At 61.8% G+C, this 56,665-nt stretch carries 54 protein-coding genes and 1 tRNA gene (1 of these 55 running past the window's edge); 42 read left to right on the forward strand and 13 right to left on the reverse strand.

Going from position 1 to position 56,665, the window contains the following annotated elements; genetic code table 11:
- Positions 1-40: 40 nt before the first annotated feature.
- Complete coding sequence (locus tag JLC71_RS01160) at positions 41-979, forward strand: LysR family transcriptional regulator (protein WP_200916862.1); 939 nt, start codon at positions 41-43, stop codon at positions 977-979.
- Here the strand turns inward: JLC71_RS01160 and JLC71_RS01165 are convergent.
- Positions 967-2,145 (reverse strand): serine hydrolase domain-containing protein, encoded by a 1,179-nt coding sequence (locus tag JLC71_RS01165; protein WP_200916863.1) that lies wholly within the window; start codon positions 2,143-2,145, stop codon positions 967-969. The two genes, JLC71_RS01160 and JLC71_RS01165, sit on opposite strands and share 13 nt — an antisense overlap.
- A gap of 91 nt (positions 2,146-2,236) precedes the next feature.
- On the opposite strand from JLC71_RS01165, the gene JLC71_RS01170 reads away from it, so the two are divergent.
- From JLC71_RS01170 to JLC71_RS01185, 4 genes are all read left to right on the forward strand, one after another.
- The gene (locus tag JLC71_RS01170; RefSeq protein ID WP_200916864.1) at positions 2,237-2,857 is read left to right on the forward strand and encodes a TetR/AcrR family transcriptional regulator; all 621 of its coding nucleotides are present in this window, start codon (positions 2,237-2,239) and stop codon (positions 2,855-2,857) included.
- Positions 2,858-3,126: 269 nt separating this feature from the next.
- Positions 3,127-4,392 carry a GDSL-type esterase/lipase family protein gene (locus JLC71_RS01175; RefSeq protein WP_200916865.1) on the forward strand — a complete coding sequence of 422 codons (1,266 nt, stop codon included), beginning with the start codon at positions 3,127-3,129 and terminating at the stop codon, positions 4,390-4,392.
- A gap of 138 nt (positions 4,393-4,530) precedes the next feature.
- Positions 4,531-5,493: a tetratricopeptide repeat protein gene (locus tag JLC71_RS01180; RefSeq protein WP_200916866.1), complete on the forward strand. Its 963-nt coding sequence runs from the start codon at positions 4,531-4,533 to the stop codon at positions 5,491-5,493.
- A gap of 102 nt (positions 5,494-5,595) precedes the next feature.
- Positions 5,596-5,976 carry a DUF2784 domain-containing protein gene (locus JLC71_RS01185; protein ID WP_200916867.1) on the forward strand — a complete coding sequence of 127 codons (381 nt, stop codon included), beginning with the start codon at positions 5,596-5,598 and terminating at the stop codon, positions 5,974-5,976.
- A 49-nt stretch (positions 5,977-6,025) separates the two neighbouring features.
- Here JLC71_RS01185 and JLC71_RS01190 read toward each other — a convergent pair whose 3' ends face one another.
- From JLC71_RS01190 to JLC71_RS01200, 3 genes are all read right to left on the reverse strand, one after another.
- On the reverse strand, positions 6,026-6,616 hold the full coding sequence (locus tag JLC71_RS01190) for a DNA-3-methyladenine glycosylase I (protein ID WP_200916868.1): 591 nt from the start codon (positions 6,614-6,616) through the stop codon (positions 6,026-6,028).
- Positions 6,591-8,204: a HAMP domain-containing methyl-accepting chemotaxis protein gene (locus JLC71_RS01195; RefSeq protein ID WP_200916869.1), complete on the reverse strand. Its 1,614-nt coding sequence runs from the start codon at positions 8,202-8,204 to the stop codon at positions 6,591-6,593. Before JLC71_RS01195 ends, JLC71_RS01190 begins: the two co-directional genes overlap by 26 nt.
- A gap of 83 nt (positions 8,205-8,287) precedes the next feature.
- Complete coding sequence (locus JLC71_RS01200; protein ID WP_236250937.1) at positions 8,288-8,905, reverse strand: LysE/ArgO family amino acid transporter; 618 nt, start codon at positions 8,903-8,905, stop codon at positions 8,288-8,290.
- A gap of 150 nt (positions 8,906-9,055) precedes the next feature.
- On the opposite strand from JLC71_RS01200, the gene JLC71_RS01205 reads away from it, so the two are divergent.
- The 7 genes from JLC71_RS01205 to JLC71_RS01235 all read left to right on the forward strand — a co-directional run bounded on the left by JLC71_RS01205 (position 9,056) and on the right by JLC71_RS01235 (position 16,331).
- Entirely contained in the window at positions 9,056-9,757 is a 702-nt protein-coding gene (locus JLC71_RS01205; RefSeq protein ID WP_200916870.1) for an energy transducer TonB, read from the forward strand.
- Positions 9,758-9,911: 154 nt separating this feature from the next.
- Positions 9,912-12,089: a TonB-dependent receptor gene (locus JLC71_RS01210; RefSeq protein ID WP_200916871.1), complete on the forward strand. Its 2,178-nt coding sequence runs from the start codon at positions 9,912-9,914 to the stop codon at positions 12,087-12,089.
- An 83-nt stretch (positions 12,090-12,172) separates the two neighbouring features.
- Positions 12,173-12,853 (forward strand): Fe2+-dependent dioxygenase, encoded by a 681-nt coding sequence (locus tag JLC71_RS01215; protein WP_200916872.1) that lies wholly within the window; start codon positions 12,173-12,175, stop codon positions 12,851-12,853.
- A 117-nt stretch (positions 12,854-12,970) separates the two neighbouring features.
- Positions 12,971-13,210 carry an FmdB family zinc ribbon protein gene (locus tag JLC71_RS01220; RefSeq protein ID WP_200916873.1) on the forward strand — a complete coding sequence of 80 codons (240 nt, stop codon included), beginning with the start codon at positions 12,971-12,973 and terminating at the stop codon, positions 13,208-13,210.
- 18 nt (positions 13,211-13,228) lie between these two features.
- Positions 13,229-13,909, forward strand: coding sequence for a DUF502 domain-containing protein (locus JLC71_RS01225; protein WP_200916874.1), 681 nt, complete (start codon positions 13,229-13,231; stop codon positions 13,907-13,909).
- Between the two features lie 28 nt (positions 13,910-13,937).
- On the forward strand, positions 13,938-15,737 hold the full coding sequence (gene aspS, locus JLC71_RS01230) for an aspartate--tRNA ligase (RefSeq protein WP_200916875.1): 1,800 nt from the start codon (positions 13,938-13,940) through the stop codon (positions 15,735-15,737).
- 135 nt (positions 15,738-15,872) lie between these two features.
- A complete protein-coding gene (locus JLC71_RS01235; protein ID WP_200916876.1) occupies positions 15,873-16,331 on the forward strand; it encodes a hypothetical protein in 459 nt (152 codons plus the stop codon).
- Between the two features lie 62 nt (positions 16,332-16,393).
- Here the strand turns inward: JLC71_RS01235 and glnE are convergent, their stop codons facing one another.
- Positions 16,394-19,096, reverse strand: a complete 2,703-nt coding sequence (gene glnE, locus JLC71_RS01240) for a bifunctional [glutamate--ammonia ligase]-adenylyl-L-tyrosine phosphorylase/[glutamate--ammonia-ligase] adenylyltransferase (RefSeq protein WP_200916877.1) — start codon at positions 19,094-19,096, stop codon at positions 16,394-16,396.
- Between the two features lie 156 nt (positions 19,097-19,252).
- On the opposite strand from glnE, the gene JLC71_RS01245 reads away from it, so the two are divergent.
- From JLC71_RS01245 to JLC71_RS01280, 8 genes are all read left to right on the forward strand, one after another.
- The gene (locus JLC71_RS01245) at positions 19,253-23,092 is read left to right on the forward strand and encodes a YhdP family protein (RefSeq protein WP_200916878.1); all 3,840 of its coding nucleotides are present in this window, start codon (positions 19,253-19,255) and stop codon (positions 23,090-23,092) included.
- Complete coding sequence (locus JLC71_RS01250) at positions 23,089-23,892, forward strand: carbon-nitrogen hydrolase family protein (RefSeq protein ID WP_200916879.1); 804 nt, start codon at positions 23,089-23,091, stop codon at positions 23,890-23,892. The genes JLC71_RS01245 and JLC71_RS01250 overlap by 4 nt, the downstream gene beginning before the upstream one ends.
- 144 nt (positions 23,893-24,036) lie before the next feature.
- Positions 24,037-25,476: a metalloprotease TldD gene (gene tldD, locus JLC71_RS01255; RefSeq protein ID WP_200916880.1), complete on the forward strand. Its 1,440-nt coding sequence runs from the start codon at positions 24,037-24,039 to the stop codon at positions 25,474-25,476.
- A gap of 1 nt (position 25,477) precedes the next feature.
- On the forward strand, positions 25,478-25,819 hold the full coding sequence (locus JLC71_RS01260) for a DUF3088 family protein (RefSeq protein WP_200916881.1): 342 nt from the start codon (positions 25,478-25,480) through the stop codon (positions 25,817-25,819).
- A gap of 85 nt (positions 25,820-25,904) precedes the next feature.
- Positions 25,905-26,960 (forward strand): enoyl-CoA hydratase/isomerase family protein, encoded by a 1,056-nt coding sequence (locus JLC71_RS01265; protein ID WP_200916882.1) that lies wholly within the window; start codon positions 25,905-25,907, stop codon positions 26,958-26,960.
- A 109-nt stretch (positions 26,961-27,069) separates the two neighbouring features.
- A complete protein-coding gene (locus tag JLC71_RS01270; protein ID WP_200916883.1) occupies positions 27,070-27,750 on the forward strand; it encodes a Bax inhibitor-1/YccA family protein in 681 nt (226 codons plus the stop codon).
- A gap of 116 nt (positions 27,751-27,866) precedes the next feature.
- Positions 27,867-30,170, forward strand: a complete 2,304-nt coding sequence (locus JLC71_RS01275; RefSeq protein ID WP_200916884.1) for a PAS domain-containing sensor histidine kinase — start codon at positions 27,867-27,869, stop codon at positions 30,168-30,170.
- On the forward strand, positions 30,170-30,802 hold the full coding sequence (locus JLC71_RS01280) for a response regulator transcription factor (RefSeq protein ID WP_200916885.1): 633 nt from the start codon (positions 30,170-30,172) through the stop codon (positions 30,800-30,802). Before JLC71_RS01275 ends, JLC71_RS01280 begins: the two co-directional genes overlap by 1 nt.
- Positions 30,803-30,887: 85 nt before the next feature.
- Here the strand turns inward: JLC71_RS01280 and JLC71_RS01285 are convergent, their stop codons facing one another.
- Complete coding sequence (locus tag JLC71_RS01285; protein ID WP_200916886.1) at positions 30,888-31,253, reverse strand: ComEA family DNA-binding protein; 366 nt, start codon at positions 31,251-31,253, stop codon at positions 30,888-30,890.
- 94 nt (positions 31,254-31,347) lie between these two features.
- Between JLC71_RS01285 and hpnC the strand changes: the two genes are divergently transcribed.
- Together hpnC and JLC71_RS01295 are read left to right on the forward strand one after the other, a co-directional pair.
- Positions 31,348-32,181 (forward strand): squalene synthase HpnC, encoded by an 834-nt coding sequence (gene hpnC, locus JLC71_RS01290; RefSeq protein WP_200916887.1) that lies wholly within the window; start codon positions 31,348-31,350, stop codon positions 32,179-32,181.
- 15 nt (positions 32,182-32,196) lie between these two features.
- Positions 32,197-32,793, forward strand: coding sequence for a thermonuclease family protein (locus tag JLC71_RS01295; protein ID WP_200916888.1), 597 nt, complete (start codon positions 32,197-32,199; stop codon positions 32,791-32,793).
- On the opposite strand, the gene lptM is transcribed toward JLC71_RS01295, so the two are convergent.
- Complete coding sequence (gene lptM, locus JLC71_RS01300) at positions 32,794-32,985, reverse strand: LPS translocon maturation chaperone LptM (protein ID WP_200916889.1); 192 nt, start codon at positions 32,983-32,985, stop codon at positions 32,794-32,796.
- A gap of 55 nt (positions 32,986-33,040) precedes the next feature.
- On the opposite strand from lptM, the gene cyaY reads away from it, so the two are divergent.
- Genes cyaY through JLC71_RS01315 form a run of 3 tightly spaced genes read left to right on the forward strand, consistent with a single transcriptional unit; the run spans position 33,041 to position 35,296 of the window.
- Positions 33,041-33,355 (forward strand): iron donor protein CyaY, encoded by a 315-nt coding sequence (gene cyaY, locus JLC71_RS01305; protein WP_200916890.1) that lies wholly within the window; start codon positions 33,041-33,043, stop codon positions 33,353-33,355.
- On the forward strand, positions 33,355-33,762 hold the full coding sequence (locus tag JLC71_RS01310) for a YqaA family protein (protein ID WP_200916891.1): 408 nt from the start codon (positions 33,355-33,357) through the stop codon (positions 33,760-33,762). The genes cyaY and JLC71_RS01310 overlap by 1 nt, the downstream gene beginning before the upstream one ends.
- 16 nt (positions 33,763-33,778) lie before the next feature.
- Entirely contained in the window at positions 33,779-35,296 is a 1,518-nt protein-coding gene (locus tag JLC71_RS01315) for a beta-barrel assembly-enhancing protease (protein ID WP_200916892.1), read from the forward strand.
- 4 nt (positions 35,297-35,300) lie between these two features.
- Here JLC71_RS01315 and JLC71_RS01320 read toward each other — a convergent pair whose 3' ends face one another.
- Positions 35,301-35,744 carry a DUF1841 family protein gene (locus JLC71_RS01320; RefSeq protein WP_200916893.1) on the reverse strand — a complete coding sequence of 148 codons (444 nt, stop codon included), beginning with the start codon at positions 35,742-35,744 and terminating at the stop codon, positions 35,301-35,303.
- Between the two features lie 123 nt (positions 35,745-35,867).
- Here JLC71_RS01320 and JLC71_RS01325 point away from each other — a divergent pair, with 123 nt between their 5' ends.
- The 6 genes from JLC71_RS01325 (at position 35,868) to JLC71_RS01350 (ending at position 43,424) form a co-directional block, all read left to right on the forward strand.
- Positions 35,868-36,347, forward strand: coding sequence for a glutathione peroxidase (locus JLC71_RS01325; protein WP_200916894.1), 480 nt, complete (start codon positions 35,868-35,870; stop codon positions 36,345-36,347).
- A 17-nt stretch (positions 36,348-36,364) separates the two neighbouring features.
- Positions 36,365-37,732 (forward strand): C13 family peptidase, encoded by a 1,368-nt coding sequence (locus JLC71_RS01330; protein ID WP_200916895.1) that lies wholly within the window; start codon positions 36,365-36,367, stop codon positions 37,730-37,732.
- A gap of 198 nt (positions 37,733-37,930) precedes the next feature.
- Positions 37,931-39,058 (forward strand): glutamine-hydrolyzing carbamoyl-phosphate synthase small subunit, encoded by a 1,128-nt coding sequence (carA, locus tag JLC71_RS01335; RefSeq protein WP_200916896.1) that lies wholly within the window; start codon positions 37,931-37,933, stop codon positions 39,056-39,058.
- Positions 39,059-39,075: 17 nt separating this feature from the next.
- Entirely contained in the window at positions 39,076-42,297 is a 3,222-nt protein-coding gene (gene carB, locus JLC71_RS01340) for a carbamoyl-phosphate synthase large subunit (RefSeq protein WP_200916897.1), read from the forward strand.
- A gap of 127 nt (positions 42,298-42,424) precedes the next feature.
- Positions 42,425-42,907 carry a transcription elongation factor GreA gene (greA, locus tag JLC71_RS01345; RefSeq protein ID WP_200916898.1) on the forward strand — a complete coding sequence of 161 codons (483 nt, stop codon included), beginning with the start codon at positions 42,425-42,427 and terminating at the stop codon, positions 42,905-42,907.
- Positions 42,908-42,980: 73 nt separating this feature from the next.
- Complete coding sequence (locus JLC71_RS01350) at positions 42,981-43,424, forward strand: DUF4149 domain-containing protein (protein ID WP_200916899.1); 444 nt, start codon at positions 42,981-42,983, stop codon at positions 43,422-43,424.
- A gap of 54 nt (positions 43,425-43,478) precedes the next feature.
- Here the strand turns inward: JLC71_RS01350 and yhbY are convergent, their stop codons facing one another.
- Positions 43,479-43,802 carry a ribosome assembly RNA-binding protein YhbY gene (gene yhbY / locus JLC71_RS01355; protein WP_200916900.1) on the reverse strand — a complete coding sequence of 108 codons (324 nt, stop codon included), beginning with the start codon at positions 43,800-43,802 and terminating at the stop codon, positions 43,479-43,481.
- A 36-nt stretch (positions 43,803-43,838) separates the two neighbouring features.
- Between yhbY and rlmE the strand changes: the two genes are divergently transcribed.
- From rlmE to glmM, 4 genes are all read left to right on the forward strand, one after another.
- On the forward strand, positions 43,839-44,459 hold the full coding sequence (gene rlmE / locus JLC71_RS01360; RefSeq protein ID WP_200916901.1) for a 23S rRNA (uridine(2552)-2'-O)-methyltransferase RlmE: 621 nt from the start codon (positions 43,839-43,841) through the stop codon (positions 44,457-44,459).
- Between the two features lie 60 nt (positions 44,460-44,519).
- On the forward strand, positions 44,520-46,433 hold the full coding sequence (ftsH, locus tag JLC71_RS01365; RefSeq protein WP_200916902.1) for an ATP-dependent zinc metalloprotease FtsH: 1,914 nt from the start codon (positions 44,520-44,522) through the stop codon (positions 46,431-46,433).
- A 71-nt stretch (positions 46,434-46,504) separates the two neighbouring features.
- A complete protein-coding gene (gene folP / locus JLC71_RS01370) occupies positions 46,505-47,332 on the forward strand; it encodes a dihydropteroate synthase (protein WP_200916903.1) in 828 nt (275 codons plus the stop codon).
- A 247-nt stretch (positions 47,333-47,579) separates the two neighbouring features.
- Positions 47,580-48,944 carry a phosphoglucosamine mutase gene (glmM, locus tag JLC71_RS01375; protein ID WP_200916904.1) on the forward strand — a complete coding sequence of 455 codons (1,365 nt, stop codon included), beginning with the start codon at positions 47,580-47,582 and terminating at the stop codon, positions 48,942-48,944.
- A 70-nt stretch (positions 48,945-49,014) separates the two neighbouring features.
- Here glmM and pstB read toward each other — a convergent pair whose 3' ends face one another.
- The 4 genes from pstB to pstS all read right to left on the reverse strand — a co-directional run bounded on the left by pstB (position 49,015) and on the right by pstS (position 52,769).
- Positions 49,015-49,782: a phosphate ABC transporter ATP-binding protein PstB gene (gene pstB / locus JLC71_RS01380; RefSeq protein ID WP_200916905.1), complete on the reverse strand. Its 768-nt coding sequence runs from the start codon at positions 49,780-49,782 to the stop codon at positions 49,015-49,017.
- 34 nt (positions 49,783-49,816) lie between these two features.
- Positions 49,817-50,653 (reverse strand): phosphate ABC transporter permease PstA, encoded by an 837-nt coding sequence (pstA, locus tag JLC71_RS01385; RefSeq protein ID WP_200916906.1) that lies wholly within the window; start codon positions 50,651-50,653, stop codon positions 49,817-49,819.
- 16 nt (positions 50,654-50,669) lie between these two features.
- Complete coding sequence (gene pstC / locus JLC71_RS01390) at positions 50,670-51,626, reverse strand: phosphate ABC transporter permease subunit PstC (RefSeq protein ID WP_200916907.1); 957 nt, start codon at positions 51,624-51,626, stop codon at positions 50,670-50,672.
- 102 nt (positions 51,627-51,728) lie between these two features.
- Complete coding sequence (gene pstS, locus JLC71_RS01395; protein ID WP_200916908.1) at positions 51,729-52,769, reverse strand: phosphate ABC transporter substrate-binding protein PstS; 1,041 nt, start codon at positions 52,767-52,769, stop codon at positions 51,729-51,731.
- 215 nt (positions 52,770-52,984) lie between these two features.
- Between pstS and tpiA the strand changes: the two genes are divergently transcribed.
- The 7 genes from tpiA to JLC71_RS01430 form a co-directional block, all read left to right on the forward strand.
- Complete coding sequence (gene tpiA, locus JLC71_RS01400; RefSeq protein ID WP_200916909.1) at positions 52,985-53,695, forward strand: triose-phosphate isomerase; 711 nt, start codon at positions 52,985-52,987, stop codon at positions 53,693-53,695.
- A 53-nt stretch (positions 53,696-53,748) separates the two neighbouring features.
- Positions 53,749-54,078 carry a preprotein translocase subunit SecG gene (gene secG, locus JLC71_RS01405; RefSeq protein ID WP_200916910.1) on the forward strand — a complete coding sequence of 110 codons (330 nt, stop codon included), beginning with the start codon at positions 53,749-53,751 and terminating at the stop codon, positions 54,076-54,078.
- Positions 54,079-54,114: 36 nt separating this feature from the next.
- Positions 54,115-54,199: transfer RNA gene (locus JLC71_RS01410), tRNA-Leu, on the forward strand.
- Positions 54,200-54,318: 119 nt separating this feature from the next.
- The gene (ndhC, locus tag JLC71_RS01415) at positions 54,319-54,690 is read left to right on the forward strand and encodes an NADH-quinone oxidoreductase subunit A (protein WP_200916911.1); all 372 of its coding nucleotides are present in this window, start codon (positions 54,319-54,321) and stop codon (positions 54,688-54,690) included.
- Positions 54,691-54,694: 4 nt separating this feature from the next.
- Positions 54,695-55,171, forward strand: a complete 477-nt coding sequence (locus JLC71_RS01420; RefSeq protein ID WP_189458291.1) for a NuoB/complex I 20 kDa subunit family protein — start codon at positions 54,695-54,697, stop codon at positions 55,169-55,171.
- Positions 55,172-55,175: 4 nt separating this feature from the next.
- Positions 55,176-55,769, forward strand: a complete 594-nt coding sequence (locus JLC71_RS01425) for an NADH-quinone oxidoreductase subunit C (protein WP_200916912.1) — start codon at positions 55,176-55,178, stop codon at positions 55,767-55,769.
- Positions 55,759-56,665, forward strand: partial view of an NADH-quinone oxidoreductase subunit D gene (locus JLC71_RS01430; protein WP_200916913.1) — the 5' portion only. 350 nt of this gene lie beyond the right edge of the window; 907 of the gene's 1,257 nt are visible here — the first part of the coding sequence; it begins with the start codon at positions 55,759-55,761; its stop codon lies beyond the right edge, outside the window. Before JLC71_RS01425 ends, JLC71_RS01430 begins: the two co-directional genes overlap by 11 nt.

Here is a 56,665-nt window from a genome sequence, read left to right on the forward strand (position 1 = left end):
GACGACACATTGGAGTCAATGAAGTGGGGTATCGGTAATCATGGCGAATCTGGACAGGCTGGGCGGGATGGCCGCCTTTGTGGGCGCGGTCGAGGCGGGCAGCTTCAGCGCCGCGGCAGTGCGGATGAATCTGTCGCGCTCGGCGGTCGGCAAAAGCATCGCCCGGCTGGAAGAGCGCATCGGCGTGCGCCTGTTTCACCGCACCACGCGCAGCCAGAGCCTGACCGACGACGGCCAGCTCTTCTACGAGCGCTGCCTCGCCGCGCTGGCCGAACTCGAAGCGGCCGAAGACGAGCTGGAACGGGGCAGGCGCGAGCCGGCCGGGCGGCTGCGGATCAGCGTGCCGTCGCTGTTCGGCCGCCGCTGCGTCGCGCCGGTGCTGCTGGAAATGGCGCAACGCTATCCGAAGCTGGAACTGGAAATGGCGTTCAGCGACCGGGTCAGCGATCTGGTCGAGGAGGGCATCGATCTGGCCGTGCGCAGTGGCGAGCTGCCCGATCGCGCCGGTTTGCAGGGCCGCCGGCTGGGGGCGCAGCACGTGATCGTGTGCGCCGCGCCGGCGTATCTGGCGGCCCACGGCACACCGCAGACGCTGGCCGATCTGGCCGGGCACGACGGCATCGTCTACGGCCGGGATATCCGCAGCGCCCAATGGCGCTTTGTCGGCGCGGACGGGCGCGAGCTGGTCGGGCCGATCCGCCCGAGGCTGCGCTTCGACGATATCGAAGCCATGGCGCTGGCCGCCATGGCCGGGCTGGGGCTGACACGGCTGCCGCACTGGCTCGCCAACGAATACCTCGCCGCCGGCACGCTGGTGCGGGTCTTGGCCGATACGGTGGCTACGCCGTTTCCGATTCACGTGGTCTGGCCGCAAACCCGCTATCTGCCGTACAAGGTCAGGCTGGTGATCGACGAGCTGGTCGAGCGGATTCCGCCCTTGCTGACCGAGCCGCCGGTGTCAGGGCGTCAGACGCCGTAAACCGCATCGCGGATATCGGTGGCAAAACGCCCGGCCGTGCCCTCGACCGCGGTATTGGTCAGCGCGATCACGCTCAGGCGCTCGAGCGGATCGACGAACCAGCTGTGCCCGTAAGCGCCGCCCCATTGCCAGGTGCCCGGCGATTGCGGGCTGGCCGCCGCAGCCGGATCGAGCAAGACCGCGCCGCCATAGCCAAACCCCCAGCCGGGGCCGCGTACATCGATCAGGAGATCGCCGGTTTGATTGCTGCGCAAGGCTTGCGACATCGGCGGCGAAATCACGCCGTTGTCGTTGCGGATGCTTTCGAGGAAACGCAGGAAATCGGTTGCGCCGCCGACCATGCCGCCACCACCGGACGGGAACGATGCCGGATCGAAGACCCGGCCCGGTGCAAAGGCAATCCCGGCCAGCGCGGGGTCGATGAAAGGCACGATGGTGTGCTCGCCCATGCGTACCGGCGGTGATCCCGCAGGAGTGGCGTCGGCATACGCCGTGGCAAGGCGCGACCGATCGCGCACGCTAAACGCGGTGTCGTGCATCGCCAGCGGCCCGGTCACCAGCGCGGCAATCGCGTCGGGCAGGGTCTGCCCGGTCACGCGGGCGATGAGCGCACCCAGTACGTCGGTGCCGATCGAATAGCGCCAAGCGGTTCCGGGGGCGAAGAACAGCGGTACGCTGGCGATTCTTTGCAGCTGTTCGGCCATGCCCCAACCCGGCGCATCCAGCCCGTCCGAGATGCCGGCGCGGTGGTAAGGCCCGTCTGCCGGCTCGAAAAAGCCATAACTGAAGCCCGCGGTGTGGGTGAGCAGGTGATGGGCGGTGATCGTTGCGGTCTGGCCGTTGGGCAGGCGCGGGGTGAATTCGGGCATCAGTTCGGCCAGCGGGATGTGCAGCGACAGGCGGCCCTGCTCGACCAGCGCCAGCGCCGCGGTCGAGACGATGGACTTGGTCAGCGATGCCAGCCGGAACAAGCTGTCATCACGCATCGCCACGCGATGTTCACGATCGGCCCAGCCGGCGGCGCGGTGATAGACCGGCTCGCCATCGCGGGCAACGAGCACGACGGCGCCGACGATGCGGGCCTCGTTTAGTGCACTGTCGATGGCGGCATCGAGCCGGGTGGTGATGTCGGAGGATGTGTGCGGCGCGGCGACGGCGGTATTCATCAAGGAGTCCCGGTTCTATTTAAATAGTGACCGTTCTATAATTCGACCATGACATAGCCGATGTCAAGATTTTTGAGTGATCACTATATAAATGATGCAAGCCGACGCACCCGTTCCACCCCGGCCACGCGGCCGACCGCGCAACTTCGACCGCGCGCAGGCGCTCGATCTGGCATTGCAGCTTTTCTGGCACCAGGGCTATGAAGGCACGTCGATTGCCGATCTGACCGCTGCCATCGGCATCCCGCCGGCGAGCCTGTACGCCGCCTTCCACTCGAAGGAGGCCTTGTACCGGGAGGTCCTTGCGCTTTACGCCGAACGGGAGGGCGCGAGCACCCGCCGCGCGCTGGATGAGGCGCCGAGTGCGTATTTGTCGATGCGATGCGTGCTTGTCGAGGCCGCGCAGCGCTTCGTTTCCGCTACGCCCGGTTGTTTGATCACCACCGCAGTGCTTGGCTGTGCGCCAGAGAACCGTGGCGCCGCCGCCGCCGCCACGACGATGCGCAATGCGGTGCTGGTGCTGTTCCAGCAGCGTTTTGACCGTGCCGTGCATACCGGTGAACTGCCGCCGGATACCGAGACCGCGGCACTGGCACGTTGCTACGGCGCCGTGCTTCAAGGGATGTCGATACAGGCGTGTGACGGCGCCAGCGTCGCCGAACTGACCGCGCTTGCCGATGCGGCGCTCACCTTGTTCCCCGGGCGACGCTGACCGCTGATCAGCAATCGTGGTGATGGGGCCGGCCATTTTTCCAATCCGGCCTCTTTCTTTTTGACGTTGATAGTTTTTAGCTATAGATTGCATGTGTTCCCGATCAATCCGGGCACACGGCAGCATGGCTGACCCGATGGCGGGTCTTTTTTTGCGCACAAACAATGTCAGTGGCATGTATTGATAGTTGTTGACGATTGTCATTGCTGTTTTGATTGGTTGGCTGGCTACCAAAAACACTGGCGCAAAGCGTCAAACAGGGGGTGGAGATGAGAACAGTATCCTGGCTGCTGTGCAGCCTGATTGGCGCGATCGGTGTGACCGGCGCTTCGGCGCAGGCCGCGTCGACCGCTGTGGCGGTGACGTGCGAGGCCGCGTGGGACAAAGCCAAGGTCTATACCGGTGGCCAGCGCGCGCTGCACAACGGCGTGCGTTACGAGGCCAAATGGTGGACGCTGGGCGAGAACCCGGCGCAGTCGAACACCTGGGGCGTCTGGAAGGTCGTCGCACCGTGTGCAGAGGCGCCGGTCCCGCTGGTCGAGCAGATCAATGCCGGCGGCCGCTTGCAGGTCGATTCGGCCAGCCGCGTCTCGTACAGCTGGCCGGGTACCTACTTCGAGGGGCGCTTCCGCGGTACCGGCGTCGGCCTGGCACTGGACGATGCGCAGGGCGTCTACAACGTCGAGATCGACGGCAAGCCCTGGCCCAAGATCACCAAACCGGGCAAGACCACTTACTGGCTCAGCGGCCTGCCTGCGGGCGAGCACACCGTGCGCTTGTCCTTGCGGTCCGAGCTGACCGGTACGCCGGGCAGCTTCGAAGGGCTGGTGCCCATGGCCGGCGGCGAAATTCTCAAGCCCGCTGCGGCGCCGACCCGGCAGATCGAGTTCATCGGCGATTCGTACACCGCCGGCCTTGGCACGGAGTCGGGCAAGAAAGACTGCACGGAGGCCGAAATCGCGCCGTACTCGAACGCCGATGCATCGTTCGGCGCGCTGACCGCCAGACACTACCGCGCCAGCTATCAGCTCAATGGCTACTCGGGGCTGGGGATGGTGCGCAACTATGGCGGCAACATTCCGAACGTCAACTACCGGACGTATTACGACCGGGCGTTGACCGGGGTGACCGGCAATGTCTGGCAAAACCCGGGCAACTGGAAGCCGCAACTGGTCGTGGTCGGTCTGGGCATCAACGATTTCTCGACCCCGGTGGCGACCGGTGAGGCCTACACCGCCGAAACCTTGCGTACCGGCTACAAGACGGCGTACCGGGGCTTCATCAACAAGCTGCGTGCTCAGTACGGCGATGCGCATGTGGTGGTCAGCGCTACTTATCTGTGGCCGGACAACAAGCTTCAGGAGGTCGCGCAGGAGGTGGTCGCCGAAGCCACGGCGGCCGGTGACCGGAAGATTTCCTACTTCTATTACGACGGGCTCGACAGCATGGCGTGCGGCTGGCACCCCTCGGTGAAGGATCACCAGGCGATCTCGGCCAAGCTGATTTCGCAGATCGACAGCCTGGGCATCTGGTAATTGTTCGTCCTCTCTTGGGCGGGTCTTTGACCCGCCTTTTTTTTCATCCTACGGGTGGTGGATTTGGGCAGACGTGCGTGCATTGGTGATCCTCGCCATGCCTCTATAGTTGCCCTTTCTCTGGCGTGGACGGACGGCATGTTGCTAGACAGCGGGGCGTGGTATTTACAGCCGGGGCAGCATCTGGCCGAGATCGACAGGCTGCTGACGCGGGCGGCACCGCCACAGCGGGCGGCGTATCTGGTCGAACGCGGCCGCTGTCTCGAGGCCTTATGGCAGCCGCAGGCGGCGCTGCGCGCCTACGACGATGCGGCGGCGCTGGCCTTGCCGGATGCAACGGTGCGCTGTCGCGCGCATCTGGGCGCCGCGGCGATCCACTATGCACACGCCGACTATGGTCAGGCGCTGGGCGCGTGGCAGCAGGCCTTGCCGCTGGCGCGTGGCGACGGCGATGAAGCGGCGATCGGCGAGGCCTTGCTGGGGCTGGGGCGAATCTGCCAGGCCTTCGGCGGCGCTGACGCGGCCTTGAGCTACAACGCCCAGGCCTTGCAATCGGCGCAGGCGTCGGCCGATGTGCGCGTGCAGGCGATGATCGCGCTCAATGTCGTCTCCAGCCTCAATGCCCTGCGGCGCTATGACGAGATGAGCGATTCGCTCGCGCAGGCCGCGATGCTGATCGCGCAAACACCGGGTCAGCCCTTTCTGGCCGAATGGCAGGTCTATGCCGGCATCGCCGCCGCCGCGACCCACCGGCTCGGCAAGGCAAGGCAGCATTACGATGCCGCGCTGGCGCTGGCCGACGGCGCCAACAACCACTGGGTCCGCGCGTTTGCGCTGCTGCATCTGGGCTTGCTGCAATTGCGGTTGCACGACGGCAGGGGCGCGCTGGCGTCGCTGTACGCCGCGCGCGAGATCGGCGAGGCGATGGGGACTGCGCATACCTTGATGGACATCCACCAGGCCATTTCGCAGGCGCACGAAACCCTGGGCAATATCGCCGAGGCGTTCGAGCAGCACAAGCTCTACTACCAGTACTACCGCTGGACCAGCGAAGGGCTGCGCCGCGATGCCTTGCAGGCGATTCTGCCGCTAAGGCACTGAGCGCTCGGGCTTGCGCGGTCAGCTTGTTCGGCAAGCAAACAACCGCGTTCCAGCGGCGCTATCTATCATTAGTGCAGGCCAACCTCAGCGTAACCGCCGCTCATGCTCTTCCGCATCGCCGCCGATATTGTGTTGCTGATTCATCTGGCGTTCATCGTGTTCGTCTTGCTGGGCGGCGTGCTCGCCGTGCGCTGGCGCTGGGTTCCCATCGTGCATCTACCCGCCGTTTTATGGGCTTGCTATGTTGAACTCGCTGGCCGCATTTGCCCACTCACGCCGCTGGAGAACGGCTTTCGCGTTCGGGCCGGTGAGGCCGGTTATACCGAGAGCTTCATCTCGCACTATGTGCTGCCGATCATCTATCCGGCTGGTCTAAACCGTGATTTACAGTGGCTACTGGCCGGCGTGGTCATGCTGGTCAATCTCGCCATCTATGCCTGGCTCTTTCATCGTCGGCGCAAATCGCCCGGTCGTGATGGCTGATCTTGCCATGGGGTCGGCGGCAATGGTTTGGTTTCCGGCTGCCCCGGCGTTAATCGGTACCCGCCTTGCAGCAGCCCGCCACGTGGTCGTTGACCAGGCCGCAGGCCTGCATGAAGGCGTAGCAGGTGGTGCTGCCGACAAAGCGAAAACCAAGTTTTTTCAGCCGTTTCGAGAGCAGATCCGACTCTGCCGTTTGAGCCGGTACATCGCTGAGCGCCGCCGGTGCGTTGAGCCGTGGCGCATGCTGCACCACCTCCCAGACCACCGTCGCCAGCGTGCTGCCGCTCTCGTGCAGCGCCAGCAGGGCGCGGGCGTTGCCGATGATGGCTTCGATCTTGCCGCGGTGGCGGATGATACCGGCGTCGAGCACCAGCCGGTCGACGTCGGCGCTGCTGAAGCCGGCGATCGCCGCCGCGTCGAAGTGGTGAAACGCGCGGCGGTAGCCGTCGCGCTTTTTCAGCACCGTCAGCCACGACAGCCCGGCTTGCATGCCCTCGAGGCACAGCATCTCGAACAGCGTGCGCTCGTCATGGCAAGGCACACCCCATTCGTCGTCATGGTAGGCGACGTAGAGCGGGTCGGTGGATAGCCAGCCGCAGCGCGGCCGGCCATCGTCACAGACGGTAACGTTCGACTTCACGGTTCATTTCCCCTGCTAGCCGGTCGAGTTCCTTGGCCGAATTGGCGGTTTGCATCGCGGCGCTGCTGCTGGCTTCGGACATCTGTGCAATCCGCTCGACCAGTTGGGCGATGCTGTTGCTGGCGGCGCTTTGTTCGCGGATCGCGCCGCTGATATCGGCCACGTGTTCGACCACGGCATTCGAGCCGCCGCGAATTGCCCCGATCGCGGCGCCGGCCTCGCGCGCCTGCGACACGGCGCCTTCGACTTCGTGGACGACGTCGCCCATCCGCTGGACCGCCTTCAGCGCGTCCTGCTGGATCGCGGCGACGGTGCGGGAGATTTCCTGCGTCGATACGGCGGTGCGTTCGGCCAGCTTGCGCACCTCGTCGGCGACGACGGCGAAACCACGGCCGGTTTCGCCGGCGCGTGCGGCTTCGATCGCCGCGTTCAGCGCCAGCAGATTGGTCTGGTCGGCGATGTCCTTGATCACGCCGACCACGGCATTGATGCCGGCGCTTCTTTCCTTGAGCGAATCGATCTGCTCGGCGGCTTCGCGCACCGAGCCGGAGATCGCGTCGATGCGCGAGACGCTGGCGTCGATCACCTGCGCGCCGGTGCCGGCCTGACGGCCCGATTCGCGCGAGATCTGGTCGGCCTCGGCGGCGCGGTCGGCGATGTGGCTGATGCTGACGGTGACTTCCTCGACCGTCGCGGCCATGCTCGTTGCCGCTTCGCTGGTGTTGCCGGCGTTCTGCGACATGCTGCCCGCCGCGCGCGCGACTTCGCCGGTGGCGCCGCCGATGGTGCGGATGTGATCCGACATGTCCTTCAGGCTCTGGCGCGTGCGTTCGAGTAGCCGGTTGAACGCGGTGACGGTCTGGGCGATCTCGTCATTACCGTGCACCGGCACGCGGCGGGTGAAGTCGAGGCTGGCCTCGATCTCGCTCACGGTCTGTTGCATCGCCAGCAGCGGCCGGCGGATCGAACGGTAGAGCAGGGCGCCGAAGACGGTGAGTGCGATCGCGGCGAGTGCGATCGCGGCGATCATCACGTTGCGGGCGCTCGCCTCGCTGGCAAGGATCGCATCCTGCTGCACCTTCGCTTCGTGCTGATTGTGCGCGTGGATCGCGGCCAGCGCCTTTTCGGTCGCGATCGCGGCATCGCGGCCCTGATGGGCGATCTGGACCTGCGCGCCGGCAGCGTCGCCGGCCTTGGCCTTGGCGATGATGTCGTCGTAGATCGTGTGGAACGACTGTAGCGTGGTCTTGAATTCGCTAAAGCGCTGGCGGTCCTCGCCGTCGTTGTGGACCTTTTCGTACTCGGCGTTGATCTGGTCGATCGCCGCCCGGCGCCGGGCGATTTCATCGGCGAGCTTCGCGCGGGCGTCGGGATTCTGCTCGACGACGTACTGCGCGACGAGGATCTGCTCGATCTTGTAGTTGTTGTTGATGTCGTTGCCCTTGTTCAAGCCGTCGAAGGCATCGTCGACGAGCAGCGCGACGCTGGTCTCGATCTGCCTGAGGACAATGGTGCCGGCGACACCGACGACGACGAGCGCGGCGATGGCGGCGATGATCAGGGCGATCAGTCTCTGTCCGATATTCATGGTGGCTTTCCTTACTTGATAGGCAACGGCGCGCTGCCCTCTCTTATCGGCACAAACGTGCCGAAGTTGAGACGGGGCCGCGATTAAAGCGCCAGACGAACGAGCGACAGGGCAATCGCGAACATCATCAGCGCGATCAGCAGATCCAGAATGCGCCAGGCCCGAGGATTGCGGAACAGCGGCGTCAAGCGGCTGGCGGCAAAGGCCAGGCTGAAGAACCAGATGAACGAAAAGCCGGCCGCGCCGAGCAGGAACCACGGCCGCGCCTCGGCTGGCTGCTGCGCGCCGATGCCGCCGACCAGCACGATGGTGTCGAGCAGCGCATGCGGGTTCAGGAACGAAAAGCCCAGCGTCGCCATGAACACCGCCCGTGGCGTACGGATGCCGGTCGCGACGTTGGGCGCCAGCGTCGTCGGGTGCAGTGCCTTTCTGAGCGAGCCGATGCCGTACCACAGCACGAAGGCCGCGCCGGCCAGCGCCATCCAGCGCTGCAGCGATGGTGCGGCGGCGAGCAGGCTACCCATGCCGGCAATCCCGGCGCCCATCATCACCAGATCCCACAGCCCGCAGCAGAACGCCGTCAGGAACAGCTGTTGCCGGGCGATGCCCTGACGCAGCACGAAGGCATTCTGTGCGCCGATCGCCATGATCAGGCTGGCCGAGAGCATCAGGCCATTGAGCGTTGCAGACAGGGGAGACATCGGGGAAATCCGCCAGCAAAACGCTTCACGCTAACGGTCGCCGACCTTGCCGGCTATTGGCGACATCCCCGGTGCCCGAGCGGGCATGAATCGCTCCTTACATGGTGCGATATGCTTGAAAATGATACCTTTTCTCAATATCATGCGCGAATGGTTCTCAATAACAATTTCAGCTGGCGCGCCAGCCCGGTGCTGGTCGGCGTCGTCGCGATCCACTTGCTGGCGCTTTATCTCGCGGTCCGCACCTTTGTGGCGACCACGCCACCGCAGATCATCCAGCCGTCGCTGATGTTCGCGACCTTGAGCGAGCCCGAGCCGCAAGCCAAACCGCAGGCCGCACCAGCACCGCAACCGAAGCCGCAGCCGGCCAAGCCCAAGACCGAGCCGGCCAAACCGCAGGTCAAGCCGGCCCCCAAGCCGGTGGCAAAAACGACCACCAGCGAAAAGGCACTGCACGACAGCCGCCGGGCCGAACCCGAGCCGGCCGCCGAGCAGGCTGCGCCGGCCGCACCGGCTGCTGCGGTTGAAAAGGCTACCGCACCGGCGGCCGCCGCCGCGCCGGCGGTTGAAACGGCGCCATCGTTCCATGCCAATTATCTTTCCAATCCGCGCCCGGCGTACCCGCCGCAGTCGCGCGCCTTGGGCGAAGAGGGCTCGGTGACGCTGCGCGTGCGCGTCGGCGAAAACGGCTCGGCGATTTCGGTCGAGGTCGCCAAATCGAGTGGCTTCGCGCGGCTTGATGAAGTGGCCAGGAACACGGTGAAGAACCGCTGGAAGTTTGTTCCGGCGAAGAAGGGCAACGAGGCCGTCGTCGGCACGGTGCTGGTGCCGATCGAATTCAAGCTTAATTAACGGATTCCGTATTTCCGCAAAACCCCGTCCGTGAGGGCGGGGTTTTGCATGCCCGTCTCCTAGGATGTTGTCCTAAGAGGCCGGCTGGCCGGTGCTCTCGTACCGGTCACGACATCACCAAAACCAAAATCCAATACCACTGGAGCAATACGTAATGAGGGAAATCAATCGCAGCAAGAGCCCGGTGCGGCATCTTGCCAAGGTGCCTGTGGCGGCCGCATTCGCGTCCGTTCTCGGCGCCGCGCCGCTGGCTTTCGCAGCCGAAGAAGCTGCCGTGCTGGCACCGGTGCAGGTCACCGCCGAGCGCAAGGGCGATCCGAAAGGCACGGCCGACACCTACAACGCGCCGGTCACCACCGTCGGCCGTACCGCACAGGCCGCGCGCGACATTCCGCAGTCGACCACCAGTGTCACGCGCGAAATCATGAACGACCAAGGCGCCAACAACCTCAAGGACGCGCTGCGCAACGTCGCCGGCGTGACCTTCACCGCCGGTGAAAACGGCCGCTCGGGCGACGCGATCTCGCTGCGCGGCTTCTCGGCGACGACCGACCTGTTCCTCGACAATATCCGCGACACCGGCCAGTACAACCGCGACACCTTCAACATCGACCGCGTCGAAGTGCTGCGCGGCCCGTCGTCGATGATCTACGGCCGCGGTTCGACCGGCGGCGTGATCAACCAGGTCAGCAAGACGCCGTTCCAGAGCGATGCCAGTTCGGTGACGCTGGGCGTCGGCACCGAGGACTACTACCGCGTCGAAGCCGACATCAACAAGGGCCTGAGCCCGACGTCCGGCCTGCGCATCAACCTGATGGGCCAGGACAGCGAATCGACCCGTGACGGCGGCGAAGCCAAGCGCTGGGGCGTGGCACCGTCGGTGAGCTTCGGCATCGGCGAGCCGACCGAAGTCACGTTGTCGTACTTCCACATGCAGGAAAACAACATCCCCGACTACGGCGTGCCGTTCCTGCGCGGTACCGACGGTATCGCTCGGCCGCTGCCGGTCGATCCGAACACCTATTACGGCCTGCCGGACTGGGATTACGAAGACACCAAGACCGATGTCCTCACCGCCAAGGTCTCGCACGAGTTCACGCCGGACATCAAGGTGAACAACAGCACCCGTTATGGTCGCTACTGGCGTGAAATCTGGCCGAGCCCGCCGCGCATGGGCGCTGGCGTGACCGCCGCCAACCTGACCGACAATTCGCTGGTGACGCGCTCGCGCAACGGCGGCCGCGAAGGTCTGGATGAAATCCTTACCAACGTCACCGATGCGACGTTCAACTTCAATACCGGCACGATCCGCCATCAGGTGCTCACCGGTCTGGAACTGACGCGCGAAACCTCGGACGCCACCCGTTGGGGCAACGTCGTGGCACCGCCACCGGCGACCGTCGGCAATCCGAACAACCACCCGGCCATGCCGTCGCCGATCAAGAACTACACGACCAATGTGCAGTTCGATTCGAACAACGTCGCCGTGTACGCGCAGGACTTCATTTCGCTGACGTCGCAATGGAAGTTCCTGATCGGCGCGCGCTGGGATTACCTCGACGCCGACTACGACACCAAGAACTTCGCTACCAACACGACGACCAACGTCAAGCGCACCGACAACGAGTGGAGCTGGCGTACCGGCCTGATTTATCAGCCGGACGCGATCCAGTCGTACTACGCGTCGTACGGCACCTCGTTCAACCCGTCGGCCGAGACGTACTCGCTCGATCCGAAGGGCGCCAACACGGATCCTGAGTCCAATCGCAACTACGAAATCGGCGCCAAGTGGGATCTGTTCGAGGGTGATTTGAGCGTGCGCACGGCGCTGTTCCGCACCGAGAAGTACAACGAGCGCAACACCGATCCGCTGGTCAGCGATCGCTATGTGCTGTCGGGCAAGCGCAAGACCGACGGTCTCGAACTCGAAATCGCCGGCCGGATCACCGAGAAGTGGAACGTCTTCGCCGGTGCTGCGTGGATGGATGCGGAAATCACCGAAACCGTGATCGCGGCCGAGAAGGGCAAGACGCCGCTGAACACGCCGGACTACACCGCCAGCCTGTGGACGACCTACCAGATCGACACGTTCTGGAAGGCCGGCTTCGGCGCCAACGCGATTGGTGAGCGTTACGCCAACAACCTCAACACCACCGTGGTGCCGAGCTATGTGCGCTGGGATGCGATGGTCGAGTGGAACTACCGTGACTACAGCGTGCAGCTGAACGTCTACAACCTGTTCGACAAGACCTACTACGACAGCGTTTACGCCGGTCACGTCGTGCCGGGCAATACCCGCTACGCGCATCTGAGCGGTACCTACCGCTTTTAAGTGAAGGGTCTGCGGTTGATATAATCGTAACCATCGCCGCCGCGCTCGCAAGGGTGCGGCGGTTTTTCATTCAAGGATTCCCCATGCTGCTGCACATCCCGAACGTACTCGATCGTGAAACCGCGCTTGCCTGTCGCGAACGCCTCGCCGGCGCCGGCTGGGTCGACGGCCGCATCACCTCGGGGACGCAGTCGGCGCAGGTCAAACGCAATCTGCAACTGCCGACCGAAGACCCGGTCTCGCAGGATGTCGCCAACCTGATCCTGCGCGCGCTGGAGCAAAACGGCATTTTCTTCTCGGCCGCGCTGCCGAAGAAGGTCGTGCCGCCGCAGTTCAACTATCACGAAGGCGGCATGCACTTCGGCAATCACGTCGACAACGCCGTGCGCACCATGCCCGGTAGCGGCGAGTGGGTGCGCACCGATCTGTCGGCGACCCTGTTCTTTACCGATCCGGACGAGTACGACGGTGGTGATCTGGTGATCGAAGACACCTACGGGCTGCACGCGGTCAAGCTTGCCGCCGGCGATCTGATTCTTTATCCGTCGACCAGCCTGCACCGGGTCGAGCCGGTGACTAGCGGCGCGCGCATGGTGGCGTTTTTCTGGGTGCAGAGCATGGTGCGCGACGACGGCCAGCGCGGGCTGTTGTTCGATCTCGACAGCTCGATCCGCGACATTCGCAATCGTCATGGCGAGGATCAGGCGGCGGTCAACCTGACCAATGTGTATCACAACCTGTTGCGGCAATGGGTCGAGGTTTGAGGCCACACAAAATGTTTGCCTGGGGCTTGACGGCGCGATGAATGCTGGGCAAATCGTTGCCATCCTCGCTCATGGCGCTTGCGGTATAATCTGCCGCTTGTTTGCGGAGGACTGACTATGCCGATTTATGCTTACCGCTGCGCGTCCTGTGGTCACGACGGCGAACACATGCAAAAAATGACCGATGCGCTGCTCGTGGAATGCCCGAGCTGCCACGCCTCGACCTATCAAAAACAGTTGACTGCTGCAGGCTTCCAGCTCAAGGGCTCGGGCTACTACGTCACTGATTTCAAGAACAGCGGCAGCCCGGCACCGTCCGGCGCCTGCGGTTCCGGTAACTGTGGTCACGCCCACTAAACGGGCAAACGAGGGTAAATGGCCAGCCTGAAGAAATACCTGCTGACCGGCCTGCTGATCTGGGTGCCGCTGGCGATTACGCTCTGGGTACTGCAACTGATCATCGGCACGATGGACCAGATCGGCACGCTGCTGCCGACGCCGATGCGCCCGGATTACTGGCTGCTGCAGCGCTTGGCCAATGATTTGCCATGGTTCGCCGACAAGCAGGCGATTCCCGGCTTCGGGGTGGTGCTGACCGTGGTCGTGCTGATGGTGACCGGGCTGATTGCCCACAACATCATCGGCCGGCAATTGCTGCGATTTGGCGAGTGGGTGCTCCATCGCATTCCCATCGTCCGCTCGATCTATTCAAGCGTGAAACAGGTGTCGGATACGCTGTTTTCCGACTCCGGCCAAGCTTTCCGTACCGCGGTGCTGGTGCAGTTTCCGCATCAGGGCACATGGGCGGTCGGCTTTGTGACCAGCCAGGTCGGTGGCGAAATCGCCGACAAGCTTGGCCATGAAATGATTTCGGTGTTCGTGCCGACAACGCCGAACCCAACTTCGGGCTTTTTGTTCATGGCGCAAAAATCTGCCGTGCACGAGCTCGATATGAGCGTCGACGAAGCGCTCAAATACGTGATTTCACTCGGCGTGGTCGCACCCAACGGCAAACTTGCCGTCGCGCCGACGGTTGCAGCTCAGCTTGCAGCCTGACTCAATACAATCAAGGATGAAACATTCGATGCGTACCGATTACTGCGGCTTGATCGACCAGCGTTACCTTGGCCAGACGGTCATCATTCAGGGCTGGGCCCATCGTCGTCGTGACCACGGCGGCGTGATCTTCATCGACCTGCGCGACCGTGAAGGTCTGGTGCAAGTGGTGATTGATCCGGATACCCCGGAAGCGTTCAAGCAGGCCGATTCCTCGCGTGGCGAGTACGTACTGCAAATCACCGGCCTCGTGCGTGCACGTCCGGAAGGCACGACCAATGCCAAGATGATCTCCGGCCAGATCGAAATTCTCGCCAAGGACATCGTGATCCTGAACAAGGCCGAAACGCCGCCATTCCAGATCGACGACGAAAACCTCTCCGAGAACGTCCGCCTGACCAACCGCGTGATCGACCTGCGTCGGCCGCAAATGCAGAAGAACCTGCGCCTGCGCTACAAGGTGGCGCTGCTGGTGCGCAACTTCCTCGACACCAAGGGCTTCATCGATATCGAAACACCGATGCTGACGCGCTCGACGCCGGAAGGCGCGCGCGATTATCTGGTGCCGAGCCGCGTGCACGACGGCCTGTTCTTCGCGCTGCCGCAATCGCCGCAACTGTTCAAGCAGCTGCTGATGGTCGCCGGTTTCGATCGTTACTACCAGATTACCAAGTGCTTCCGTGACGAAGACTTGCGTGCCGACCGCCAGCCTGAATTCACCCAGATCGATATTGAAACCTCGTTCCTGAACGAGGACGAGATCATGGCGATCACCGAAGCCATGGCCCAGCATGTGTTCAAGGAAGCCATCGGCGTCGACCTTGGCGCCTTCCCGCGCATGGCCTACGACGATGCGATGTTCTTCTATGGCTCGGACAAGCCCGATCTGCGCGTTGATCTCAAGTTCACCGAACTGACCGATCTGATGAAGACCGAAGAATTCAAGGTCTTCCGTGGTGCTGCCGATATGGACGGCGGCCGTGTGGTCGGCCTGCGCATTCCGGGCGGCGCCAGCCTCAGCCGCAAGGAAATCGACGAATACACCAAGTTTGTCGCGATTTACGGCGCCAAGGGTCTGGCCTACATCAAGGTCAACGACGTGACCAACCTGAGCAATGGCGAGGGTTCGGGCTTGCAGTCGCCGATCGTCAAGAACCTCAGCGAAGCCTGCCTGAGCGAAATCATTGCCCGCACCGGCGCACAAACCGGCGATCTGATTTTCTTTGGCGCCGACAAGCGCAAGATCGTCGATGAAGCGATCGGCGCACTGCGCCTGAAGCTCGGCCACGAGAAGGGCGAAGCCGGCGGTTACTTCACCAAGTCGTGGAAGCCGCTATGGGTTGTGGATTTCCCGATGTTCGAATACGACGAAGACGGCAAACGCTGGAACGCCTGCCACCATCCGTTCACCAGCCCGAAGGTCGAACACCTTGAACTGCTGACGACCAATCCGGGCGCATGCAAGGCACGCGCCTACGACATGGTGCTGAACGGCTGGGAAATGGGTGGCGGTTCGGTGCGTATCCACCAGGCCGATGTGCAATCGACGGTGTTCGATGCACTCGGGATTGGCGAGGAAGAAGCGCAGAACAAGTTCGGCTTCCTGCTCGACAACCTCAAGTTCGGTGCCCCGCCGCACGGTGGCCTGGCCTTCGGCCTTGACCGTCTGGTGACGCTGATGACCGGTGCAGAATCGATCCGTGATGTGATCGCCTTCCCGAAAACCCAGCGGGCCCAGTGCCTGCTGACCAATGCACCGAACGTGGTCGACGAGAAGCAGTTGCGCGAACTGCACATCCGCTTGCGCAATCCAGCACAAACGGTCTGATGGCATAGACAGATTGCAACAGTTGAAAGGCGCCCGGAAGGGCGCCTTTTCCATTGATATATGTTTTCCGGTAGATTAAGCGCATCTTACTAATTGGTTGGGTTGGTGCGATTGATGGACCGGCTAAACAGTCGTATGACTTACCGCTGCGGTCACGCATTGCAGCCCTTGTCGAGCTCGTTTCAGCACAACGAGGCGTATCTGATCCGCGTGGCCTTCACTTGCCCGCATTGCGTTGCCGAAATCAGTCGTCGCGCTGCGCTGGATACACGTGCTTACGTCAACATGCAGCAGATCTCGCCAGGGATGGCCGCCTTCGTGATCGAGGTTAGCCAGACCCATGACGAGCTGGGCAAGCTGTTGGCCGCGATCGGTTATGCCCGGCGAGGCAAATCGCTGGATGAATTGACGCCGGGTATCGAGGTGCTTGAGGAGGACGGTTGCGTCTGGCGCAAGGAAACGTGGTTCGCGACCAATACCGCGCCGCATCATGTGGTTGCGCTGATCCAGCACATCAAGCTTGAAGCCACCTGGCTGGGTAGCTATCTGCCGCGGGAGATGGCCGCCGTGCAGTATTTTGCTTTCCCGGATTAAGCCACGTGAGCTTGGGTTAAAAAAAACGGACAGCCATGGCTGTCCGTTTTCGTTTGGCTTGCTCAGGCCTCGGGGGCGTCGAACTCGGGCGCGTCGAACAGTTGCGCCCACAGCGTTTGCACCGCCGCGATCGATTCGGCAATGGTCGCCAACGTGGCGGCACTCGGTTTGGTGCCATTGAGCCGGCTGGCGTGCTGCATGCGGCGCAGCTCGCGATACGTTGTTTGTGCATGCGCGGCCAGATCCGCCGCGATCAGCCCTTCGCGTGCGGCGCAGCCGAGCAGGGCGATATTACCAAGGTTGCCGGTCAGCTCCTTGACGCTGTGCGCGTACGCCAGAATCAGGAACTGCACGATGAACTCGATGTCGACGATGCCGCCGCGGCAATGCTTGACGTCGTCGATCTTGGCCGGATGTGTGTCCAGCATTCGGTCACGCATCTGCAAGACTTCTTTGCGCAAGGCCGCCACGTCGCGCGGTGTGCGCAGGATGTCGTTTTTCACGGTTTCGAAGGCATCGCCTATCGCCGTTTCGCCGCACACGAAGCGCGCGCGCGTCAGTGCCTGGTGCTCCCAGACCCAGGCCGATTTGCGCTGATATTCGGCAAAGGCTTCGACGCTGGAGACCAGCAGCCCCGATGCGCCATTGGGCCGCAGCCGCAGATCGATATCGTAAAGCAGGCCGGCGGATGTCGGCGTGGTCAGCCAGGTGACGATTTTCTTGGCCAGTCGCGCGTACTGTTCCGGTGCATCCGGGTGCGGGTCGTCGTACAGGAAGACGAGATCCAGATCCGAGCCGTAACCCAGCTCCTTGCCGCCGAGCTTGCCGTAGCCGATGGCGGCGAAATGCGGCGTCTGGGTATGGCGCTTGGGTAGCTCGTGCCAGACTTCCTCGATCGTGACCGCCAGCAGCAGGTCGGCCAAAGCTGACAAGTGATCGGATACCGTTTCCAGCGAGATCAGCCCGGCCAGATCCTGCGCCACCACCCGGAATACCTGGGTGTGCTGGAAATGGCGCAGGCAATCCATCTTGGCCTCGGTATCGTCGCCAAGCTCGGCGATTTCCCGGCGCAGGATTTTGCCCAGCTTTGTCCAGTCTGGCGCCTGATACAGCAGCCGTGCATCGAGCAGTTCGTCGAGCAGGATGGGGTGGCGCGTCAGGTATTCGGAAACCCATGGGCTGGCGCTGTAGAGTTCGGCCAGCCGGTTGAGGGTTTGCGGGTGTTCGGCCAGCAGCGCCAGATAGGATTCGCGCCGGCCGATCGCCTCCAGCAGTCCCAGCAGTCGTGATAGCGTGTCGTCGGGGTTCGGGTAGCCGGCGGCCACGCCGATCAGCGCTGGCAGGATGCTGTCGACGCGCTGGCGGCAACGATCCGGCATTTGCTGATAACGGCTGCTGCTGGCGAACGCGGCCAATTTGCGCGCCATTTCCGTCGCATCGCGAAAGCCCTTGGTGGCGAGGGTGTCGGGCGCCGCATCGCCATCGCGCGCTTGTTGCCAGGCGCCGGCGTCCGCGCCGCCTTGCTGTTCCTGCGGCAGACCGAAAATCTGTTCGAACTGTACGGTAACGCGATCGCGATGCTGTGCCAGCGCGGTGCTGAAGGCCGCCCAGTGGGCGTACCCCATGCTGGTGGCGATACGGGTTTTATCGTCATCGTTCGTTGGCAAGGTCTGCGTTTGCGCATCGTCGATATACATCAAGCGGTGTTCGACATTGCGCAGAAAGGTGTAGGCGCTTTGCAGTTCGGCGACGGCATCGGCCGGTAGCAGCCCTTGCTGGCCGAGCTCGTGGAGAACCGCCCGCGTCGCCCGCTGCGTCAGCGCCTTGACCCGGCCGCCGCGGATCAGCTGGAAGACCTGGCCGATGAATTCGATCTCGCGGATGCCGCCCGGGCCGAGCTTGATGTTGTCGATCCGGTCACGGCGCTGTACTTCGCGGCGGATCTGGCTGTGCAGCTCGCGCATCGACTGATAGGCGCCGTAGTCGAGGTATTTGCGGTACACAAAGGGGCGGATCAGCTGCATCAGCGCCTCGCCGTCGCCGGTCATCGCGCGGCCCTTGATCCACGCGTAGCGTTCCCATTCGCGTCCTTGGGTGATCAGGTAGTTCTCCAGCGCGGCGAACGAGCACACCAGCGGGCCGGAATCACCAAACGGGCGCAGCCGCATGTCGACGCGGAAAACAAAACCGTCTTCGGTCGGATCGTCGATTAGCTGGATCAGTTTCTTGCCGATGCGGGTGAAGTATTCGTGGTTGGTCAGCCGGCTTTGGCCGTCGGTGCTGCCGTCTTCCGGGTAGACGAAGATCAGGTCGATATCGCTGGAGACATTGAGCTCGCATCCTCCCAGCTTGCCCATGCCGACAACGATCAGTTCCTGTATCTCGCCGCTGTCGTCGCCGATGGGCTGGCCGGGGCGGGTTTCATTGTGGCTGGCGAAAGCCAGCGCCTGCTGTACCGCTATTTCGGCCAGATCCGAGATGGTGCGCACCGCTTCATCCAGATCGGCCAGTCCTTCGAGTTCACGCGCGATCAGCCGTGCCATCACCGCTTGGCGCAGCCGGCGCAATCGCCGCTTGAAGGTCGCCTCGTCGTCACCGATGGCGTTGAGCAGTCGCAGTGACATCTCGGCGCGCGTAAACGGCTGGTAGAGATGCTCGGCGGTTTCATCGCCCAGCGCTGGGTGGCGGGTGAAAAGGCGTTGCAGATAGCGGCTGTGTGCCAGTGCCGGGGCCAATGTGCTTGAAATCACAGTATCGCTACTCATGGGGCTGGTCTGTTCGCGTTAGAATCGACGACTGTTTACGCTAGCACAATCGGCCTGCCCCAGGCGTTCCGGCTCCCCCATGTTCGTTGATTTTCGTCGTTTCCCGCCTCTTTTCCGGTATCGGCCCGCCACGGCTGCCCGGTTAGGCGGCCGCGCGTGCTGAGCAGGCTCCCCGGCTGGCTGGTCCGCGTCGTTAAGCCGCTGTACCGGGTACTGCACTGGCATGGCCGCTTGTTGCTGTGGCTGGCGGGTATTGCCTTGGTGCTGCTGGCGCTGGTCGCGGCGGCCTGGCAGTTTTATTTCGTGCCGCGACTGGATGGCTTTCGGCCGCAAATCGTCGCGGCGCTCTCCAGCGCGAGCGGGGTGCCGCTGCAGCTGCAACATATCGCCGGCGGCTGGCGTGGCGGCCGGCCGCGGCTGACCATGGACGGCGTGAGCGTGCTCGACGCCACGGGCACGCCCGCGCTGCAGCTGGCCCGGCTTGATGTCGATCTGACCTGGTGGTCGCTGTTTGCCGGTGAGCTGCATTTCAAAAGCCTGCGGCTGGATGCGCCCAAGGTCGACTTGTCGCGCGACGCCGACGGCCATTTGCATCTGGGCAGCCTGGCGCTGCATACCAGCAAGGACGGCAGCGACAACCGCTTCGTCGACTGGTTGCTCGAGCAAGGCGAGGTCAAGCTCACCGGCGGCGAGCTGCTCTGGACCGATGCGCTCACGCAGACCGGGCCGCAACGTTTTACCGATGTGACCTTCATATTGAGCAACTGGTTGGGTCGTCACCAGGTCCGCCTGGCACTGACGCCGCCGGTTGCGCTGGCGAGCCCGTTGACGCTCACCGGCCGATTTACCGGCAAACGGCTGGCGCAATTGTCCGACTGGCGCGGATCACTCGATCTGCGTCTGGAACGGGCCGATCTTGCCGGGATCTGGGCGCAGATTCCGCAAGCGAAAAGACCGTTTCCGTCACTGGCCGGTCAGGCCGGCGGGCAGCTTTCCTTCGACTTCGCCTCGGGGCGGATTAGCGCGGCGCAAATGAGCGTCAAGGGACAGGACTGGTCGGCGCTGATCAACGACAAGCCGATGACACTGGCCCGTTTTGATGGCCGGCTGGCGTTCGAGCACAGCGCCAAGCTGCGCCGGCTGGATGTCACCATCGCCCGCGCCGATCGCCGTGAAGGTGTGCTATGCACCGGTTGTACGCTGAACTACAGCGAAATCGCCGGGCAGCAACACCGCCTGAGCGCCCGAAACTGGCAGCTCGAGACGCTATCGGCGTATTTGCCGATGCTGCCTGCATCGTGGGTGGAACGGCTGTCGTCGTTGCGCTTGGCCGGTGTACTCAAGGAAGGCGAGCTGGCATGGGGCGGCAAGCGAGATGCACCGGAGAAATACTCGGGGCGGCTGGTGTTGGCCGGGGCGACCGTGGCCGGGCTGGCCGATGTGCCGGGGATCTCCGGGGCCGACGTGTGGCTGCAGTTCGACGAAAACCGTGGTGATCTGCAGCTGACGAGCAAGAAGCTCGGCATCGATTGGGCCGCCGAATTCGCCGAGCCCCTCGTGTTCGACAAGGCCGTACTTGCCGCCAACTGGACCCGTGACGGCAAGGATTGGCGCTTCAAGCTGCCCAAGCTGGCGCTGGCCAATCCCGATATCGAGACGGATCTCAAGGCGACTTATCGCTACAGCGGCGAAGACGCCGGCGATCTGGATCTGAGCGGCACGATCGGCAGGCTGACCGCGCAGCGCGCCTATGCCTATCTGCCGCGCGCCGCTGGTGCCGATACGCTGGTGTGGCTCAAGCGGGCGCTCAAGGCGGGCGAGGGCATGGATGGCAAGGTCACCGTACGCGGGCCGCTGGCGCAATTTCCGTTCGATGGCGATAAAAACGGCATTTTCCAGATCACCGCGCTGGCGCGCGATGTGACGCTTGATTTTGCCGATGGCTGGCCGCCGATCACCGGTATCGACGGCGTGCTCGATTTTCACGGCAACCGCATGGAGATCCATGCCGATCGCGGCGCCCGAATACTCGGCGCGACGCTGGCGCCGGTGAAGGTGGTGATTGCCGATCTGGCGCATACGCCGCTGCTGCAAATCGACGGCGTTGCCGAAGGCAGCACCACCTCGTTTCTGGATTTCGTCAAACAGAGCCCGCTGCACGCACGCGCGGCGGCCTATGTCGATGGACTGAAAGCCGAGGGCAATGGGGTGCTGACGCTGAAACTCGGTGTGCCGCTGATCACTCCGGAGGCGACGCGAGTCGAAGGTCGTTATCGTTTCCGCGAAAACCGTCTCGATTTCGGCGCCGGGGTTCCCTTGCTGACCCGGGCCGGTGGCGAATTCGGTTTTACCGAAGATCGCTTCGATCTGCGCGATACCCGCGCGCAGGTCCTGGGTGGCGAGAGCGTCGTAGCGGGCGCCACCGGCAAGGATGGCAGACTGCACCTGCAACTGGATGGGCAGGTGCAACTCGCCGAGGTGGCGCGGCGTTATCTGGCACCGATCAGTGCAAGCATCAAGGGGCAGGTGCCATACCGCGGCCAGCTTGATCTGGGCGACGATGGCTACATGCTGGCGCTGCAATCGCCGCTGACACAGGCCGCGATTGACCTGCCGGCGCCACTGGGCAAGCGCGCCGGCGAGAACCGGTTGCTGCGGCTGTCGTTGGCGGGTGATCACGAGGGCAGCAAAATCGATTTCGGCTATGGCTATTTGCTGGCGGGCGCAGTGCGGCTGCCCGCCAATGCCGCAGCCAGTGGCCAGATCGTGCTTGGCGGCGGTAACGCGCCGGCACCGATCAAGCCGGGTTTTGTGGTCAGCGGTGTCTGGCCGGCGGTGGATGTACAAGCCTGGTCGCAAGTGGCGATGCGCGACGGTAGCGACAATGCGCCGCTGGCCCTGTCTGGCGATGTCGCCTTCGCCCGGCTCAGTGGCTGGGGACAGCAGCTGAATGAGGTGAAGATCAAATTCGGCGGCAGCGGCGCCAACTGGCGGGGCGAGGTCAACGCCCGTGAGGTGGCGGGCAAACTGGCGTGGGACGGGAGCGGGAACGGCAAGATCAACGCCCAGCTCGGCAGGTTGGCGTTACCGCTCAACGAGACTGCGGCAGTGGCGGCACAGCCGTCGGTGCAGACCGTGGCGAGCGGTGCACGCAAGCTGCCCGCGCTGGATATCACCGTCGGCGATCTGCGCTACAAGGCGCTGCAGCTGGGGCGGATGGCGATCGCGGCAACCCAGCAGGGGGATGAATGGCGACTCAACAAGGTCGAACTGGTTAATCCGGATCTGACCTTGTCGATGAACGGCATCTGGCGGCAGGGCGCCAACAATCATGTGGTCGGGCGCATTGACGCCAGCACGCCCAGCGCCGGCAATCTGCTCGGGCGGCTGGGCTATCCGGACACGGTCAGGCGTGCACCGGCAAAGTTCTCGGGTGAGCTGGGCTGGGAGGGTTCGCTGTTTCCGCCCGATCTCCACACACTGAAAGGCACGGTGACGCTTGATGTTGACGCTGGGCAGTTCGCCAAGATCGATCCGGGCGTCGCCCGCTTTTTGTCGGTGCTGAGCCTGCAGACGCTGTCGCGCCGGGTGCAGTTCGATTTCCGTGACGTGTTCTCCAGTGGTTTCGAGTTCGACGGGATCACCGGCCATGCGCAGATCGACAAGGGCATCGCCCGTACCGAGGATCTGATCATTGCCGGCCCGGCGGCGCAGGTGCTGTTCCGTGGCAATGCCAATTTTGTCGCCGGCACGCAAAACCTGCGTGTCCGCATCGTTCCGGTGATCGGTGATGCCGTTGCGATCGCGACCGGGATCATCAATCCGATCGCCGGGGTTGCAGCATTTTTGCTACAGCGCGTATTCAAAGACCCGCTCGGCCAGTTGGTTGCCTATGAATACGATATCACCGGCTCGATGAGCGATCCGCGCATTCAGCGGACACAGCAGAACTCCATTGAGCGGCTGCATAACGTGGAACAGGGGATGAGGCGATGAAAAGCATCAATGCAGCGGCGATCCAGATGGTCTCCACGCCGGATGTGGCCGAAAACCTCAAGACCGCGGCCGGGCTGATTGATACGGCCGTGGCGGCCGGTGCCAAGCTGGTGGTGTTGCCCGAGTATTTCGCCATCATGGGCCAGAAGGACACCGATAAACTGGCGGTGGCCGAAGCGTTCGGCGCCGGGCTGATTCAGGATTTTCTCGCCGCTCAGGCCGATCGTCACGGCATCTGGCTGGTTGGCGGTACCGTGCCGCTGGCCGCGCCAGGCGCCAGGCGGGTGCGCAATGCCAGCCTGGTGTTCGATCCGGCCGGCGTTTGCGTCGGCCGCTATGACAAGATCCACCTGTTCGGTTTCGACAATGGCAGCGAACGTTATGCCGAGGCCGACACCATCGAGGCGGGCGAAACACCGCTGGTGATCGATACCCCATTCGGCCGGCTCGGCATCGCCGTCTGCTACGACCTGCGTTTTCCCGAGCTGTTTCGCCATGCCGGCGAGGTCGATATCTGGGTGCTACCGGCGGCATTCACCGCGACCACCGGTCGCGCGCACTGGGAGACGCTGCTGCGCGCTCGAGCGATCGAGAACCAGTGCTTTATGGTGGCCTCCGGTCAGGGCGGGCGGCATCCGACCGGGCGGGAAACCTGGGGGCACAGCATGGTCGTCGATCCCTGGGGTCAGGTGCTGGCATGCCATGAGATTGGCCCCGGTCTGGCCTGTGCCGAATTGAAAGCGAGTCAGCTCGATCGCGTGCGCAAAGTGCTGCCGGCGCTGGCGCACCGCAGGTTCTAATACCGCTTCCCCGGCTTTCAGTGCGACCGGTGCAAGCTTGCAGTACCGGGGAGCCGGGATAAGCCCGACAGCAAGCGGCATCGTCGCCTTGCTTTGAAGCAGCGCTTGACGGATGCTTGAGCCCTTTTTTGCAGGTGACGCCCCATGACCGCGCTCCAGACTGCCCACAGCACGCTGCTCACGCCGTTCAATCTTGACGACGCCCGGCTGGATCAGGTGTTTGGCGCCCTGATGAACCATGATCTTGACTATGCCGATCTTTATTTCCAGTACAGCCGCGCCGAGGCGTGGAGTCTGGACGAGGGCATCGTCAAATCCGGCAGCTTCCACATCGATCAGGGCGTGGGGGTACGGGCGATATCCGGTGAAAAAACCGCGTTCGCCTACTCGGATGATATCGGCCTGCAGCCGCTGCTCGATGCCGCTGGCGCCACCCGCGCGATCGGCCGTCAAGGTGGCAATGGCGTCGCGGTTCGCAGCAACGGCGTCACCACGGGTCACGTCTTGTATCGGCCGGTCGATCCCTTGGCGAGCTTGAACGAGGCGGCCAAGGTCGCCTTGCTGGAAAAACTCGAACGGATCGCCCGCGCGCTTGATCCGCGGGTGGTGCAGGTGATGGCTAGCTTGGCATCCGAATACGAAGTGATCTACGTTGCGCGTCACGATGGCCACCGCGCCGCCGATGTGCGCCCGCTGGTGCGGCTGGGCATACAAGTCATCGTCGAGCAGGACGGCAAGCGCGAGCAGGGCAGCGCTGGCGGTGGCGGTCGTTTCGATTACGCGCATTTCGATGAGGCGATGCTTGAAGACTACGCCAGAAAGGCGGTCGCCCAAGCCTTGCTCAACCTCGATGCCCGCCCGGCACCGGCCGGCGAAATGACCGTCGTGCTCGGCAACGGTTGGCCCGGCATCCTGCTGCACGAGGCGATTGGTCACGGGCTGGAAGGCGACTTCAACCGCAAGGGCAGCTCGGCGTTTTCGGGCAAGATCGGCCAGCGCGTCGCCAGTGCCGGCGTCACGGTGGTCGACGATGGCACCATTCCCGATCGCCGCGGCTCGCTCAATATCGACGACGAAGGCAACCCGACCAGCCGTACCGTGCTGATCGAAGACGGCATCCTCAAGGGTTATATGCAGGACAGCCTGAATGCGCGGCTGATGGGCATGCCGCTGACCGGCAACGGCCGGCGCGAAAGCTACGCCCACCTGCCGATGCCGCGGATGACCAATACCCTCATGCTCGGCGGCGACCGCGATCCGGCGGAGATTCTCGCCTCGGTCAAGCGCGGTCTGTACGCGGCGAATTTCGGCGGCGGCCAGGTCGACATCACCAGCGGCAAGTTCGTGTTCTCGGCCGCCGAGGCGTGGTATGTCGAAGACGGCAAGCTGCTGTATCCGGTCAAGGGCGCGACGCTGATCGGCAACGGCCCGGATGTGCTGACGCGGGTGTCGATGATTGGCAACGACATGGCGCTCGACCCCGGTGTCGGTACTTGCGGCAAGGAAGGCCAGAGCGTACCGGTCGGTGTCGGCCAGCCGACCTTGCGCATCGACGGCGGTCTGACCGTCGGCGGGACGGGCTGAGATGGGCGATACGCTTTATCTGCTCACGCCGGGCTATACCGTCGATGACCACGGCCCGCACTTCTGCGCCGACTGCGCCACGGTGGAAGGCTTTCTGGCCTACTACCCGCAAGTCACCGAGGGTTTGAAGATCGAGCGGATCGGGTTTACCCGGCCGCGCCCCGAACTCGTCAGCCTGCTTGGCAAGGATCATCAGGGCTGCCCGGTGTTGGTGCTGGCGGCGGAGAGCCAGCTCACCGCCGAGCTACCGGTGCAGGTGGCAAACGGTCAGCGTTTTCTCGACGAGCCCAAGGCGATCCTGCGCTATCTGGGGCACAAGTATGGCGTGGGCACGCCGTCCTGATCCAGCAGCGACCTTGCGGACATTCCGGATGCGGAAAACCATGACGGCAGCGTAGGCTGCCGTTGTCATTTTCGTGGAGCAGGGCATGGTTCGCTTTGGCAGCATTCGCGCCGGTAACGGCGCGCTTGTCGGTACGCTGACGCTGGATGCACCGGCAAGGCTGAATGCGCAGACGCTGGCGATGGTCGATGCCATGTTGGCGCAACTCGATGCGTGGCAGGCTGATCCGGAAATTGTCGCCGTGCTGATCGCTGGCGCCGGTGAACGGGCATTTTGCGCCGGCGGCGATATCCGCGTGCTCTACGACGCCATGATCACCCCGGGTCATCTTGAGCGTGGCGATGATTTTTTTAGCCGCGAATACCTGCTGTGTCACCGCATCCGTACGTTCACCAAACCGGTCATTGCTTGGGGACAGGGGGCGATCATGGGCGGCGGCTGGGGCCTGTTCTCGGCGGCCAGCCATCGTCTGGTCACCGGTTCTGCGCAACTGGCGATGCCCGAGGTAGTGATCGGCCTGTTCCCTGACGTGGGTGCCAGCCGCTGGCTGCATGCGCTGCCCGATGGCCTGGGGCGCTTTCTGGCGCTGACCGGCAGTCGTATCAATGCCGCGGATGCGCTCGCCAGCGGCGCGGCGCACGGCCTGGTCGACGATCACGCCTTGGCCGAACTCGAAACGGCCTTGCGCCGAATGCACTGGCAGGGTGAGCGCCATCACGATGATGAAGCACTGGCTGGCGTGATCGTCGATTTCGCTCGTCATCATCCGGGGCGGGCACCGCCATCCTTGTGGTTGCCCGAGCGCCATCATGTTGAGGATATCGTCGGCGGCGATGATCTGCCTGATGTGGCTGCGCGACTGCGCGCGAGCGGCAGGGGCGAAGGCTGGCTGGCGCAGGGTTGCGCGATGCATGCCGCTGGCTCGCCGACCTCGACCGTGCTGATCTGGCATCTTGCCGCGCTGGCACGGCGGATCGACGCCGACGCGCTGCTGGCGCTGGAAACCCGCACCGCGCATTTTTGCCTGCGCCACGGTGACTTCCGCGAAGGCGTGCGTGCCAAGCTGGTCGATCGCGACGGCGCGCCGCGCTGGCAGCCGGCGCAGCTTGTCGCGGCGATGGAACAGCCGCTGCCCTTCTAGAACGTTGCTGCGTACAATTGCCGCCTTGATCGGCGCTTGAAACTTTTTGTGCTAGCGTCCATCTTATCGTTGCGGGATGCCCGCACATCAATATCTCTGGAGAGACACAATGCAACTCAACACCGCCCGTTACGGCGGCGAATCGCTCGCCGTTGAGCGTAACCGAGTCCTGCGCAATACCTATTTCCTTTTGGCCCTGTCGATGCTGCCAACGGCCGCCGGCGCGCTCCTGGGCATTTCGATGCAGTTCGCGATCTCGCCGATGATGGGCGTGATCCTGTTCCTTGGCGTGAGCTTTGGCGCATTCTTCGCGATCGAAAAAACCAAGAACAGCGGCATGGGCGTGATCCTGCTGCTGGCCTATACCGGCTTCATGGGCCTGTGGCTGTCGCAGATTCTGCAAGTGGCGTTGCGCTTCTCCAACGGCGCGCAGATGATCGGCACCGCCGCAGTCGGCACTGCCGCGATCTTCTTCACGCTGTCGGCGATCGCCACGGTGACCAAGAAAGATTTCAGCTTCATGGGCAAGTTCATGATGATCGGTCTTGTCATTCTGATTCTGGCCTCGCTCGGCAATATGTTCTTCCAGATCCCGGCCTTGTCGCTGGCGATCTCGGCCGTGGCGGTGCTGATCTTCTCGGCCTTCATCCTGATCGATACCAGCCGGATCGTGAACGGTGGTGAAACCAACTATGTGACCGCTACGCTGCAGCTTTATCTGAACATCTACAACCTGTTCATCAGCCTGCTGAACATCCTGATGGCGTTCTCGGGTAACAACCGCAACTGATTGCGGCGTTTTACAGAGAACAACGGCGCCTCCTGAACGGGGCGCCGTTGTTTTTTTATGTGTCGCGGGTTTGGCCCTATGGGGGCGAACCAGCCGGCAGGCTATGCTTGGGTGTGATGCAATCCTTCCAACAACGTTATCGCGGCCAATGGCCGTGGATTCTGGCTTATCTGGCGATTGGCCTGACGCTGGTCGTACTGCTTGGCTACGCCGCGTACGATGCCCGCCAGATGCAGCAAAGCCGCGACAGCACGCTGGCGCAGGATCTGCTCTGGCAGGAACAGGCGATCCGGCTACACCTGCAGACCAACCAGAACGTCATCGAAAATCTCGCCTACAGCCTCGCCGCCGGCGCCATTCGTCCCGCCGATTTTTCCGCGCGTGCCGATGCGCTGATGAAGGCCAATCCGGAAATCGTCGCCGTTGAATACATCAGTCGCGAGGGTAAACGGCTGGGCGGCTTGCCGGTCTATAGCGATCGCCCCAATAGCCTGGCGCCGCTCAACGATCCGGCGCTGATCGATGCGCTCGACGGAGGGGCATCGCTGGGGCGGCCGGTGTATTCAACGGTGATCTACCGCAACATTCCGCAGATCGTGCTGGTGGTGCCGTATTTCCGCAGTACGGTTTACGAGGGCGCGGTACTGGCGAGCTATTCGCTGCCGCAACTGATGCAGTTGCAGGTGCCGTGGTGGATGGTCCAGCGCTACGATCTGGTGCTGCTCGACCCAACCGGGCAGGCGCTGGTGCCGGCCGATTACACGGTATCGCCAGGCCGCTTGAGCAGGGAAGTCAGCTTCGAGCCGCTGGGTAACGGACTCAAATTGCGCGCCAGCGTGCGCAGCGAGCCTGAGCCCGCGCGGCGGCAACTGGCGCTGCTTGTCGCCAGTGTCGTGCTGCTGCTGGCCTTGCTGCTGTGGGCGCTGACCCTGGTGAAAAAGCGCATGGCCGAGCGCCAGCGCGCCGAAGATGCCTTGCGTGACGAGATTGGCTTTCGCGCGGCGATGGAAGATTCGTTGACCACCGGCCTGCTCGCGATCGGGCGTGAAGGTGAGCTGATCTACGTGAATCCGGGCTTTTGTCAGCTCGTAGGCTGGCGCGCCGACGAACTCGTTGGCTTGATGCCGCCGCTGCCGTTCTGGCCCCCCGAGCGCTTATCCCACTGCGCGAGCGCATTCCAGGCGATCCGGACGGGAAACGCGCCATCCGGCGGGATGCAGCTGCGCTTCATGCGCCGCAATGGCGAGCGGTTTGATGTCAGCCTGTATGCCTCGCGGCTGGTCGACGGTCGGGGTGAGCATCGTGGCTGGATGGCATCACTCTATGACGTGACCGATATCCGCCGCGAACGCGAAGCGCTGGCGACCTCGCGCATGCAGCTCAGAACCGTGCTTGAAGGGCTGGATGCGTCAGTGTCGGTCACCGATGCGCGCACCGGTGCGCTGCTGTACCGCAATCGGGGGCATGCCCGCAGCTTTGTCCTGCGAACGGACGCCGAATGCTGTCTGGTGCCGTTGGGTGCATGGCCGCCGAGTGAGGTGCAGGTTGAGGAGTGCCTGGAGCCGGCCAGCGGGCGCTGGTTCGCGATACAGCGGCGCGCGCTGGATTGGGTCGATGGCCGGCCGGTGTGGCTGGAGATTGCGACGGACATTACCGAGCGCCGGCAGGCGGCCGAAGATGCGCGTCAGCGCGATGAGCGCTTGCAACACACCGCGCGGCTGGTCAGCATGGGCGAGATGGCGTCGAGCCTGGCGCACGAACTCAACCAGCCTCTGGCGGCGATTGCCGGTTATGCCGCTGCGGGCGACAACCTCCTGCAGATCGAGCCGCCGGCCCTGAATCGCGCGCGCGAAACGCTGGGCAAGATCGGCGATCAGGCGGCGCGTGCCGGCCAGATCATTCGCGGTATCCGCAATTTCGTTGCCAAGCGCGCGCCGCGTGAGGAGGACTGCCGTATCGAGACCTTGCTGGCCGTGCCGATGGAGCTACTGGCCCCGCTGGCGCGCAAGGCGCAAGTGCAGATCATCCTCGACGTTCCGGACGGCTTGCCCGGCTTTCGCGGTGATGGCGTCATGCTCGAACAAGTGCTCTTCAATCTGATGAAGAACGGCATCGAAGCGATGGCGGCCTTGCCGGCCGCGCCGCGCCGCCTGACCGTGAGTGCGGCTGTGGTTGATGCCGCGCTGGAAGTGAGCGTCAGCGACGAAGGTGCCGGCTTCAGCAGGCCAAACAAGCTGTTTCAACCTTTTTTCAGCACCAAACCCGACGGCATGGGCATGGGGCTGAATATTTGCCGCTCGGTGATGGAACAGCACCGGGGGCATCTGCGTGTGGAAAATCCACCGGAGGGAGGCTGCCGTTTTGTCTGCCGCCTGCCCCTGAGCGATACCAAAACCGAAATCACCGAGGAGAACGCCTGATGCGTCCGATTGCCATCGTCGATGACGACATCGCCGTGCGCGATGCCTTGTCGCTGTTGTTTGAAACCCGCGAGTGGCCGAGTGCCGGTTTTGAGTCGGCCGAGCATTTTCTTTCCGCCGCCAATGTCGCCGACTATGCCTGCCTGATTGTCGATGTGCGCATGACCGGCATGACCGGGCTGGAGCTGTTTGCCGCCCTGCAGAATGCACCTTATCTGCCGCCGGTGATTTTTCTGACCGGCCACGGTGACGTGCCGATGGCGGTGTCGGCTGTGAAGGATGGCGCGAGCGACTTTCTCGAAAAACCCTATGACCACAAGGTGCTGCTGGCCAAGGTCGAGGAATACCTGCAGAGCGATGTTACCGCCCGCAGCAACTGGGAAACGCGGCAGACACTGACCGAAAGGCTCGACAATCTGACCCCGCGAGAACGTGATGTACTGCGCGAATTGCTTGCCGGCAAGCTCAACAAGCAAATCGCCGATGCACTCAGTATCAGCATCAAGACGGTGGAAGTTCACCGCGCCCGCATTTACGCGAAGCTGAGAGTGCGCTCGGCCGTCGAGCTGGCCGCCCAGCTCAAGGCGGTGCCGATTGCCGATATCGTCGGTGGGCCGGCGCACGATGCTTAGGCAACGCCGCGCCGCCGGCAGGGCGGTTCCGGCAGTTTAAAAAGAAACGGCGCCCCGTGGGGCGCCGTTGTCTTGAGCGAGTGGCTTATTTCTTTGCCGGTGCGCTGGCCTTGGTCTTTGGCTCCTTGACCTTTGCATCCTTGGCGCCGGATGCAACCGCCTTCGGCGCTTTGGTCGTAGCTGCCGGCGCGGCAACCTTGCCGCCCACGCTGACCTCGCCCTTGATCTTGTTGAAGGTGCCTTCCTTGATGCCCGGCACTTTCATGATGTCTTCCGGCGATTTGAATGCGCCGTTCTTGTTGCGGTAATCAACGATGGCCTTGGCCTTGGTCGGGCCGATGCCATTGAGGCCTTCGAGTTGCTGCTCGGTGGCGGTGTTAAGATCTACGGCGGCAAAAACCGACGCGCACAGCAGGAACATGCCGACAAATGCAGCGAGCCATTTTTTCATTGCCTTCTCTCCCTTGAGTGGTCAGGTGGGTCATCCCACTCGCTGACTATAGCACGGCAAAACCACACAATTTGTCAGTTTGGATTCAGTATCAATGATTAACGTGACGCCACAACAGTCGGTTGAACATTACGAAAACTTTCCGGTAGGCTCGATCCTGTTGCCGCGGCGGTATCGCAAGGCGGTTGCGGCGGTGTACCACTTTGCCCGCCACGCTGACGACCTCGCCGACGAGGGCAACGCCAGCCCGGACGAGCGTTTGGCGGCACTGGCTGCCTGCAGCGCCGAGCTGCGCCGGGTCGACGCCGGCCAGCAGCCGGAAACCGCGCGCTATCAGGCCCTGGCAACGGTGATCTACCAGTACGGCGTACCGGTGACGCTGTGCGAGGATCTGCTGTCGGCCTTTCGCCAGGATGTGACGCAAAGCCGCTATGCCGATTTTGGCGAGCTGGTGCAGTACTGCCGTCGTTCGGCCAACCCGGTCGGGCGGATTTTGCTGCATATTTTCGGCGAGGTGAATCCGCGCTATCTGGCGATGTCGGACGGCATCTGCACTGCACTGCAACTGGTGAATTTCTGGCAGGACGCCGCCATCGACTGGACCAAGGATCGCGTGTATCTGCCACAGGACGAGCTGGTGCGTTTCGGCGTGAGCGAGTCGCAGATTGCCGCCGGTGAGGTCAATCCGGCATGGCAGCGGCTGATGCGCTTTCAAGTCGATCGTACCCGCCGCATGCTCAAGGCCGGTGCGCCGCTGGCCAGTGCCTTGCCGGGGCGGGTTGGCTTCGAGCTGCGCCTGACGGTGCTGGGGGCGGCGGCTATTCTCGACAAGCTCGATGCCTGCGGCTACGACGTCTTCCATCGCAGGCCAACACTGGGCAAGGGTGACTGGCCGCGACTGCTGTGGCGCGCATGGCGGCGCAAGTAGACGGGCGACGACGCGATGGCGAAACGAATTACCCAAAAAGATATCCGCGCGGTGACAACGCTGTTCACCGCGCGTTCGTGGGCGACGCGCGTCAGTGCCATCGTCGTACTGGCGCTGGCGGCGTGGGCATGGTGGAGCGAAAGTCGTGCCTCGCCGGGGATGCTGGCGGCGGGGTATGAGGTGAGCGGCACCGTTGTCGGCGTGGCCGACGGTGACACGATCACCGTGCTCGATGCCGATCGGCGCCAGTACAAGCTGCGGCTGGCGTTTATCGATGCGCCGGAGAAAGCCCAGCCTTTCGGCGCCGTGGCCAAGCAGCATCTGTCCGACCTGATTTATCGCAAGACCGTGACGGCCGAAGTGATCGACGTCGATCGCTATCAGCGCGGCGTGGCGTTGATCCGGCTCGATGGCGTGGATATCAACTATGCGCAGGTGAAGGCCGGCTTGGCGTGGCATTACACCCGCTATGCCGACAAACAGGCGCGCGATGATTTTGCCGCCTACGACGCGGCGCTACAGGCGGCGCGCGAAGGGCGCCTTGGCCTGTGGCAGCAGCACGGTGCCGAGCCGCCGTGGGATTTTCGCCGCGAACAACGCGCGGCGCGTTGATTACTGGCTGGCCGGTTCGCTGGCGACCGCACTGGCCGGCGCTGACGCGGCGGCACTGGCTTCGGCAGCCTTGCGCTTGTTCATTTCGGCGCGGGTTTCCGGCGCCTTCCAGCCGGGTGGCGGCAGATAGAGCGGGCCTTTGAAGCCGCAGGCGGCAAGCAGCAGGACGAGAAGCGGAGCAAGTGCGCGCATGGGGTGCTTTGGTGGCAAAATCGCTATCTTAACCGACTTGCCGACTCCCCAAGCCATGACCGAATCCGAATTCCTCACCCAGACCGACCGTATCTTCAGCCAGATCGAACTGGCGCTGGACGACGTTGATTTTGACGTCGATGCACTCCGTACCGGCAATGTACTGGAGGTGGAGTTCGATGATGGCAGCAAGGTCATTGTCAATCGCCACGTTTTCAATCAGGAAGTATGGATTGCCGCGCGCAGCGGCGGTTACCACTATCGTTATGATGGTCAGCGCTGGATGAATACCCGCGGCGAAGGCGAGTTTTTCGCCGATCTGGCCGCCGCGATCAGCCTGCACGCGGGCGAGGCGTTCGCGTTTCATTGATGGACGGTTGGTGGCTACCCGGCCTGTTCGCGTCGGCTTTCCTGTCGGCGACACTATTGCCGGGGAACTCCGAAGCCGCGCTGGCGGCCTATCTGTATCAGGCGCCGCAGCACTGGCTGCTGGCGGTGCTGATCGCCACGCTCGGCAACAGCCTTGGCGGGGTGGTGACCGTCTGGATGGGGCGCCGTCTGCCGCGAAAAGAGTTGCCGGCACGTGCCGCCTGGCTCAAACGCTGGGGGCCGCTGGCTCTGGTCTTGAGTTGGGTGCCGGTCGCCGGTGACGCACTGTGTGCTGGCGCGGGCTGGTTGCGCTGGCCGTGGCGGCAAGTGTTGCCGTGGCTGGTGATCGGCAAGCTGTTGCGCTACCTTGCCCTTGTTCCTCTGGTCCGTGCTGCGACGGGCCACTGACCCCGGAGTCCTCTGCTTGGCTTTTCGCTTTGTCAAACCGTCAGCCAGACACGCGCTGATCGCCGTACTGGCGCTGTCGCTGGCTGCGCCCGGCTGGGCGGACATCAACTACAGCGATCTGCCCGATCTGGGCGCCGCCTCGCGCGAGGGCATGTCGCCGACGCAGGAGCGCGAACTCGGGGAGGGCGCGATCCGCGAAATCCGCCGCAGTGGCGCGCTGAGCGACGACCCGGAAGTGAACGAATATATCCGGCGCATCGGCGGCAAGCTGGTCGATGCGAGCGGCGACATCAGCACCTCGTTCAGCTTTTATGTGCTGATCGATAAAACGGTGAACGCCTTTGCCATGCCTGGCGGTTTCATCGTGATCCACAGCGGTCTTCTGGCGGCAACGCAGAGTGAATCCGAGCTCGCCAGCGTGATGGCACATGAAATCGCCCATATCACCCAGCACCACATTGCCCGGATGGTCGACTCGCAGCGCATGACGCCGTGGATGCTGCTCGGTGCGCTTGGGCTGGCAATCATCGCCGCCAAGGCCGGCAATAGCGGTGCGGGGATGGCGGCAGTGGTTGGCAGCCAGGGCTATGCGATCCAGCGTCAGCTCGATTTTACCTACGCCTTTGAGCAGGAGGCCGACCGAATCGGCATGCAGACCATGCAGAAATCCGGGCTTGATCCGGCTGCGATGCCGCTGTTCTTCCAGCGACTGCAAAAGGAAAACCGCTTGGTCGAGGGCGGGGCGCCCGAGTTTCTGCGCACCCATCCGGTTACCTATAAACGGATCGCCGATGCCCAGGCCCGGCTCAAAGGCGGCAGCTACAAGCAGTACCCGGATTCGACCGATTACCGCTTCGTGCGCGAGAAACTGCGCATCTTGCAGATGGCGCCCAAGGAGGCCGTCAGCCTTTACGGCAAGACGCTGGCGCAAAAGCGGTACGCCCACCTGCCGATGCAACTCTACGGCTACGCTTTTGCGCAGTGGCGTGATGGTGCGTTCGATGCCGCATGGCAAACGCTCGCCGATGCGCGCAGTGCCTATGGCAGCGATCACCCGGCGCTGGATTATCTGGCGGGACAGATCCGCCTGTCGCAGCAGAAATACGATGCCGCGCTGGCGCTGTTCCGCGATGCCGGGCAGCACTTTCCGTCGAGCCGCGCCTTGCTGTACGGCGAGGCCGATACATTGATCGCCGCCGGGCGTTACGACGATGCACTGGTACGCATTCATTCGGCGCAGGAGCTGTATGCCAGCGACGCCAATCTGTATCAGCGTGAGGCCAGGGCGTACGCGGGTAAGGGCGAGATGCAGCGGCAGTACAAGGCGCAAGCCGAGTATTACGTGCGGCTACTGGAATATGGCCCGGCGATCGAGCAACTGCAGCTGGCACAGCGCCAGCCGGGCAATGATTTCTACCTGCAATCCGAAATCGATGCCCGCTTGCTGGATGTGATGGCGCTGGCCGGGCGCAGCGACAAGAGGGGCGACGGTAGCAAGCTGGATGCATCCACGCCCGTCGCCGCCAAGCTGTAGCGCTTTAGTGTTTGCCGCCGAACTGGCGCACCTTGGTGCGCAGGATGTCCAGATAGATCGCCGGATCTGGTGCCGACTGATTGCGCTGGGCGTGCCAGATCATCTCGCCCAAACCATCCATCATCTGATGTTGCGCCGAATGTTCGTCGCCACAGGCCTGACATAGCGCCGCGTATTGCGCTTTCACGCCCAGCGGTTGGTCGATTGATAGCTGTTCCTCGATGGCCAGATGCATCGAGAGATGTAAAAAGGGGTTGGTTTCGCCCACTTCGGGCGGCCAGTCGCGGTCGAGGTAATCCTCGCTCAGATAGCGGTGATATTCGGGGTGGCGCAACAGCACGGCGACGACGATTTTCTCCAGATCGGCCAGTGGTGCGCTGGCCGCGTGCTTTTGCCAGCACTGGATGAAAAAGCGTCGCGCCTCGTCGCGCGATGGGTTGAACAACATTGTAAAAACTCCAGCAAAAATCGGTCTGCAAGCTGTTGCTTCGATCGGCATGACGCTGTCTTGCGTGTCGATCCATCATGTACATTGCAATTGTCTCCCAATGCGCAACGCCAAGGAATCATCATGAGCGGTATCTACGACTTCTCTCCCAACAGCCTCGCCGGCACGCCGCAACCTTTGGCCGACTATCAGGGCCAGGTGCTGCTGATCGTCAACGTCGCCAGCAAATGCGGGTTTACGCCGCAATACGCCGGGCTGCAGGCCGTGTACGAGCGTTTCCAGGGTCGCGGTTTCGCGGTATTGGGCTTTCCGTGCAACCAGTTCGGCACGCAGGAGCCGGGCAGCGAGGCCGAGATCGGTGAATTCTGCTCGAGCAACTACGGCGTGAGCTTTCCGATGTTCGCCAAGATCGACGTCAACGGCGACGGTGCGCATCCGCTGTACCAATACCTGAAGAAAGCCGAGCCGGGCATTCTCGGCACCGAAGCGATCAAGTGGAACTTCACCAAGTTCCTCGTCGACCGTGACGGCAAGGTGGTCGAGCGCTTTGCACCGACGACGGCGCCCGAAGACCTCGTCGCCCGGATCGAGAAGCTGCTCTGAGCGAGGATCTTTCCGCGGTGCAGCCTGCGCGTGCGGCACCGTTTGCATCGGCGCTGCGGGCGCTGTGCTTTTGCGCGCCCCGAGCGCCACGATATTGGCCGGCCTGCGGTCTGCTGCTCGCGGCGTTGCTGGCGCTGGCAACCGAAGCGGTCGTCGCTTGCCTGCTGGGCGGCGGTGGCCGTTTCAATGTTTACGCCTTGCCCGGCTGGGGCTGGGTAGGCCTGCTGCTGTGCGTCGTCGGCATGGGTATCGATCGGCGCGGCGAGCTGGGCTGGCAGTGGGCAACGCTCTATTTCGCCGCTGTGGTGTTACTGGATCTGTTGTTCTTTGCGGTCTGGCAAGCCGGGCAACGCTGGTTGCCGCCGCTGCGGCAATACCAGCTTGACTGGGTGATCTTCGTGCTGATGCCGGTGTGGCTGGCCTTCGCACTTGCCTTTGCCGCGAGTCGTTGCCGGGGCTGGCGGCTCTGGCGCAGTACGCTGACCGCGATCGTGCTTGCCGGCGTGTTCTTGGCCGAGCGTGTTTACTGGGCCGACGTCCAGCCGCTGTGGTTGCCCGCGGCCGATGACACGACCGCGCCGCTGGTCGCTGAGCGTCCGCCGCGTCTGGCCGATGAGACCGTGCTGTACGCCGAGCCTGGCAGGCTGGCTGAAGCCTTGGCGGCAATCCGGCCGGGCAGGGCGGGCGTGGTCGAAAACTACGCGCTGCTGGTCGGTGGCGATGCCGGTCAGCAGGTGTTTCTGCGCGAAGCCTCCGCGATAAGGGGACGCCTCGATCAGCGTTTCGATACTGCCGGACGTTCGGTGCTGCTCGCCAATCATGATCGCGCCACCGGTGAACTGCCGATCGCAACGCGAACCAGCGTCGCCGCCGCGCTCGCTGCCATCGGCGAGAAAATGAACCGCGATGAAGATGTGCTGGTGCTTTATCTGACCTCGCACGGCAGTCGCGAGCACGAGTTCGCACTCAATAACCCCCCGCTTGAGCTGGCCGGCTTGACGCCGGGGTGGCTCAGGCAGGCGCTGGATGTCTCCGGCGTGCGCTGGCGCGTGGTCATCGTGTCGGCGTGCTATTCAGGCGGTTTCGTCCCGGCGCTGGCGAACAGGGACACGCTGGTCATGACGGCCGCGGCGGCAGACCGGGCCTCGTTCGGTTGCGCCGACGAAAATGATTTCACCTATTTCGGCAAGGCGCTGTACGACGCGCTGGGCCGTAGTCGAGACTGGCGTGAAATCGGCATGCTGACGCGTGAGGCGGTGGCTGCACGCGAGGCGCAGGATGGCTTCGAGCCATCGTTGCCGCAGTTTTCGCTTGGCTCGGCAATCGCCGTGAAGCTTGCCGGGCAGGGCGCGGCATTGACGCCGCTGCGTGCCGCAAGTCACTGACATAAAGGCTGAAACTGGCACGGCCTTGTGGGTGGGGACTGGCGCGGACCGCTTGGTGAACCTTGAAGCCATAGGCGATTCAAGGTAAAATTTCCATAACTTTGCGCACGCGAAACGGGATAGGGGCCACCTGTCCCGTTTTTGTACGTGTAGCACCAGAAATTCCATCTTGTGGGCGCCATCGCCCAGGAGCCGCCAGTGTCAACACCCGCCCTTCTTGCGCTCGCCGACGGCACGCTGTTTCACGGTATTTCGATTGGCGCCGATGGTGAGACCATCGGTGAGGTCGTCTTCAATACCTCGATCACCGGCTATCAGGAAATCCTGACCGATCCGTCGTACACCAAGCAAATCGTCACCCTGACTTATCCGCATATCGGCAACTACGGCGTCAACCCGGAAGATGCCGAAAGCCGGTCTGTGTTTGCATCCGGCCTGATCATCCGTGATCTGCCGCTGCTGCACTCGAACTTCCGTGCCTCGATGAGTCTTGGCGATTATCTCGTCAAACACAATGTCGTTGCGATTGCCGATATCGATACCCGCAAGCTCACGCGCATCCTGCGTGAAAAGGGCGCCCAGCCCGGCTGTATCGTCACCGGCCACAACATCGATGCCGATGCGGCGATCAAAAAAGCCAATTCCTTTGGCTCGATGGCCGGTCAGGATCTGGCCAAGGTGGTCAGCGTGACCGAGAAGTACGACTGGAGTACCGCCGAGTGGAAGCTTGGCGCCGGCTATACCGTGCAGTCGAACCCGAAGTTCCACGTTGTCGCCTATGACTTTGGCGTCAAGTACAACATCCTGCGCATGCTCGCCGAGCGCGGTTGCCAGCTCACCGTGGTGCCGGCCCAAACGCCGGCCGCCGATGTGCTGGCGATGAAGCCGGATGGCGTGTTCCTCTCCAACGGTCCGGGTGACCCGGAACCGTGCGATTACGCGATCAGCGCGATTCGGGATTTCATCAAAACCGGTTTGCCGGTGTTCGGCATCTGTCTGGGCCACCAGTTGCTCGGTCTTGCCACCGGTGGTGCAACCAGCAAGATGAAGTTCGGCCACCACGGCGCCAACCATCCGGTGCAGGATCTGGATACCGGCCGAGTGATGATCACCAGCCAGAATCACGGCTTCCAGGTCGACGAAAGCAGCCTCCCGGCCAATGTGCGCATTACGCATCGCTCGCTGTTCGACGGTACGGTGCAAGGTATTGCGCTGACCGACGCACCGGTGTTCTCGTTCCAGGGACATCCGGAAGCGAGCCCGGGCCCGCATGACGTGGCCTATCTCTTCGACAAGTTCATCGCCATGATGGCCGAGCGCAAGTAAAGGTCAGGTAGACAGCAATGCCAAAACGTACAGACATCAAATCCATCCTCATCATTGGCGCCGGCCCTATCGTGATCGGCCAGGCGTGCGAGTTCGACTACTCGGGCGCACAGGCGTGCAAGGCGCTGCGTGAAGAGGGTTACAAGGTCATCCTCGTCAACAGCAACCCTGCGACGATCATGACCGACCCGAACATGGCCGATGTGACCTACATCGAGCCGATTACCTGGCAAGTGGTCGAGAAAATCATCGACAAGGAGCGCCCTGACGCGATCCTGCCGACCATGGGTGGCCAGACCGCGCTGAACTGTGCGCTCGACCTGTGGCACAACGGCGTGCTCGACAAGTACGACGTCGAGCTGATCGGTGCGACGCCGGAAGCGATCGACAAGGCCGAGGATCGTCAGAAGTTCAAGCTGGCCATGGACAAGATCGGCCTCGGCTCGGCGCGTTCGGCCATTGCCCACACCATCGACGAAGCGCTGGCCGCACAGGCGAATATCGGCTTTCCGGTCATCATTCGTCCGTCGTTCACCATGGGTGGCTCGGGCGGCGGTATCGCCTACAACGTTCAGGAGTTCATCGAGATCTGTACCCGCGGTCTCGACCTTTCGCCAACCAAGGAGCTCCTGATCGAGGAGTCCTTGCTGGGCTGGAAGGAATACGAGATGGAAGTCGTGCGTGACAGCGCCGACAACTGCATCATCGTTTGCTCGATCGAAAACCTTGATCCGATGGGGGTGCACACCGGCGATTCGATCACCGTCGCGCCGGCGCAAACGCTGACCGACAAGGAATACCAGATCATGCGTAACGCCAGTCTGGCGGTGCTGCGTGAGATCGGTGTCGATACCGGTGGTTCGAACGTGCAGTTCTCGGTCAATCCGGACGATGGCCGCTTGATCGTCATTGAAATGAATCCGCGTGTGTCGCGTTCGTCGGCGCTGGCTTCCAAGGCCACCGGCTTCCCGATCGCCAAGATCGCCGCCAAGCTGGCCGTCGGCTACACGCTCGACGAGCTGAAGAACGAAATCACCGATGGCAAGACCCCGGCATCGTTCGAACCGTCGATCGACTACGTCGTCACCAAGGTGCCGCGTTTCGCATTCGAGAAATTCCCGCAAGCCAATAGCCGCCTGACCACGCAAATGAAGTCGGTCGGTGAAGTGATGGCGATCGGCCGCACGCTGCAGGAGTCGCTGCAGAAGGCGCTGCGCGGTCTGGAAACCGGCATGTCGGGTTTCGATGAAGTGACGACCGATCGCCAGGCGATCGAGTCCGAACTCGCCGCGCCGGGGCCGGAGCGGCTGTGGTACGTCGCTGACGCCTTCCGCATCGGTTTGAACCAGCAGGAAGTCTTCAATCTGTCGAAGATCGATCCGTGGTTCCTGGCGCAGATCGAAGACATCGTGCTGATCGAGAACGGCCTGCGCGGTCGCAGCGTCGACAGCCTCGATTACGCCGAAATGCGCAAACTCAAGCGCAAGGGCTTCTCCGATCGCCGTCTGGGCGCGCTGCTCGGTTGCGACCAGAACGCCGTGCGCCGTCATCGCCACGGTCTGGGCATCCGTCCGGTCTACAAGCGGGTCGACACCTGCGCGGCCGAATTCTCGACCGACACCGCGTATATGTACTCGACCTACGAGGATGAGTGCGAAGCGCTGCCGACCAATGCCAAGAAAATCATGGTGCTCGGCGGTGGCCCGAACCGGATCGGCCAGGGCATCGAGTTCGATTATTGCTGCGTCCACGCCGCACTCGCGCTGCGCGAAGACGGCTATGAAACCATCATGGTCAACTGCAATCCCGAAACCGTGTCGACCGACTACGACACCTCGGATCGGCTGTACTTCGAATCGCTGACGCTGGAAGACGTGCTCGAGATCGTCGCGGTTGAAAAGCCGGTTGGCGTGATCGTCCAGTACGGCGGCCAGACGCCGCTGAAACTGGCGCGTGCGCTCGAAGCCAACGGCGTGCCGATTATTGGTACCTCGCCGGACATGATCGACGCCGCCGAAGACCGCGAGCGCTTCCAGCAATTGCTCAAAGACCTGGGCCTGCGTCAGCCGCCGAACGCGACCGCGCGTACCGAACAGGATGCGTTGCATCTGGCGCGTGAGCTTGGCTACCCGCTGGTCGTTCGTCCGTCGTACGTGCTCGGTGGTCGGGCGATGCAGATCGTCCACTCCGAGGAAGACCTCGCCCGCTACATGCGTGAAGCCGTCAAGGTCTCGAATGACAGCCCGGTGCTGCTCGATCGCTTCCTCAACGATGCAATCGAAGTCGACGTCGACGCGATCTGCGATGGTGAGGATGTACTGGTCGCCGGCATCATGGAGCACATCGAACAGGCAGGCGTGCACTCGGGCGACTCGGCGTGCTCCTTGCCGCCGTACAGCTTGTCGAAAGAGTTGCAGGACGAGCTGCGCCGGCAAACTGTGGCCATGGCCATGGCATTGAAGGTCGTCGGCCTGATGAACGTGCAGTTCGCGATTCAGGGCAAGGGCGACAAGGCCGTGGTGTTCGTGCTTGAAGTGAACCCGCGTGCATCGCGTACCGTGCCGTATGTGTCCAAAGCCACCGGTATTTCGGTCGCCAAGGTGGCCGCGCGCTGCATGGCCGGCCAATCGCTCAAGAGTCAGGGCGTGACGAAGGAAGTGATTCCGCCGTACTACTCGGTCAAGGAGGCGGTGTTCCCGTTCGCCAAGTTCCCGGGTGTCGACACCATTCTCAGTCCGGAAATGAAGTCGACCGGCGAAGTGATGGGCGTGGGCGAGACCTTCGCCGAGGCGTTCGTGAAGTCGCAGCTGGCTGCCGGCATTGTGCTGCCGTCCTCGGGTAATGTGTTCATTTCGGTGCGGGATGCCGACAAGGCGATTGCAATCGAGTGTGCCAAGACGCTGACCGAGATCGGCTACAAGGTCATTGCCACCAAGGGCACCGCCGCAGCGTTGGCCGAGGCGGGCATCAGTGTCACGCCGGTGAACAAGGTGACCGAAGGTCGTCCGCACGTCGTCGACATGCTTGTGAACGGTGAGATCGCCATGATCTTCAATACCGTCGACGAGCGTCGTCAGGCGATTCAGGATAGTTCCTCGATCCGCCACGAGGCGCTCAAGGCCAAACTACCGGTGTACACGACCATCGCCGGTGCCCGCGCCGCGTGTATCGGTCTGCGCGATCTCAAGGAAATGCGCGTCTACGACGTGCAAAGCTTGCACCAGTCGCTGAAAGCCTGATAACGTTGAAGCAACTCAGCCGCCGTCATTCGTGACGGCGGCTGTGCATTTTGTACCGATCGAGGCCAAGCCCAGCTTGGCCCTTTGTTTTGTTGGGCGTGCAGGGCGCGCCGTGGAGATGAGCATCATGATCAAGATCCCGCTGACCGTCGTCGGTGCGGAAAGGCTCAAGGCCGAGTTGCAGCGCCTCAAGAGCATCGAGCGTCCGTCCGTGATTCAGGCTATTGCAGAAGCGCGCGCACAAGGCGACTTGTCGGAGAACGCCGAATACGAAGCCGCCAAGGAAAAACAGGGTTTTGTTGAAGGCCGGATCGCCGAGCTGGAAAGCAAACTGTCGAACGCGCAGGTGATCGACCCCAAGGTGCTGGCCGACGTGGCCGAAGGTCGTGTTGTATTTGGCGCAACGATTTCGCTGGAAGATCTCGAGGGCGGCAAGCAGGTGGTCTACCAGATCGTCGGTGAGGATGAAGCCAACCTCAAGGATGGCAAGATCTCGGTATCCAGCCCGATTGCACGCGCGCTGATCGGCAAGTATGCCGGGGATGTGGCCGAAGTCGTTGCGCCGAGCGGTATTCGCGAATATGAAGTGCTCGAAGTTCAGTATCTCTGAGCGCTTTCCAAGCTCGCCGTCGCCACTGTTTTCGGTGACAATGCCGCTGGTCTAAACGCATTGATGGGCAAGCATGAATCTGGGCACAGGCATCAAGAACATACTGACCACGCTATGGATCGGTGGCATCTGGGTCATCGGCGTCATCGTCGCGCCCATCCTGTTCAAAACGCTGGAAACGTCAGTGGCCGGCATGGTTGCCGGGCGGCTTTTCAGCGCCATTGGCTGGGTCGGCGTTGTTTCGGGCGTGTTTCTGCTGATTTACTGGCTATGGGCCGATGGCCTGGGCGCATTTCGCACCGGTCGGCTGTGGCTGGTGATCGGCATGCTGATCTGCACGCTGGTGAACCAGTTCGCGATCTTTCCGCTGATCGCCGCGCTCAAGCCTGCGGTCAGCAGCGCAGCGACCGGCGTCTTTGGCGGCGGTCTGGCGCAGTGGCATACGATTTCAAGTTTGATTTATTTGGTGCAGGCGCTGTTTGGTCTGGCCTACGTCTGGCAAAGCGACGCGCGATAAACAAAAGGCCGGCGTTGATCGCCGGCCTTTGCCTTGATGCCGTGAGTAAAAAACTCAGGCCTTGCTCTTCTTCGCTTTCGGTAGCGCGATTTTTGGCTTGTCGCCATTGCTCGCGGTTGCGCGATAAATCAGCAGCAGCTTGCCGATGTGCTGCACTGCAGCGGCGCCGAGGTCGGCGCAAATTTTTTGCAGGAATTCTTCGCGCAATGCGCGATCATCGCCAAGCACACGGATCTTGATCAGTTCATGCGCATCCAGGTTTGCCGCGATCTCGCGCAGTACTGCGTCGGTCAGGCCCTGGTTGCCGATCATGACCACCGGATTCAGGTGATGGGCAAGGCCGCGCAGATGGCGGCGTTGATCCGGGGTGAGTTCCATGCTTCAATTCCTTGATTAAACAGGCAAGTTTACCCGATGGCACGTAGCAAGACCAGTAACGCATGGCTCAAGGAGCATGTGAACGATCACTATGTTCAAATGGCGCAGAAGGACGGCTATCGCGCCCGCGCCGCGTACAAGCTCATCGAGATCAACGACAAGGATAAACTGATCAAGCCCGGCATGTGGGTTGCCGATCTGGGTGCCGCACCTGGCAGTTGGTCGCAGGTGGCAGCACAAATCGTCGGCGAACAGGGGCGGGTTTTTGCGCTTGACCTGCTGGAGATGCCGTTCATTCCCGGTGTCGACTTTATTCAGGGCGATTTTCGCGATGACGAAGTGCTGGCTCAGTATCTCGCGCTGCTCGGCGGCAGGCAGGTAGACCTTGTGATTTGCGATATTGCCCCCAATATCACCGGGAACGCCGTCACTGATCAGGCCCGCTCGATGCATCTTTGCGAGCTGGCGCTACAATTTTCCCAGGAGCAGTTGAAACCTGGCGGCGATTTCGTGGTCAAGGTATTCCAAGGCTACGGTTATAACGAATACATAGCCGAAATGCGCTCCACTTTCACTCAGGTCCTGACCCGTAAACCCAAGGCGTCACGGGACCGCAGCACGGAAATGTACTTACTTGGCAAGCAGAAAAAAGCATGAGTGGAGTAGAATCCGCAATGACATTGTCGAACTGGTGCGCACGCAGCAAGGAGTAAGGCCGTGAACAATCTCGGCAAGAACATCGCCATCTGGCTGATCGTCGGTCTCGTACTGATGACGGTCTTCAACCAATTTACCAAGCGGCAAGAAACGTCGAACCAGGTTGCGTACTCGCAATTCATGTCCGATGTCGAGGGCAATCGCATCGCTTCGGTCGAGATCGAAGGCAATCCGCTACGCGGCCAGTGGATTCGTGGCCAGCGTACCGATGGCAGCAAGTTCTCGACATTGGCACCGTTTGACTATCGTCTTGTCGATACCTTGATCAAGCACGACGTCAAATTTGCAGCCAAGGCAGAGGAAGAGCCTAGCCTCTTGATGAGCATTTTCATCAACTGGTTCCCGATGCTGCTGTTGATCGGTGTGTGGGTTTTCTTCATGCGTCAGATGCAGGGCGGCGGCAAGGGTGGGGCGTTCAGCTTCGGCAAGAGCCGGGCCAAGATGCTCGACGACAGCAACAATGGCGTGACCTTTGCCGATGTCGCAGGCTGCGATGAGGCCAAGGAAGAAGTCACCGAGATCGTTGACTATCTGCGTGATCCGTCCAAGTACCAGAGTTTGGGCGGCCGTATGCCGCGCGGTATTCTGATGGTCGGTTCGCCGGGTACCGGTAAGACCCTGCTCGCCAAGGCTATCGCCGGTGAAGCTAAGGTGCCGTTCTTCTCGATTTCGGGTTCGGATTTCGTCGAGATGTTCGTCGGCGTAGGCGCCGCGCGTGTCCGTGACATGTTCGAGAATGCCAAGAAGAATTCCCCGTGCATTATCTTTATCGACGAAATCGACGCCGTCGGTCGCCAGCGTGGCGCCGGCATGGGCGGTGGTAACGACGAGCGCGAACAAACGTTGAACCAGATGCTGGTCGAGATGGATGGCTTCGAGGGTAATTCGGGCATCATCGTCATCGCCGCGACCAACCGTCCTGATGTGCTTGATCCGGCGCTGCTGCGTCCGGGCCGTTTCGACCGTCAGGTTGTGGTGCCGTTGCCGGATATCCGTGGGCGCGAGCAGATCCTCGGTGTGCATATGCGCAAGGTGCCGATTTCCAACGACGTCGATGCCTCCGTTCTGGCTCGCGGTACGCCGGGCATGTCCGGTGCCGATCTTGCCAATCTGGTCAACGAAGCGGCACTGTTTGCCGCACGCCGTAACAAGCGCTTGGTCGATATGGACGATTTCGAGTCGGCCAAGGACAAGATCTACATGGGGCCGGAACGTCGCACCATGGTGATGACCGAGGACGAGCGTCGCGCTACTGCCTATCACGAATCCGGCCATGCGGTGATTGCCGAACTGCTGGAAGGTACCGATCCGGTGCACAAGGTCACCATCATGCCGCGTGGTCGTGCGTTGGGGCTGACTTGGCAGTTGCCGGAGCGTGACAAGTTCTCGCATTACAAAGACCAGATGCTGAACGAGATCACCATTCTGTTCGGTGGTCGCGTTGCGGAGGATCTGTTCGTGCATCGCATCTCAACCGGCGCATCGAATGACTTCGAACGCGCAACGGCGATGGCGCGCGACATGGTGACCCGCTATGGCATGAGCGACAAGATGGGCCCGATGGTCTACGCCGAGAACGAGGGCGAGGTATTTCTCGGCCGTTCGGTGACGACGCACAAGAGTGTGTCTGAAACGACCATGCAACAGGTTGACAGCGAAATCCGCCGCATCATCGACGAGCAATATGCTTTGGCGGTGAAGTTGCTCGATGACAATCGCGGCAAGATCGAAGCCATGACGAGCGCGCTGATGGAGTGGGAAACCATTGATCGTGAGCAGGTTCGCGACATTATGGAAGATCGTGAACCACGTCCGCCGAAGTACCCGCCGGCACCAAGGCCGACGCTGCCGTCGGATGAAAAGCCGAGCGGTGATGCGCCGACGGCGACGACAACGCCCGCTGCCGAAGGTTAATACTTTGCCTGACCAACAAGGGCGGCGCTGCGGCGTCGCCTTTGTCTTTTTATTTTCCGCTGGATCTTTCGATGTCCGAACTACTGTGTGGGCGTTTCCGCTTCACGTTTGATCGCCCGTTGGTGATGGGTATTGTCAATGTCACGCCCGATTCGTTTTCCGATGGCGGGCGTTACGACTCGGTGGCCAAGGCCGTTATGCAGGCGGAACGGCTGGTTAATGATGGCGCGGATATCCTCGATATCGGTGGCGAATCAACCCGACCCGGAGCGGTCAGGGTGCCCGATGACGAAGAGATCCATCGCGTTGTTCCGGTGTTGCAGGCGCTGCAAAGCTTGAACGTGCCGCTCTCGATCGATACCTGTAAAACGGCCGTGATGCGTGCTGCACTGGATGCCGGAGTCGATCTGGTCAACGATATCGCGGCGCTTGAGGATGACGGTGCCTTGGCGATTGTTGCGCAGTCGCGGGCCGCGGTGTGCCTGATGCACAAGCAGGGCGAGCCACGGGGCATGCAGTCGGCACCGTACTACGATGACGTAGTTGCCGAAGTGGGCGCCTATCTGGCCGAGCGGCGCGATCTGGGCGTGGCAGCCGGGATTGACCCCTGTCGTTTGTTGCTAGATCCGGGCTTTGGGTTTGGCAAGACCTTCGAGCACAACACCGCGTTGTTTCGTGCTCTGCCCGGGCTGGCGGAGCAACTGGGTGCGCCTTTGTTGATTGGGGTGTCACGTAAGGCCATGCTTGGCACGATGGCGGGTCGGCCGGTTCCCTCTGAGCGTGTGAGTGCCAGCGTGGCGGCTGCGCTGTTGGCGGCGCAGGCCGGCGCCGCGGTCATTCGCGTGCACGATGTCAGGGAAACAGTGGATGCGATCAAGGTCTGGCTGGCTTTAAAATAGGCTCTGTATTCGTTAACTGTTGCGGATTGCAGTGCTACGTCAGCTAGCCCAAGCAACAAGCCATATTCGAGCGTGCCGTTTGCGTCACAGGTATCGCAAGGATTTACGCCACTTATGTGAGCTTGCAACAGTTAACGTCGACAGAGCCTTAAAATAAGCACCAATCAATTTCATATTGCACTGCAATAATTGCAGTGCGCCGGCAACGCACCGGCAATCCAAAACAACATCTATCAAGAGAAACCAGATGGCTAGAAGATATTTCGGTACCGATGGCGTGCGTGGTTTGGTCGGTGAGTACCCGATCACGCCCGAGTTTGCGATGAAGCTGGGTTATGCCGCCGGTAAGGTGTTGGCTGCGGCAGAAAAGCGCCAGCCCGGCGATCACGCTGCCGTATTGATCGGCAAGGACACCCGTGTTTCCGGCTATATGCTTGAAGCCGCTTTGCAGGCGGGTTTGAATGCCGCCGGTGTCGATGTCTACCTGACCGGGCCACTACCGACGCCGGGCGTTGCCTATCTGACCCGTGCCTTGCGTTTGTCGGCGGGGGTGGTGATTTCTGCATCGCACAATCCCTATTACGACAATGGCATAAAGTTTTTCGGTGCTGGCGGCAAGAAACTGGCCGATGAGGTCGAGCTGGCCATCGAGGCTGCGATCGACGAGAAGCAGCCTTGCGTTGGCCCCAAGGCACTGGGCAAGGCAAAGCGGGTGAGCGATGCCGTCGGTCGCTACGTCGAATTCTGCAAATCGACGTTCCCGCACGATTTTGATCTGCGTGGGCTGAAACTGATCGTCGATTGCGCGCACGGTGCCACCTATCAGGTTGCGCCGTTCGTATTCCACGAGTTGGGTGCCGAAGTGATCACCATGGGTGACAAGCCCAATGGTTACAACATCAATGAGGAGGTCGGTGCAACGCATGTCGAAGCCATTCGCCAGAAAGTGCTGGCCGAAGGCGCTGACTACGGCATCGCGCTGGATGGTGACGGCGACCGGCTGATCATGATCGATAGCGATGGTTCGGTCATTGATGGCGATATGCTGCTCTATATCCTCGCCCGTTATCGGCAAGACCGTGGCACGCTGGGTGGTGGCGTGGTTGGCACCTTGATGACCAATCTGGGGGTCGAAAACGCCCTGACCGAGCGCGGCATCCCGTTCGTGCGCGCCAAGGTCGGCGATCGCTATGTGCTTGAGCAGTTGAGCGAGCATGGCTGGTTGCTCGGCGGCGAAGGTTCGGGTCATCTCCTTAGCCTGGACAAGCATTCAACGGGCGATGGCATTGTCTCGGCCTTGCAGGTTCTTGAGGCGCTGATCGAGCAGGGTAGACCGATGTCGGCTTTCCGTTCCGAGCTGACCTTGTCCGGTCAGGTGCTCAAAAATGTGCGGATCAAGAAGGGCTTCGACTTGGCCGCTTCGACGGAAATTGCGGCGAAAGTCAGCAAAGCCGAAGCCGCAATGGGACGTGAAGGACGAGTGCTGCTGCGTGCGTCCGGCACCGAGCCGCTGATTCGGGTGATGGTCGAGCACGCCGATCAGGCGGTTGCGCAGGAGTGGGCTGAGCGCATTGCGGCGGTTGTGAGTGCTGAAGCCGTGGGTGACGAGTGAGTTTCGTCGCACATTGAAAAAAGCCACGGCATGCCGTGGCTTTTTTGTTTCCATCGTTTCTAGCGGGTCATTAACCAAATTTCCCGGTGATGTAGTCTTCGGTCGCCTTCTTTTTCGGCGTGGTGAAGATGCTGTCGGTTTCACCGACTTCGACCAGCTCGCCGAGGTACATATAGGCCGTGTAATCGGATACGCGCGCTGCCTGCTGCATATTGTGAGTCACGATGGCGATGGTGTAATCCTGCTTCAGCTCATGCACCAGTTCTTCAATGTGCGCGGTCGAAATCGGATCGAGTGCCGAAGTGGGTTCATCCAGTAGCAGTACTTCGGGTTTTACCGCGACGGCGCGGGCGATGCACAGGCGCTGCTGCTGGCCACCGGAAAGGCCCAGACCCGATTGCTTGAGTTTGTCTTTGGCTTCCTTCCACAGCGCCGCCTTCTGCAGTGCCCATTCGACGCGATCGTCCATTTCGGATTTGGACAGGCTCTCGTACAGCTTTACGCCGAAGGCAATGTTGTCGTAGATCGACATCGGAAACGGTGTCGGCTTCTGAAACACCATGCCAACCTTGGCGCGCAACATGTTCAGATCGACATTGTTGTCGAGCACGTTGCGGCCGTTCATGATGATCTCGCCTTCGGCGCGCAGCTTGGGGTAGAGGCCGTACATGCGGTTGAAGGTGCGCAAGAGCGTCGACTTGCCGCAGCCCGACGGGCCGATGAAGGCGGTGACCTTGCCTTCGCGGATGTCGAGGTTGATGTTTTTCAGGGCGTGGAAGTTGCCGTAGTAGAAGTTGAGGTTCTTGACGGCAATTTTCGGATTCAGTGTGTTGTTCATTGTCGGATCTCTGAATGGCTGGAAATCTGGGCGGTCAGTGCGACTTGGTCGGACGGACGAGGACACGGGCAATGATGTTGAGCGAGAGCACGAACAGGCCGATCAGCAGTGCACCTGCCCAGGCGAGCTTGTGCCAGTCGTCATACGGACTCATTGCGAACTGGAAGATCACCACCGGCAGGTTGGCCATCGGTTGGTTCATGTTCGAGTAAAACTGGTTGTTCAGCGCGGTAAACAGCAGCGGTGCGGTCTCGCCGACAATCCGGGCGACAGCAAGCAGAATGCCGGTTAGAACGCCGGCCTTGGCCGCACGCAGACTGACCTGCAATACCATCTTCCATTGCGGTGCACCGAGTGCATAGGCGGCCTCCCGCATGGTGTGCGGTACCAGTCGCAGCATGTTCTCGGTCGTGCGTACCACGACCGGGATCACCAGCAGGGCTAGGGCGAGCGCGCCGGCCCAGCCGGAGAAGTGGCCGACCGTAGCAACGTAAACGTCGTAGATGAACAGGCCGATGACGATGGAAGGTGCCGACAGCAGGATATCGTTGATAAACCGCGTCGATGGTGCCAGCCAGCCACGCTCGCCAAACTCGGCGAGGTAGGTGCCGGCGAGGATGCCGATCGGCGTGCCGATCGCGACGCCAACCCCAGACATGGCCAAGCTGCCGACGATGGCGTTGGCGAGACCGCCGTCGCTACCTGGGGCTGGTGTGGTTTGGGTGAACAGCGTCATGCTAAGCCCGGCCAGGCCGTTGCTGAACAGGGTGTAGAGGATCCACAACAGCCAGAACAGACCAAAGGCCATCGCGGCAAGCGACAGCATCAGGCTCAGTTTGTTGATGACGCGGCGGCGAAAATAGAGATTCATGTCGGTGCCCGTGATATCAGGAGTGTGAGCCTTCGCTCTTTTCCAGTCGCAGCAGCATCAGCTTCGACAGGACGAGGACGACAAAGGTAATCAGGAACAGCAGCAGGCCGAGATTGATCAGTGAGGCTACGTGCAGATTGCCGGTGGCTTCGGTGAATTCATTGGCCAGCGTCGCCGCGATCGAGGTGCCCGGATCAAACAGCGACGAGATGGTCTTGTGCGAGTTGCCGATCACAAAGGTCACCGCCATGGTTTCGCCCAGCGCCCGGCCAAGGCCCAGCATCACGCCGCCAACCACGCCTTGACGGGTGTAGGGCAGTACGACGTTCCAGACGACTTCCCAAGTGGTGCAGCCAAGACCGTAGGCCGATTCCTTCAGCATCGGCGGGACGACTTCGAACACGTCGCGCATCACCGAGGCGATATAGGGAATGACCATCACCGAGAGGATCAGCCCGGCCGTGAACATGCCGATACCCATTGGCGGGCCCTGGAACAGCCAGCCGATCATCGGAATGCCGGCGGCGGTTTCGGTTAGCCAGGGCTGGACGTTATCGGCGAACCACGGCGCGAAAACGAACAGGCCCCACATGCCGAAGATGATCGACGGCACGCCGGCCAGCAGCTCGATCGCGATGCCGAACGGGCGGCGCAACCAGGTTGGCGATAATTCGGTCAGGAAAATGGCAATGCCGAAACTGACCGGTACGCCGATCAGCAGTGCGATCAGCGACGACAGTAGCGTGCCGCGGATCGAGTTCCAGCCGCCGAACTGCTCGGTGACCGGGTTCCAGTCGCTGCTGGTGATGAAGCCTAGGCCGAATGCCTTGATGGCGGGCCAGGCGCCGTGAATCAGCGACAAAATGATGGCGAGCAGCAGCGCCAGTACAAAGAAGGCAAAAAAGCGGGTCGAGCCGCGAAAAACCATGTCTTGCAGGGCTTGCCGCTTTAGCCGTAACTCTTGGGGCGTCATGAACGTCTCCGGTTCCATTCAATGCAACAGGAGCCACGCGGGCTCCTGTCGCTTTTCGGTAGCGGCGGATTCTAATCGACGCCGGCCGCTACCGCTTACTTCTTACTTCCAGATCGGCGTATTGCCTGCGTCGGAAATCTGTTTCCACGAGCCACGGATCACATCCTTGACCGTAGCCGGCATCGGCACGTAATCCATGTCGAGCGATACCTTGTCGCCATCCTTGTACGCCCAGTCGAAGAATTTCAGCACTTCGGTGCCATTGATCGGCTTGTCCTGCTTCTTCTGCATCAGGATGAAAGTCGCGCCGGTGATTGGCCAGGAATCCTTGCCTGCCTGGTCGGTCAGCACCACGCCAAAGCCCGGTGTGCCCTTCCAGTCGGCGCTGGCTGCCGCGGCCTTGAAGGTTGCGTCATCGGGTTGTACGAAAGCGCCGGTCTTGTTTTGCAGCTGGGTGTAGCCCATCTTGTTCTGCTTGGCATAGGCATATTCGACGTAGCCGATCGCGCCCTTGATGCGTTGCACGTACTGCGCTACGCCTTCGTTGCCCTTGCCGCCAACACCGGCCGGCCATTGTACCGAAGCATCGTTACCGACTTTTTCTTTCCAGTCGGCCGAAACCTTGGACAGATAATTGGTAAAGATCCAGGTGGTGCCCGAGCCATCGGCGCGGTGCACAACGGTGATACCCAGGTCCGGCAGCTTCACGCCCGGGTTCAGCTTGGCGATCGCCGGGTCGTTCCATTTCTTGATCTTGCCAAGGAAAAGATCAGCCAGCAAAGTCGGCGTGAGCTTGAGTTCGCCGCCCTTGATGCCTTCGACGTTGACGATAGGTACCACGCCGCCCAGGACGGTCGGGAACTGTACCAGGCCCGATTTTTCCAGTTCTTCAGCCTTCAAAGGCTTGTCGGTTGCGCCGAAATCGACGGTCTTGGCCTGAATCTGTTTGATGCCACCGCCGGATCCGATCGACTGATAGTTCATGCCTACGCCACTCTTGGCCTTGTACTGCTCCGCCCACTTCGCGTACAGCGGGTACGGGAAAGTCGCACCGGCGCCAGTGATGTCGACGGCGCTAGCATACGCAGTGAACAGACCAGCCGTGAGGCCGACGCTAACGAGCAGTTTGCGCCCAAAGGTCATGATCGAATCTCCTGAGATTTTTTGGTTGGGTGGATCGGTTGACGAGGAGCATCGTAGTGCGTTGATGTTTCCGAAATATTACAAGTCGCTCGCTTTGACTGCTGACTGTTCTATCGCGCCGCGACAAGCGGCATTTAATTGGGTTTGAGGTGGTTTGACGGAGATAGGGCATGGGCTTAGAATCGAGGGCTTTTCCGGCGGGTGCCGAGACGCGAATGAGCAGAAAACAGGTCTTGGGTAACTGGAAGATGCATGGCAGCATCGGGCAGATCCGGTCTGTTTTATCCGAGCTTGCGCGTGCGGAGCTCGGCTCCAATGTGTCGGTTTGCGTTGCGTATCCCTACCTTGGTCTGGCCAAGACCTTGCTGACGGAAACCGCGGTGCAGATTGGTGCCCAGGATGTGTGCGAATTTCATATCGGCGCGTATACCGGTGAAGTATCGGCGGCGATGCTGGCCGATGTCGGGTGCGAGCTGGTTATCGTGGGGCACTCGGAGCGGCGGCGTTACTTTGGTGAAACCAGCGAAACGGCGGCGCGCAAGGTGAGGGCAACGCTGGATGCGGGCTTGCTGCCGGTATACTGCGTCGGCGAAACGGCCGAGCAGCGTGAAAGTGGCATCGCCCATCAGGTGATTGCCGAAGAATTGCAAGTGCTGGCCGGCGTGCCGACCAGCTTGTACGCGGTGGCTTATGAGCCGTCGTGGGCGGTCGGAACCGGGGTTGTTGCAACACCCGAGCAGATCGCAGAAATGCACGCGTTCATCAAGCAAACGCTCGATGTGCGCACCCGTGTGTTGTACGGGGGTAGTGTCAAGGCGTCGAATACGGCGCAGGTGCTGGCGGTAGATGGCGTCGATGGTGTGCTCGTGGGTGGGGCCGCGCTGTCGGCAAGCGAGTTTCTCGAGATCTGTCGCATCGCTGGCTGATTGCAAAATTCACATTGCGGCGCTACAATTTTGCCGCGTCTATCGAGCAAATAATGGAACTGATTAAGAATCTGGCACTAATCGTGAATGTAATCTCCGCGATTGCGGTGATCGTTCTCGTGCTGATGCAGCATGGCAAGGGGGCCGACATGGGTGCGGCTTTTGGTAGCGGTTCGGCCGGTAGCCTGTTTGGCTCGTCGGGCTCCGCCAACTTCCTCAGCCGCTGCACCGCTGTGTGCGCCACCATCTTCTTTGTTTCCTGCCTCGCGCTGGTGCTGGTCATGAATCCATCCACCAAGAAAGATTCGCTTGGTGTGATGAGCGGCGTTAAGCCGGTGGCCAGCCAGCCTGCTCAGTCGACGCAGAACAAGATTCCGGAATAAGCGTCTGCGCCCGCGACTGCTTTTTCCTTATGATTGGCCGACATGGTGAAATTGGTAGACACGCTATCTTGAGGGGGTAGTGGCTGCGGCTGTGTGAGTTCGAGTCTCACTGTCGGCACCATCTGTTTATGAAAAAACCGGGGCAACCCGGTTTTTTTTCGAGCGCGATAACAAGTGAGCCGGGCGTGATGCGTCCGGTGTTGTCGTTAGATCAACATCATTCAAGAAACGGGGATTTGCATGCTAGAAGAGAATTACTTCCCCATTTTGCTGTTCCTGATCATCGGCCTTCTCGTCGGTGTCGCTCCGCTCTGTATGGGGTGGGGGGTCAGCAAAATGCTGGGGACCAATAAACCCGATGCCGAAAAGCTTTTGCCGTACGAGTGCGGTTTCGATGCCTTCGAAGAAGGCCGCATGCAGTTTGATGTCCGTTATTACCTCGTCGCCATCCTGTTCATTCTGTTCGATCTCGAAGTGGCCTTCCTGGTGCCTTGGGCGCTGGTGCTCAAGGATATCGGCAGCTTCGGCTTCTTCTCCATGATGATTTTCCTGGCCGTTCTGGTTGTTGGTTTCATCTACGAGTGGAAGAAGGGCGCTTTGGAGTGGGAGTGATTTGATGCAAGCGCAAAACCTTGAAAAAGGGTTTCTCACGACGACGGTCGATACCGTCGTCAACTGGACCCGTACCGGCTCGTTGTGGCCGATGACCTTTGGACTCGCCTGTTGCGCGGTCGAGATGATGCACGCCGGCGCGGCGCGTTATGACCTCGACCGTTTCGGCATCGTGTTCCGCCCGTCGCCGCGCCAGTCCGATCTGATGATCGTGGCGGGTACCTTGTGCAACAAGATGGCGCCGGCGCTACGCCGTGTCTACGACCAGATGCCCGAGCCACGCTGGGTGCTGTCGATGGGCTCGTGCGCCAATGGGGGTGGTTACTACCACTACTCGTACTCGGTGGTGCGTGGTTGCGATCGCATCGTGCCAGTCGATGTGTACGTGCCGGGCTGTCCGCCGACGGCAGAAGCGCTGCTGTACGGCTTGATCCAGTTGCAGAACAAGATCAAGCGCACCAACACGATCGCGCGGAGCTGACCCGATGGCCAAGCTGAATACCCTGATGGAAAGCCTCGAGCGCGTGCTCGGCGACAAGCTCGCCAATATCAAATGCGTGCTTGATGAGGTGACGATCGAGATCAAGGCCGCCGATTACGCCGCGGCCATGCTCCTGCTGCGTGACCATGCCGAGCTGCGCTTCGAATCCTGTGTCGACGTCTGTGGTGTCGACTACAGCACGTACAAAGACAGTGTCTGGGAAGGCTCGCGTTTTGCCGCGGTCTACCACTTGCTGTCGTACGCCAATAACCAGCGTTTGCGCGTACGCGTGTTTGCGCTGGACGATGATTTCCCGGTGCTGCCGTCGTCGGTCGATGTCTGGTCGGGCAATAACTGGTTCGAGCGCGAAGCGTTCGACCTGTACGGCATCATTTTTGAAGGCCATCCGGACTTGCGTCGCATTCTGACTGACTACGGTTTTGTCGGTCACCCGTTCCGCAAGGACTTCCCGGTCTCGGGTTACGTCGAAATGCGTTACGACCCCGAGCAGGCGCGTGTGATTTATCAGCCCGTCACCATTGAGCCGCGCGAAATCACCCCGCGCATCATTCGCGAGGAGAACTACGGTGGCGTCTGAAATCCGTAACTACACCCTCAACTTCGGCCCGCAGCACCCGGCTGCGCACGGCGTGTTGCGCCTCGTGCTCGAACTCGACGGCGAAGTCGTCGAGCGTGCCGACCCGCATATCGGCCTTTTGCATCGCGCCACCGAAAAACTGGCCGAATCCAAGACCTATATTCAGTCGCTGCCGTATATGGATCGTCTCGACTATGTGTCGATGATGGCCAACGAGCACGCGTACTGCATGGCGATCGAAAAGCTGCTGCAGCTTGATGTGCCGATCCGTGCGCAATACATCCGCGTGATGTTCGACGAAATCACCCGGGTGCTGAATCACCTGATGTGGATCGGCTCGCACGGCCTCGATTGCGGCGCGATGACCGTTTTTCTGTACGCCTTCCGCGAACGTGAAGATCTGATGGATGTCTACGAGGCAGTGTCGGGCGCGCGTATGCACGCGGCTTACTACCGTCCAGGTGGCGTGTATCGCGATCTGCCGGACACCATGCCGCAATACCAGGCATCCAAGGTGCGCAACGCGGCCGCGATCAAGAAACTCAATGCCAATCGCGAAGGTTCGGTGCTCGATTTCATCGAAGACTTCACCAACCGTTTCCCGACCTGCGTCGACGAATACGAAACGCTGCTGACCGATAACCGCATCTGGAAGCAACGGACCGTCGGCATTGGCGTGCTGAGCGCGGAGCGCGCGATGGCGCTGGGGCTGACCGGTCCGATGCTGCGTGGCTCGGGTGTGGCTTGGGACTTGCGCAAAAAGCAGCCGTACGAAGTTTATGACAAGCTCGATTTCGATATTCCGGTCGGCGTGAATGGCGATTGCTACGACCGCTATCTGGTGCGTATCGAAGAAATGCGCCAGTCCAATCGCATCATCAAGCAGTGCGTGAAAT

The organism is Jeongeupia sp. HS-3, assembly GCF_015140455.1.
Lineage (GTDB): Bacteria > Pseudomonadota > Gammaproteobacteria > Burkholderiales > Chitinibacteraceae > Jeongeupia.

Coding starts and splice junctions, on each gene's coding strand:
- JLC71_RS01205 (WP_200916870.1), top strand. CDS start 9,056: ATGGTTCTCAATAACAATTTCAGCTGGCGCGCCAGCCCGGTGCTGGTC.
- JLC71_RS01260 (WP_200916881.1), top strand. CDS start 25,478: ATGGGCGATACGCTTTATCTGCTCACGCCGGGCTATACCGTCGATGAC.
- JLC71_RS01350 (WP_200916899.1), top strand. CDS start 42,981: ATGAATCTGGGCACAGGCATCAAGAACATACTGACCACGCTATGGATC.
- aspS (WP_200916875.1), top strand. CDS start 13,938: ATGCGTACCGATTACTGCGGCTTGATCGACCAGCGTTACCTTGGCCAG.
- JLC71_RS01220 (WP_200916873.1), top strand. CDS start 12,971: ATGCCGATTTATGCTTACCGCTGCGCGTCCTGTGGTCACGACGGCGAA.
- JLC71_RS01295 (WP_200916888.1), top strand. CDS start 32,197: ATGGCGAAACGAATTACCCAAAAAGATATCCGCGCGGTGACAACGCTG.
- lptM (WP_200916889.1), bottom strand. CDS start 32,985: ATGCGCGCACTTGCTCCGCTTCTCGTCCTGCTGCTTGCCGCCTGCGGC.
- JLC71_RS01200 (WP_236250937.1), bottom strand. CDS start 8,905: ATGTCTCCCCTGTCTGCAACGCTCAATGGCCTGATGCTCTCGGCCAGC.
- JLC71_RS01325 (WP_200916894.1), top strand. CDS start 35,868: ATGAGCGGTATCTACGACTTCTCTCCCAACAGCCTCGCCGGCACGCCG.
- yhbY (WP_200916900.1), bottom strand. CDS start 43,802: ATGGAACTCACCCCGGATCAACGCCGCCATCTGCGCGGCCTTGCCCAT.
- JLC71_RS01185 (WP_200916867.1), top strand. CDS start 5,596: ATGCTCTTCCGCATCGCCGCCGATATTGTGTTGCTGATTCATCTGGCG.
- JLC71_RS01280 (WP_200916885.1), top strand. CDS start 30,170: ATGCGTCCGATTGCCATCGTCGATGACGACATCGCCGTGCGCGATGCC.
- JLC71_RS01265 (WP_200916882.1), top strand. CDS start 25,905: ATGGTTCGCTTTGGCAGCATTCGCGCCGGTAACGGCGCGCTTGTCGGT.
- pstS (WP_200916908.1), bottom strand. CDS start 52,769: ATGACCTTTGGGCGCAAACTGCTCGTTAGCGTCGGCCTCACGGCTGGT.
- JLC71_RS01235 (WP_200916876.1), top strand. CDS start 15,873: ATGACTTACCGCTGCGGTCACGCATTGCAGCCCTTGTCGAGCTCGTTT.
- JLC71_RS01195 (WP_200916869.1), bottom strand. CDS start 8,204: ATGAATATCGGACAGAGACTGATCGCCCTGATCATCGCCGCCATCGCC.
- rlmE (WP_200916901.1), top strand. CDS start 43,839: ATGGCACGTAGCAAGACCAGTAACGCATGGCTCAAGGAGCATGTGAAC.
- pstB (WP_200916905.1), bottom strand. CDS start 49,782: ATGAACAACACACTGAATCCGAAAATTGCCGTCAAGAACCTCAACTTC.
- glnE (WP_200916877.1), bottom strand. CDS start 19,096: ATGAGTAGCGATACTGTGATTTCAAGCACATTGGCCCCGGCACTGGCA.
- hpnC (WP_200916887.1), top strand. CDS start 31,348: ATGATTAACGTGACGCCACAACAGTCGGTTGAACATTACGAAAACTTT.
- pstC (WP_200916907.1), bottom strand. CDS start 51,626: ATGACGCCCCAAGAGTTACGGCTAAAGCGGCAAGCCCTGCAAGACATG.
- JLC71_RS01170 (WP_200916864.1), top strand. CDS start 2,237: ATGATGCAAGCCGACGCACCCGTTCCACCCCGGCCACGCGGCCGACCG.
- JLC71_RS01310 (WP_200916891.1), top strand. CDS start 33,355: ATGGACGGTTGGTGGCTACCCGGCCTGTTCGCGTCGGCTTTCCTGTCG.
- secG (WP_200916910.1), top strand. CDS start 53,749: ATGGAACTGATTAAGAATCTGGCACTAATCGTGAATGTAATCTCCGCG.
- JLC71_RS01275 (WP_200916884.1), top strand. CDS start 27,867: ATGCAATCCTTCCAACAACGTTATCGCGGCCAATGGCCGTGGATTCTG.
- cyaY (WP_200916890.1), top strand. CDS start 33,041: ATGACCGAATCCGAATTCCTCACCCAGACCGACCGTATCTTCAGCCAG.
- carB (WP_200916897.1), top strand. CDS start 39,076: ATGCCAAAACGTACAGACATCAAATCCATCCTCATCATTGGCGCCGGC.
- greA (WP_200916898.1), top strand. CDS start 42,425: ATGATCAAGATCCCGCTGACCGTCGTCGGTGCGGAAAGGCTCAAGGCC.
- JLC71_RS01420 (WP_189458291.1), top strand. CDS start 54,695: ATGCAAGCGCAAAACCTTGAAAAAGGGTTTCTCACGACGACGGTCGAT.
- pstA (WP_200916906.1), bottom strand. CDS start 50,653: ATGAATCTCTATTTTCGCCGCCGCGTCATCAACAAACTGAGCCTGATG.
- JLC71_RS01160 (WP_200916862.1), top strand. CDS start 41: ATGGCGAATCTGGACAGGCTGGGCGGGATGGCCGCCTTTGTGGGCGCG.
- tpiA (WP_200916909.1), top strand. CDS start 52,985: ATGAGCAGAAAACAGGTCTTGGGTAACTGGAAGATGCATGGCAGCATC.
- JLC71_RS01425 (WP_200916912.1), top strand. CDS start 55,176: ATGGCCAAGCTGAATACCCTGATGGAAAGCCTCGAGCGCGTGCTCGGC.
- JLC71_RS01165 (WP_200916863.1), bottom strand. CDS start 2,145: ATGAATACCGCCGTCGCCGCGCCGCACACATCCTCCGACATCACCACC.
- JLC71_RS01320 (WP_200916893.1), bottom strand. CDS start 35,744: ATGTTGTTCAACCCATCGCGCGACGAGGCGCGACGCTTTTTCATCCAG.
- folP (WP_200916903.1), top strand. CDS start 46,505: ATGTCCGAACTACTGTGTGGGCGTTTCCGCTTCACGTTTGATCGCCCG.
- JLC71_RS01250 (WP_200916879.1), top strand. CDS start 23,089: ATGAAAAGCATCAATGCAGCGGCGATCCAGATGGTCTCCACGCCGGAT.
- JLC71_RS01210 (WP_200916871.1), top strand. CDS start 9,912: ATGAGGGAAATCAATCGCAGCAAGAGCCCGGTGCGGCATCTTGCCAAG.
- JLC71_RS01225 (WP_200916874.1), top strand. CDS start 13,229: ATGGCCAGCCTGAAGAAATACCTGCTGACCGGCCTGCTGATCTGGGTG.
- glmM (WP_200916904.1), top strand. CDS start 47,580: ATGGCTAGAAGATATTTCGGTACCGATGGCGTGCGTGGTTTGGTCGGT.
- JLC71_RS01285 (WP_200916886.1), bottom strand. CDS start 31,253: ATGAAAAAATGGCTCGCTGCATTTGTCGGCATGTTCCTGCTGTGCGCG.
- JLC71_RS01180 (WP_200916866.1), top strand. CDS start 4,531: ATGTTGCTAGACAGCGGGGCGTGGTATTTACAGCCGGGGCAGCATCTG.
- ndhC (WP_200916911.1), top strand. CDS start 54,319: ATGCTAGAAGAGAATTACTTCCCCATTTTGCTGTTCCTGATCATCGGC.
- JLC71_RS01175 (WP_200916865.1), top strand. CDS start 3,127: ATGAGAACAGTATCCTGGCTGCTGTGCAGCCTGATTGGCGCGATCGGT.
- JLC71_RS01270 (WP_200916883.1), top strand. CDS start 27,070: ATGCAACTCAACACCGCCCGTTACGGCGGCGAATCGCTCGCCGTTGAG.
- JLC71_RS01215 (WP_200916872.1), top strand. CDS start 12,173: ATGCTGCTGCACATCCCGAACGTACTCGATCGTGAAACCGCGCTTGCC.
- tldD (WP_200916880.1), top strand. CDS start 24,037: ATGACCGCGCTCCAGACTGCCCACAGCACGCTGCTCACGCCGTTCAAT.